This window comes from Ancylobacter sp. SL191, assembly GCF_026625645.1.
Lineage (GTDB): Bacteria > Pseudomonadota > Alphaproteobacteria > Rhizobiales > Xanthobacteraceae > Ancylobacter.
Genome location: NZ_CP113056.1, coordinates 4,388,778 through 4,441,830 on the forward strand (window position 1 = coordinate 4,388,778; position 53,053 = coordinate 4,441,830).

Here is a 53,053-nt window from a genome sequence, read left to right on the forward strand (position 1 = left end):
GCCGAAATCGGCGATCTCGTCGGCCGCCGGGTAGAGAACCGACGGGGTGGACGCGGTCAGCGTGCGCCGAACCGTGGAACCGGCCAGCACCTCCACCCGGTAGGCTTCCGCCTCCTCGGCCAGCGGCACCTCGGCGAGATCCCAGGAATCGCCGTCGCGCCGCGTGCGCCGGGTCCAACTCATAGCGATACCGGCCCCTGTCCGCCGCGCCCGCGCATGAACCGGGGCGAGCGGGCGCAGCGCGGTGCTCCCCACGGTCCCGGGGATCTCCGCCACCCCGGCATCGCCATGGTCGCGGTCGGCCCGGCCGACGCGGTAGGTGACCGCGCGGCCGACAAGATCGAGGCCGCTGGCGGCCGGGAACAGGTTGCGGTCGAGCCGCACCAGCCGCGTGCCGGCGGGCCAGATCGTTCCCGAGCGCGCCTCCGTGCCGAGCTGGCCGCGCAGGAGGCCCGAGAGGCGCCAGCGCCGCGTCCCGATCAACGCGGCCTCGGTGAATTGCAGCACCTCCACCGCGCCTTCGCCGATCAGCGCCAGCGCGTTTGCCCCGCCCAGCACCGCGTCCTCGCTGGCGCCGGCGAGGAGCCCGCCATCAAGCTCCACCTCCAGCGAGCCCGCTCGGTTGAAACGCAAGAGCGCGCCCGGTGGCAGAGCGGTCAGCGTGGTGCCCGTGACAGAGGGCGCGGCAATCGTGCCGATCCGCTCGAAGCTCGCCCCGTCCACCGCCCGCCACACGGCGAGCGCGCCGGGCCACGGGTCCGCCACCGCCGCCAGCCAGGCCAGCACCGGCGGCTCGCTCGCGGTGAGCAGCGGCAGGTCGAGCAGCATCAGTTCGGGCGGGCCGTAGCTCGGCGGCAGGACGGGCATCGCGGCCTCGCCCGTGCGCACGGCGAGCGCGAAGACCGACGGGTCGATGCTGCGCAGGGAGAGAATGCGCGCCTCGCGGTCTTCCGTCGCGGTGATCTCGAACAGCCGCACCCGGCCGTCGCGGTCGAGCTCGACCACATCGCCCGGCTCCAGGGCGAGCCGCGACAACGGCACCGCAAGGCGCCCGCTCTCGCGCGTCGCCCAGGCATCCTGCAAGGCGCGTTCGGCCAGCGCGGCGGCGAGGGCGGGATCGGCCACCATCGCCACTTCCTCGCCGGTCTGCGCCCGCGCTGCGCCAGCGAGACGGCGCGAGGCGGCGGTGGCGCGGCGGTAGTCGCTGGTGCCATCGGTGAAGCCGAGCGTCAGGCTCAGCGGCAATTCGGCCTCGTCGGCGCGGGTGAAGCTCGGGGCGGGTACGTCCTCGCCCGCCAGCAGATCCTCGTCGGTGAGGCGCGCCACCACCGCCCCGCCGCGCGGGTGCAAAGTGAGGCCAGCGGCGCGCTCGACGAGATCGAAGCCGAAGGCGCGGGCGAGCGGCTCCAGCGCGGCGCGCACGGTCATCGGCCGGTCGACGACATAGCCGTCGATCACGCCGGTGAGCGCCCCCGCCTCCAGCGTCACCCCGGCGTCCGTGGCGAGCCGTTCGCACAGCTCCGCCAGCGGCGCGCCGCCGAGCCGGCCGTTCAGCCAATGGCCGCTCGCCCAATTCGCGCCATCGGCCCACACATCGGTGGCGAGCGGGAACACCGGGAAGGGCCGCGCGTCCCACGTCCAGGCATAGATCGCCGCCGTGTCGATCATCCGCCCGCCGGGCAGCGCGGGCGCGAGCGGGTTGGCGGGCAGGCCGGCAAAGGCGTCCAGCGTCGCCTCAAGGTGGCGGCGCTGCATCAGGTCGTCGCGCTGGCCGTTGGAGAAGGGCGGCAACCCATTCTCCGCCGATTTCGGATCGGGAAAGACGCTCGGCCGGTTCGCCCCCTTGTCCACCGCCGCGCAGCCGATCTCGGTGAGGCGGATCGGCTTCACGCCCGGCACATAGGCGGTCGGGCTCGCCTGCCGCACGCCGTCGATACGCTCGTGATGGGCGCTACCCCACCATTGGGCAATCGCCTTCTGGCGGAACAGCCAGGGCTCACCAAAGGCGCCGTCGGTGATCGGCAGGCGCGCCTGCGCGAGGCGCCCGGCCTCATCGGCATAGTACCAGTCGAAGCCCTCGCCGCCGGTGACATTGCCGGCGAGATAGGCGCGGTCATAGGGGCTGGTGGTCAGCGCCGCGTCGGCATGGGTGTCGCCCTCGCGCCAGTCGGCAAGCGGCGCGTACCAGTCAATGCCGAGAAAATCGATCGCCGGCGCGGCCCAGAGCGGATCGAGTGGAAAGCGCAGCTCCGCCCCGCTCTCCCGCACATGCGCGCCATATTCCGTCCAGTCGGCGGCATAGCCGATCCGCGTGCCCGCGCGCAGCAGCGCCCGCGCCTCGCCCGCCAGCCCGGCGAAAGCCTGCACCGCCGGATAGACGCCGGAAGCAGAGCGCGCGCGGGTGAGCGCGGCCATTTCCGAGCCAATGAGGAAGGCTTCCACCCCGCCCGCCGCCTCGGCCAGCGCCGCGCAATGCAGCACCATGCGGCGCAGCGTCCACTCGTCCGGCCCGGAATAGACGACCTCTGCGCCGCTCACCGCGTAATGAGCGGCGCTCGCCGTGCCGAACAGCGCGGCCACCTGCGTGCCCGCGGCCGCCGTGCCGTCCGGCGAGCCCGGCCGGTCCGGCGCGGGATGGCAGGTGATGCGCCCGCGCCAGGGATAGGCCGCCTGCTCCGCCCCGCCCCACGGGTCTGGCAGGGCGTTGCCGGCGGCGATGTCCATCATCACGAAGGGATAGAGCGTGACCTTGAGACCGCGCGCCTTCAGCGCCGCAATAGTACGGATCACGCTCGCATCCGACGGCGTGCCGCCATAGGCGGGCTTGCCCGCGTGCTGCGTCACCAGCCGGGCGGAGGCGCGGGTGCGCCCCGCCACCCGCCAGGCCAGCGGGGCGCGCATGCCGGCGACCTCGGTGACCTTGTCCCGCCGCTCCACCGCCGGCTCGCTCCGGCAGTTCCCGGCGCGCAGATCGGTGCCGAACCAGCTCACCACCAGCGCGACGCGTTCGAGGTTCGGGCAGACCGCCATCAGGTCGTCGAGCGCCGCGTCGATGTCGCTGTCGGCGGTCGTCACATGGCGGTTTTCCGGCTGGTAGACGCCCGGCCGGTCGACGCGGCGCACCTCCAGGGGGTCATAGCCGAACTCGCTGGCGCCGGGGATCAGCGTCACCGCCTTCAGCCGGCTCTCTAATGCGCCGACGGCGCGGACGATCTCGACCGTCACCTGCGGCAGGCGGTTGCCGTAAGGCGCCAGCGGCAGGCGCTCGAAGACGAGATAGGCGAGGCCTCGATAGGCCGGCACCGCGCCCTCGCGCGCCTCGATCAGCGGATCGGGCAGCTGCCCCTCGCCGCCCAGATGCCGGCGGATGGCAAGGCCGGGCTCGTCGAGCACTTCGCCATCGACCCAGATGCGGCCGATCCGGCTCACCGGCCCCTCGCAGAGCCCGACGGCGAAGCTGCCGAAATAGCTGTAGGTCGTCGTGGTGGTGGAGCCCCCGCCGAGCGCGCTGCCAATGCCGCCCTTGCCGCCGGAGGACTGCGTCTGGGTGGAGATCACCTCCTCCACCGGCGCCGCCCAGATCACCTGACCGGCGAGCCGCGCGCGGCCATAGAGGCGGGGCAGCGGCGCGCCCTCGGTCGAGGTCATGGTGCCGAGATCGGTGAGGCGCGGGCCTTCCACCCGCTTGCCGCCCACCAGCATATTGTCGAGCGCCGAGCCACCGAGCGCGCCCAGCGCCCGCCCGGCCAGCGCGCCCACCGGCCCGAGCAGCCCCCCGCCCAACGCCCCGCCCGCCGCACCGAGAATGAGAGTGGCCATGGAAGCTCCGTGTCGGTTGATGGGGCTGGGGCGTCTTCCGCTCTGATGACCGTCATGGCCGGGCGTGACCCGGCCATCCACGTCTTGCGCGGGACGAGCGGAAAGGAAGTCGTGGATCCCCGGGTCAAGCCCGGGGATGACGGCGTGAAGGCGGGAGCCCCGTTCCCCGGACGAGCTGCGCAAGGCGCAGCGATGATCCGGGGCCCAGGGGAGAGTCTTTGGCCGCCACTCGTGAGTCGCCCAGAAGAGACATCGCCAAAGTGTTTTGCGCTGGGTCCCGGCTCGCCTTCCGCTCGCGCTACAGGCGTCCGGGAAACGTCACGCCCCCGGAAAGGCGAAGGCGTAAGCCAGATGCCGGCGCCACCAGGGGGCGAGGAACACTTCGGCCACCGCCGCGCCGTCATGGGCGTGGACCATGCGCGCGGCTTCCCCTCCCGCCACCAGGATCGCCGCGTGCTTGGCCGGCAGGTGCGCGCGCCAGCGGAACAGCAGCACATCGCCCGGCGCGATGGCCTCGAGGGGGACGGCGCGCATATGCCGGCCCGCCGCCCCGGCCAGCGTCTCGGCCTTGAGCGCCTCCGCCCAATCCGGCGTATAGGCCGGCAGGCCCTCCGGCTCGGCGCCGATCACCCCCCGCCACACCCCGCGGATGAGGCCGAGGCAGTCCGCCCCCTCCCCCTTGCAGGAGGCGCGGTGCAGATAGGGCGTGCCGATCCAGTCCCGCGCCTCGGTGACGAGGCGGGCGCGCACATCCTCGCTCGCCATCTCACCCTCCCGGCGTGGCGACGCGCAGCACGGCGTCATTGCCGGGCATGTGCGGGAAGCCGCGAAAATTCAGCGCGTTGGCGAAGCGGTCGCGGCAGGTGGCGAGCCGCTTGTCGCAGCCGGCGGTGACGGTGAAGGCATCGCCCGGCGCGAGCGGCGCGGGCGGGCGCTGCCACAGTTCCAGCCGCACCACGCCGCCCGCCGCCGCATGGGTCTTCACCTCGCTGGCAAAGCCCGCATTGGCGCCGCTGCCCATCACCAGCCGCCCTTGCGTGAACCAGCCGGCCGCATAAGCGCCGAGACCACCGGCGACGAACAGGCTCGTGCCTTCCACCGCCGCCACCGTGCCCTCCGCGCGAAAGGCGCCGGTGAGCGCGACGCCGCAGCGGGCATCGCCGAGATCGGCGTCGCAGGCGCGGGTGAACAGCCGCCCGCGCACCACATTCAGCGCGCTGGCGAGCCCTCGCAGCTCGGCGGTGAAGGCGCCACCCTCGCGGCGCACCTCGCCGATCGTGCCGCGCCGCAGCCGCAGGAAGTTCGTCGGCGCCGCCCAGTCGATCAGCAGAAGCTCGACGCTCGCCCCGTCATAAAGCCCGGCGAGGAGGTCGGCCTCGTCGATGAGATCGGAGGACAGCGCCGCCGCCATCTCGCCCCCGCCCACCGCGAAGCCGAGCGCGGACGCCTCCTCCGAGCCGGTGACGCCGCCGGCGGCGCGGAACGTCGTGCCGTCCGCGAACAGGTCGTCATCATGCTCCGTGAAGCCGATCACCGCGCCGTCGCGCCGTGTGATCCGCCAGCCGCGCGCCAGCGTCGTCGCACTGCCCGCCAGCGCGGCGGCGAGCCCGGCCGGAATGTCCCTCATGACATGCTCCTCATGGCCGGATCTCCACCACCGGAATGCGCGGAATAGCCCCCGCCTCGAAGGCGGAGAGGTTCACTTCGAGGAAATCCGTGTCGAAGCGCACCGGCACGTCGAACAGGAAGCCGGCGCTGACGCTCGCCCCGGCAGGGGGCACATGGCCGGCGAGGAAGCCGACGAGGCCCGTGGACGTATCGACCGCGAAATGCGTGCCGGCGGTCTTCTCCACCCCGTTCACCGCCACCCGCACCGAGCCGGCGACCGGCTTCACGATGGGCCGGGCATAGGGCGCGTGCGCCCCGCCATAGGTCTTGATCAGCGGGAAGCTCGTCCGCACCCCGTCGCCGGTGCCGAGCGCCTGGTCGAACGGCGTCACGCTGGCGCCCGGCGCGGCGGAGGCGTGGTCCAGCCGGTCGCGCCAGCGGAAGCCATAGAGCCGGCCGCGCCGCTCCTCGAAGAAGGCGACGACGGCCTGCAACTGCGCCAGCGAGGTCACGCCATAGCCCGCGTCCCAGCGCCGGCGGGAATGCTTCAGCCGCGTGTTGCGCTCCTCGCGGCCGGTGAGCGTGGTGACAATCTCCGTCGCCCGCTCCGGCCCGCCCGCCGCGCCGAGCGCGATGTCGAGCGGGAACAGCGTCTCGTGAAAGGCAGGCATCTAGAGGCTCCTTTCCCCGCGCGCCACGGCGCGGGCGACGAGGCCGGAGAGATAGGCGTCGGAGCGGCGGAAGGAGGAGGCGTCAGGCGTCGCGACATTCACCGTCACGCTCACCGCCCGCCCGCCGGCCCCGGAGGCTACGCCCAGCGTGCCGTCCGGCCCGCGGCGCAGCGGCAGGATGGCTTCGGCGCCGGCTTCGCCCATCAGCCCGGTGCGGCCATTGGCGAGCGGGAAATAGGTCGGCGCCGCCACCACCCCGCCGCTGGCGAAGGGCACGACGCGCCCGCTCTGGAACGCCCCGCCCTGCGCGAAGCCGAGCGCGCCGCCCAGATTCTGGAACAGCCCGGAAACGCCCTGCTCGAGCGGGCGGAAGGCGGCGTTGATGGCGAGGCTGGAGAGGCGCGTGACCAGCGAGCGGAACACATCGTCCGTCTCGCGCCCCTTCACCGCCGCGCCGGTGAGCGCATCGCCCACCACCCGCCCGAACCCCCGCGCCAGCCGCTCGGCCTCCGACAGCTCGCGGCGAAAGGCACTGGTATCGGCGGCAATGGCGACGGTGACGGTCTCGGCCTCAAAGCTGTCCTCGGCCATGGGGGTCTCCGGGGTTAGGTGAGGATGGGGTGCCGGACGGCAGGAACCACCCGTACCCCGGACAAGCCGCGCGCCGCGCGGCGCAGAGCCGGGGCCCAGGGGAGAGTCTTCAGCTGAATTCGTGGCCCGCCTGCGCCGCCAGTGGGCCGTCATGGCCGGGCTTGACCCGGCCATCCACGTCTTCGGAGCGCCGGCGCGCGGCAGGCAAGTCGTGGATCCCCGGGTCAAGCCCCGGGGATGACGGTGCTTCATGCGTGAGCCCCGTTCCCCGGACGAGTTGCGTGGAGCGCGGCGATGATCCGGGGCCCAGGGAAAACTCTTTGGCCAAAGACTCCCCGCTGGATCCCGGCTCGCCTTTCGCTCACGCTTCAGGCGTCCGGGACACGGGGCTCAATCGGGGAACCGCGCCATCAGCGCCGTGAGGCGCGCGCGGTCGAGCGGGGTGCGGGTGGGGCCGAGCACGGCCTCCATGGCGCGGGCGAGTTCGCGGGGCGTCATGCGCCAGAAAGCCTCGGACGAAAGAGCAAGGCGCCCGAGCCCGAACCCCATCGCCGCGCCCCAGGGAAACGGCTTGGAGGACTGGAACGGCGTAGGGCGCAGGCTCAGAAAGGGCGGGCGGGGTCTCCCGGCGCGGGCGCCGGCGGGGCCGTGTCCCCGCCAAAGGTCGCGGCGATGAGGTCGCCGACGAGGCGCGCGAAGCCGGCGGCACCGCCCGGCGTGGTCATGCGCGCCACCTCCTCCTCGGTCACCGCCTCCCCCGCCCCGCGCAGGCCCGCCGCAATGAAGCGGATGGCGTCGCGCGCGGCGAGCCGGCCCTGGCCGAAGCGTTCGGTCAGCGCCACGAGGTCGTCCACCCCGAACGCCTCCTCCAGTTCCGCCAGCGCGCCCAGCGTCAGCACGAGGGTGCGGGTGCGCCCGTCGAGGTCGGCGGCGATCTCGCCGCGATGTCGGTTGGCCATGGCGTACCTCACAGCGCCGCGAAGACGATTTCGCCGGCGCTTTCCAGCGTGATGTCGAAGGTCACCTCGCGGTCATGCTCGGCGGCGATTTCCAGGCTGGTGATCTGGAACGAGCCGGTCAGCGTGCCGAAATCCGGCACCACCACCTGGCCCTGCCGGATCTCGCCGTCGAAGAAGCTCTGGCGGATCAGCGCGTCGGATGCCGCGTCCTTGAACAGGCCGGAGCCGGCGATCGAGGCGCGCTTCACGCCCGCCCCCGCGAGCAGCTCGCGCCAGCGCCCGGCGCTCTCGGCATGGGTGATGTCGACCGGCTCGGTGTTGAAAGCGATCTGCCGCGAGCGCAACCCTGCGACGGTGACGAGGGCGCTGCCGTCCGAGAGCTTGAGCAACAGATCCTTGCCCTTCTGCGCCGCCATGGCGGGTCTCCTTGTCTGGCGTATGATGGTAATGGCGTGTATTCAGGGAGCGTTAACCCTGATGTGGCAGTTTAAGAGCGTGACGGCACTGAGACGCCGCCGCACAGCTTCGCGGCTTGATTCAACAAATCGCCGCAAGTGAGCTCATCTTCTGATTCAGCTTCACGCGGATTCATGAGTCGGCGGAATCGCTTGGCGCGGTTTCCTGACAGCTCCGGAAAACCTCAACCGGTTTCCGTCACCGCCCGCAGCCGCAGCAGCGCGCGATAGGTGCGCCCGCCCGCCTCGCGGCGAATCTCGGCGCTGGTCGCACGCAGATTGACCAGCCGGTGCCCGTCGAGCGTGAGCGGCGCATCATGCAGCACCGCCTGCACGAGATGGGCGAGATGATGCGCCTCCCCATGCCCGCCCTGGCGCGACCACACGTTGAGCGTCAGCCGATGCTCATGGCCGGTCTCGGTCGCGGTCGACCAGTCGATCACCTGCGCCTCGCCGAGCGTGACATAGGGAAATTCCGGCGTGGGCGGAGGCACGTCATGGATGCGCGCCCCGCCGAGCGCGGCGGTGAGCGCCGGGTCGGCGGCGAGCGCGGCATGGACAGCGGCGCGCAGCGCATTGGCGGGGCTCACCGGGGAACTCGCGCTCATCGGCGCCCCCGCTGCGCGAGTTGCGCCAGCCGGCGGGCCAGCGCCGCGAGGCCCTTCATTCGCACCTCGAACTTCATGGCGTTCTCCTCACGGGGTCTCTTCTCGACACTCGCAGACGAGGCGGCGCCCGCGCCCCTCGGGATCGCTCACCGCCTCGACGGTGAAGCGCCGCACGCCGAGCCGCAGCCGGTCGCCGGGCTGCACCGTGGCGGGGGCGCGGATCGTCACGCGATGGGCGAGCACGGCGCCCGGCCGGTCGGCGATCTCGGCGGGGTTCGCCACGGTCTCGACCGCGCCCCACAGCGCATCGACCGCGAGAAACGTGCGGGTCACGCCGCCCTGCCCGTCCGGCGTCTCGAGCGGCGTCTCATGCACCAGCCGGTGGCGCAGCGCCGAAACAGGGAGCGCGCTCATAGCCGCGTCACCCGGAAGGGGGCGACGAGCGCATCGAGCCGGGCGGGAAAGGCCGCGCCGGCGCCCGGCACGTCGCGATGCTCGTAGAAATGCGCCAGCACCACCCGCACCGCCTCAATGAGCGGCGAGGGCACATGGTCGGCGCTCGGGCCATGCCCGGCGGTGATGTCCAACACGATGCCGGCGAGCGCCCGCCCCGGCGGCGGCACGGCGGCGCGGTCCACCCGGATCAGGCCGGGCAGGCGCGCGGTGTCGAGCGTGAAGGCACCCAGCGGCAGCGCCGTCTCTCCGCCGGCCGCGTCGATCAGCTTCACCGCGAGCAAGGCCCGCAGCGGGTTCACCGGCACCGGTATCAGGCCGGAGACCGGCCAGGCATCGCGGGTGAGGCGCCATGTCTGGTCGATCAGCACGCGCCGCGTCAGCGCCTCCACGGTGGCGCGGGCGCTGGTGAGGAGGGAGGCGATCAGCCCATCCTCCGCCTCATGGTCGACGCGCAGATAGGCCTTGGCCTCGGCAAGCGTCAGCGGCTCCGCCGGCGGCCCGGCGAGAAGAACAGCGGGCATGGGTGCCTCGTGGTTGGGGGTGTGCGGGGGTGCGCCGCGAATGAGCTTCCCGCAGCGCAAAGAGGATCCGCCTCGCGACGTCATGGCCGTCCCCGGACTTGATCCGGGGATCAGGCCCGGCCATCCACGACTTGGCCGGGCGCGCCAGAAGGAAGTCGTGGATCCCCGGGCCAAGCCCGGGGATGACGGTGTGCCGGGGGATGACACCGTGACTGCGGGCGCAACGCGGGCGGAGCGGCCCGGCCGATTGACGGCGCCGGCCAGCGCGGCGACAAGGGCGCTGCTTGCGTGCCCCCTGCCCCGCTCCCCCGCCTCTCGCCGGAACAAGCCGATGCGCCGCCTCGTCCTCTCCCTCGCCGCCCTCGCCTGCCTCAGCCTGCCCGCGCGCGCCATTGTCGGCGGCGTGCCGGCGGATGCCGATCTGAAGGCGGAAACGGCGATGATCGTCTCGACGCGCGGCGCCGCCTGCACCGGCGTGGTGCTGGCGCCGACGGTGCTGCTGACGGCGGCGCATTGCGTGCAGCCGGCGGCGGATTACGCGGTGGCGGTGTTCGAGGCGAGCGGCCCGCGCCTCATCCCGGCGAGCCGCATCGCCGTGCATCCGAGCTTCGACCCGAACTCCTTCGCGACCCGCAGGCCGACACCGGACCTCGCTCTGGTGCGGCTGTCTGAGCCTCTGCCGGCGAGCTTCCGCCCGGCGACGCTGACGGCGGAGGTCGCGCTGCCGGCCCAGCGCACCGGCTTCGTCATCGCCGGCTTCGGGGTAACGAAGGACGGCGACGGCAAATCCGCCGGCACGCTGCGCATGGCGAGCCTGCCGAGCATCGGCACCACGGGCGGCATCATGGTCCGCCTGTCGGAGGGCGCCGCCAAGGGCGGCTGCACCGGCGACAGCGGCGGGCCGGTTCTGCTCGACGGCACGGTCGCCGGCATCATCGGCTGGTCGACCGCCGCCGGCGGCGCGCGCGGCTGCGGCGGCGTCACCGGCGCGACGCTGATCGGCCCGCAACGCGCCTGGATCGACGCGACGGCGCGGGCGATGGGGCGGTAGGCGGCGACCTGAGTTAGCAGGCCGTCATGGCCGTCCCCGGACTTGATCCGGGGATCAGCCCGGCCATCCACGACTTGGCGGGGCGCGCGAGGAAGACGTGGATCCCCGGGTCAAGCCCGGGGATGACGGTGTGACGGGATGACGGGGGATTGGGGGCCCGTTCCCCGGACACGTTGCGCGCAGCGCAACGATGATCCGGGGCCCAGGAGAGACTCTTCGGCTGTCTCTCCACCGCTGCGTAGGCGCCCCTCACCCCTCGCCCCGACGGGGAGAGGGGGCGAGCACCGCTCACGCCGCGAACTTCAGCAGCTTGATGGCGTCGAAATCCTGCACGCCGCCGCCGACGCGCTTGGTGGTGTAGAACAGCACATAGGGCTTGGCCGAATAGGGGTCGCGCAGCACCCGCACGCCGGCGCGGTCGACCACCAGATAGCCCCGGCGGAAATCGCCGAAGGCGATGGCGAGCGCGTTGGCCGCCGGGTTCGGCATGTCCTCCGCCTCGAACACCGGGAAGCCGAGCAGGCTCGGCTGGTCGACCGCCGCCGGCGGCGCCCGCGGCTGCGGCGGCGTCACCGGCGCGACGCTGATCGGCCCGCAACGCGCCTGGATCGACGCGACGGCGCGGGCGATGGGGCGGTAGGCGGCGACCTGAGTTAGCAGGCCGTCATGGCCGTCCCCGGACTTGATCCGGGGATCAGCCCGGCCATCCACGACTTGGCGGGGCGCGCGAGGAAGACGTGGATCCCCGGGTCAAGCCCGGGGATGACGGTGTGACGGGATGACGGGGGATTGGGGGCCCGTTCCCCGGACACGTTGCGCGCAGCGCAACGATGATCCGGGGCCCAGGAGAGACTCTTCGGCTGTCTCTCCACCGCTGCGTAGGCGCCCCTCACCCCTCGCCCCGACGGGGAGAGGGGGCGAGCACCGCTCACGCCGCGAACTTCAGCAGCTTGATGGCGTCGAAATCCTGCACGCCGCCGCCGACGCGCTTGGTGGTGTAGAACAGCACATAGGGCTTGGCCGAATAGGGGTCGCGCAGCACCCGCACGCCGGCGCGGTCGACCACCAGATAGCCCCGGCGGAAATCGCCGAAGGCGATGGCGAGCGCGTTGGCCGCCGGGTTCGGCATGTCCTCCGCCTCGAACACCGGGAAGCCGAGCAGGCTCGGCTGGGCGCCCGGCGCGGTCGGCGCGGCCCACAGATACTGGCCGTTCTCGTCCTTCAGCTTGCGCACCGCGCCCTGCGTGCGCCGGCTCATCAGGAAGCTGCCATTCTGGCGGTAGCCGGCCTTCAGCGCATAGACCAGATCGACCAGCGGATCGGAAGGGTTGGCGGCGGGGAAGTCGCCGGCCGCGCCGGTGGCAGTGAAGCCGAGCTTGCCCCACACCCACGCGCTCTCCGCCACCGTGTCATAGGCGAGGAACCCCTTGGGCTTGCCGACGCCGTCGCCGGTGACGAAGGCCGTGCCCTCCTGGCTGGCGAAGGCGGCCTCCACCTCGATGGCCAGCCACTCGTCGATGTTCACGGCGGAATCGTCCAGTAGCGTCTGCGTCGCCGCCGGCATGGCGTAGAGCTCCATCGCCGGGAAGGCGAGCTCGTCCAGCACCGGGCTGGTGGTCTGGGCGCGCGCGGCGGTCTCCGCCACCCAGCCGACCGCCGGGCCGGAGGTCATGAAGGGCTTCTTGTAGGTGCCCTGCGAGATGGTGCGCACATCGGCCAGCGCGCGGATCGGCGAGAGCGCGGCGAGGCGCTTGCCGATCTCGCGCTCGGTCTCCACCGGCACGGTATAGCCGCCATCGGCGCCGATGCCGGCGGAGAGCGCCTTGGCCTCCAGCCGCTTCAGCCCGGCCGCCTCGCCGGTGCGCACATAGGTGTCGAACGCCGCCTTGTGCTCGCGGGCGGCGAGGTCGGTGAAAGCGTCGCCCCCACCCAGCGCCGGGCGGCGGGCTTTGAGCACCAGCTCGTCGATCAGCGCCTTCTGCGTGTCGAGCACGGCGTTGATGCGCTCCACCTTGTCGGCGGTGATCGGGTCGCCGCCGCGCCGCTCCAGCTCGCCGAGGCGCTGGTCATTGGCATCCTTGAACGCCTCGAAGGCGCTCATGAACTCCTCGAAGGCGGCGGAGACCTCCGGGCCGGCGGACTTGGTTTCGGGCGCAGTCTGGGACGTGGCGGGCAGGGACATGGCGGTCATGGGTGTGTCCTGTTGAGGGGATGGGGTGTGGAGACCTCCCCGCCGTCATCCCGGCCCCTCGGGTCTTGCCTTCGGCAAGCCCAAGGGCAGGCTCCGCGAAGCGGAGAGCCGGGATCGTCCGCCGCGCTCGTCCGGCACGTGAGGAGGGAGGAGCGGCACGCGATCCCGGATCGGCCTGCGGCCGTCCGGGATGACGGTGTGAGGGGATGACGGCGTGACGGGGTTGGCGGTGTGACTGCGGAAACCCGCTCCCCGGACAAGCCACGCGCAGCGTGGCGCAGAGCCGGGGCCGAGGAGAAACTCTTCGGCAAAAGACTCGTCCGCTGGATCCCGGCTCGCCTTCCGCCCGCGCTTCAGGCGTCCGGGACACGGGGCACCTACCCCGCCGGCGATAGCGCCGGCAGCGCGCGCAGGCGGCGGGCGCCGCGGCGGATGGTGGCGGCGAGGCGGCCGGCGCTCCAGCCGCCCTTCACTGCGGCGATGCGGGCTTCGGGCTGCATGGGGAAGGTGACGATGGAAATCTCCCACAGATCGATGCGGGAGAGCCGGCGGATGCGCGTGCGCGGCTCGCTGCGGCCTTCGACAGTGCGAAAGCCGATGGACAGGCCGTCAATCGCCCCGGCGCGCATCAGCGCCAGCACCTCGCGGGCGCGGGCGACTTCCAGCGTCAGCCGGCCGCGCACCTTGAGCCCCAGCGCATCCTCGCGCAGCTCCTCCCAGATGCCGATCGGCTCGGCCGGGTCGTGCTGGAACAGCAGGCGCACGCCGCCGGTGCCGCGCTCATTCAGCGAGGCGGCGAAGGCGCCGGGCAGGATGAGATCGCGACCGAGATCGACCCGGCCGAACAGCGCGGCATAGCCCTCGAAGGTGCCGTCCTCAGCGATGGTGGCCAGCCGGCCGGCCGCCTTGATCTCCAGGGGCGTGCCTGCGGATGCCGGCGCGCTCATGCGCCGTCTCCGCGCGGGCGGCGGGTGGCGGCGGCGCGCTCCAGCCGGCCGAGCGTCTGGCCGAATTCGCGAAACACCTGCGGCGCCTGCCCGGCGCGGCTGGAGGTCGGCAGGGAGACAGGCAAGCGCACGCGGCCGGGCAGGAAGGCCCGGATTCGCGGGGTGGAGGTCATGGTTCGTCTCCGAACTGGGCGTTGAAGCGCGCGATCTCGCGCACGAAGTCGTCAAAGCGGCGCACCGCGCGGGCAAGCTCGCGCACCGCCCCCGCCGCCAGCGCCGAGGCGCCCAGCGCCCACATCAAGAGCGCGAGATGGGCGAGGTCCGCCCTGGCCGCGAAGGCGGTGATGAGCGTCTCCATGGGGGTCTCCTCGGGGGCGTTTCCGGGGGCGTCTTCTTGGGGCTTGAGCTTGGGGGGCGTTTCCTCGGGGCCGCACCTTTCCGGTCGTCATGGCCGGGCTTGACCCGAGCATGAGGGAGCGTCTTGGCACACCGCCATGCTTAGGTGCCGGCGTCCGCGCTAGCCTCGAAGCACTCTGTCGCCGCGTCAGCAGCTTAGATGGGCGATCTCAGCATTGTCGGCGAAGTCGGCAATAAGCTTGCCCACACCCTCTCGCCACCTTAAGTTGCACCTATAAGTCAGGAGGGATGCCATGATGCCGAAGCTCAACGATGAGGCGATCAGGGACTACTGTGACCGAATCGTTGAACGCCTCAACAAATCGGATTTAAATGGTTGGGAAATTGGATTTCTTGAAGATGTTAAATTGAAAATTGAGTCAAAACAGCAGCTTACAGATAAGCAAGAACAGCATTTACTGAAACTATTGCCCAGCAAGGATAACCGCTAAGGTCGCACCCCGTAGCCCACCGCCTGGCGTTTTTCGTCCTCGGTGAGGAAGCTCGCCTCGTCACCTGCCGCCACAGCGCCTCGCGCTCGCCGTGGAGCGCGGAGACGGCGTCGAGGTCGGGCTCCAGCGTCAGGCCGCTGCCGCCGAAGGCGGGGGCGAGCCAGCCGCAGAGATCATGGCCGATGCGGCGGGCGAGCGGCAGGATGGCCTGGCGCCACAGCACGCGGCTGGCCTCGGCGTAATTGGCATAGGTCGCGTCGCCGGGAATGCCGAGCAGCATGGGCACCGTGCTTTGTCGTCATCGTCCAAGGAAAAAGCCAGCCGGACGACGCGATACGCTCATCAGCTCACAGAATTGCATGTTCCAGGTGAATGCGCTGGCAAGCAATTTCGAAATATTCTCTGCTGGACTCAATGCCGATGTATGTCAAACTGGCCCGTAAACAGGCGACACCGATGGTTCCCGAGCCCATGAAAGGATCGAGGATTGGCCCTTCCATGACTTGGAGTAGGTCAGACATGAGTTCCACCGGCTTACCTGCCATATGAAGTCTGGGACTAGGTGGCCGGCATCTAATGACACCAGGTGCACTAGATCCTGCTAATGCTCGTGGGCCATTGGTCGCCCACACCGCATATTCGGCTTGGTTGCGATATCTTCCGCGCTGTGGTCGGGCACATTCAGTCTTGTCCCAAGGAACGATACCGCGCCAAACCCATCCTGCAGATTGTATAGCATCGGTTGTCGTGGGTAATTGGCGCCAATCTGAAAAAACGCAACATAGCGCCGATGGGGGTACTTTTCGTCGCGCTTGTCGTAGCCACTGGCTTGACCAAGCAAAATAAGAGCGTTGATCTCGGCTGTCGCCATCGAATTCCGGATACTTAACCTTCTGAAATGAATATTTCCGACTTGTTGAAATATCGCGATTGGATCGCTGAGAATTTCCACTGGAGTAAGGGGGATCGGTTAGGATTGCCCCACCAGACAGATCGGGGACATTGGCCAGCAAGTCGAGGGCATCCCCATAATAGAGGGTAGCGTTCCCGATAACTTCGATGTGCATAGCTCTACCCCCGCACCCCGTAGCCCACCGCCTGGCGTTTTTCGTCCTCGGTGAGGAAGCTCGCCTCGTTCACCTGCCGCCACAGCGCCTCGCGCTCGCCGTGGAGCGCGGAGACGGCGTCGAGGTCGGGCTCCAGCGTCAGGCCGCTGCCGCCGAAGGCGGGGGCGAGCCAGCCGCAGAGATCATGGCCGATGCGGCGGGCGAGCGGCAGGATGGCCTGGCGCCACAGCACCCGGCTGGCTTCCGCGTAATTGGCATAGGTCGCGTCGCCGGGAATACCGAGCAGCATGGGCGGCACGCCGAAGGCGAGCGCGATCTCGCGCGCCGCGGCGTTCTTCGCTTCCAGAAAATCCATGTCCTTCGGCGAGAGCGACAAGGGCCGCCAGTCGAGCCCGCCCTCCAAGAGCAGCGGGCGCCCGGCATTGGCGGTGCCGGAGAAATTCGCCTCCAGCTCCTCCTTCAGCCGGTCGAACTGCTCGTCCGACAGATTGCCCGCCCCGGCATAGACCAGCGCGCCGGAGGGCCGGGCGGCATTGTCGAGCAGCGCCTTGTTCCAGGCGCCGGCGGCGTTGTGCAGATCGAGCGCGGTGAGCGCGGCTTCCAGCGGCGGGGCGCCGTAATGATCGTCCAGCGGGTTGAACAGCGCGATATGGCGGATCGGCGGCACCTCGCCGCTCTGCGCGAAGCGCACGCTGCGCCCGCCGGCGCTGTATTCATAAGCCTCCGGCCAGCCATCCGCGCCGGGCACGACGCGCATCCGGTCCGGGCGCAGCACATGGAGTTCGCGCGGCGTGCCGGAAAGGCTGACCGCCTCGACATAGGCATTGCCGGCGATCAGCAGATGCGCCGCCACCGCCTCCAGCAGTTCCGGCCCGGAGAGTTTTCCGCCCGGCCGGGCCATGAGGGCGATCAGCGGGTGATCGTCGATCTCGCGCCCGCTTTCGCTGAGGATGAAGCGCGTCTCGGCCACCCCTTGCGCGATCAGCCGCACGCAGCGATGCGCGACGGCGTTACGCTGATAGCCCTCGCGGGCCAGCGCGCCATAATCGCGCGGCGTCCATTGCGGCCGGCTCCCGGCGAGGAACGCCACCAGCGGGTGGGTCCGCGAGGCCTTGGCCTCCGGCGCGCCGGGCGCCGCCGGGCGATGGCGGGTGAAGGGAAAGAGCTTCATCGGGGGCTCCGGTTGCAAAGGGGGGCGGCAGTAAATGGGGGGCTAACGGCCGCTGGAGCGCCCCGCCATCAGGCGGTCATGGCCGGGCTTGGGCCGGCCATCCACGACTTGGGCCGAGCGTGCCAGAAAGAAGTCGTGGATCCCCGGGCTGATCCTCGGATCAAGTCCGGGCACGGGGATGACGGCGCGTGGGGCGGGACACGCGCCCCCTCACCCCCTCACACCCGCCGCACGCGGGGCGCGGACTGGGGGCCGAGGGCGAGCGCCGTCACCGCCCAGACCAGCGCGTCGAGCCGGTCCGGGGAACGGCCATTGGAGAGGCCTTCGGGGGCGAAGTCGCACATCTCGTCCTCCAGCGCCGGGAACACCCCGGCATGACGCACGCGGCACTGCTCGTAGAGCGCGGCGACGGGCTCGGCGCGCAGCCATTTTCCGCGCGTCGCCCGCACCTCGCGCACCGGCACGGCGGGGTCGATGCCGGCGAGGATGGTGCGCACCATCTCCCCGCCCTGGTTGATCTCCACCACGACCCGATCGGCCTTGAGGCGATGAAACAGCCCGATCGCCCGCGCGCCCCAGGCGGTCGGCGTCAGGCCCTGCGCGCTCTCATCGGCCAGCACATGGACGATGCCGTCGCGGTCGATCCCCGCCGCGACCAGCCCGCAGGCATCGGCCGTGCGGCGCGAGGACGCCGGCGGATCGACCGCCACGACGATGCGCACCAGCTTTTCGCGGGTCATCTCGGGCGCCGCGTCTTCCCGCGCGGCTTCCAGCGCCGCCCGGTTCCACAGCGCGTCCGGCCGGTCCTCGATCAGCTCGCCGGCGAGTTCCTGCCGGCCGAGCCGCGTGCCGGCATAGCGCCCGACCACCGTGTCGAGGAAGCTCGGGGCGAGATGGGCGGCGTTCTCCGCCGTGCCCATGCGGGTGATGGCGGTGCGCGGATCGGCCAGCAGCGCGCGGATCAGCGCGGTCGGGCGTGGGGTCGTGGTCACCATCTGGCGCGGCCGGGCGCCGAGGCGCAGGCCGAATTGCAGCATGTCGAAGGCGGCTTGCGCGTGCCGCCATTTGGCGAGTTCATCGCACCAGGCGGCGTCGAATTGCGGGCCGCGCAGCGCCTCCGGGTCTTCGGCGGAAAAGCCCTGCGCCACCGCGCCATTCGGCCATTCGAGGCGCCGGCGCGTCGGCTCCCAGCGCGGGCGCTCACCGCGCGGGTGAATGGCGAGAAGGCCGGAGACGCCCTCCACCATCACCTCGCGCACATCGTTGAAGGTCTCGGCAACAAGGGCGATGCGCCCGGCCTTCGGCCCGGCCCGGCCGTGAATGAGGGCGCGCACCCATTCGGCGCCCGCCCGCGTCTTGCCGGCGCCGCGCCCGCCCAGCACCAGCCAGGTCAGCCAGTCGCCCCCGCCCTGCGCGCAGGCAGGCGGGTGCTGCGCCGGCCGGCCGATCAGCGGCCAGTGGTGCAGCAGCCAGCGGCAGGCGGCGGGATCGAGCGCGGCCAGCGCCTCAGGGAGCCTTCCCGCCTGCCAGCACGCGCTCAAGCGTCGCGCCAAGCTCGCGTCGGAAGGCGTCGGCATCGCGTCCGGCATCCTCGTCCTCCTCTTCCGGCTCCTGGCGGGCGAGCGCGGCGAGTTCGCGCAGCGAGCGCACGAGAATGGCCAGCGTGCGCGCGGCCCGCTCGGCCTGGGTGACGCCGTTTGCGGCGAGCCCGGCCCGCGCGACGATGCGCTCGACCGCGCCGATCTCAGCCTCGATGCGGGCGACCAGCCGGGTGATGAGATCCCCGCGCAGCGCCCCGCCCGCCGTGGGAAGGGCGGGCACCAGGGGCGGTGCCGCCGCGGTGGGCGCCGGGGCGAGCGCGGGAGCGGGGTCGGCGTCGGGCGGGGGAATGCGCCCGGCCCGCCGGGTCCAGCCCCAGCGGGGAATGCGTGTGTTTAAGGTCGATTTCGAGATGCCGAGCATGTCGGCGATCTGCTGCACCGGCACATTGCTGCGCTCATAAAGCCGGCGCGCCTCATCGAGCGCCTCCGGCGTGATGACATGAGCAGGAACCGACATGGCGCCTCCTGAGGGTGGGGTGAGGACGGGGCCACCACAGGGGCGGCGGGAACGGTCGGGCATGAAAAAGCCGGCCCGAGGGCCGGCGGGAGGATGGCGACCGTCGCGTTCGCCGCATCAACCGGGCGGAAGCACCCGGCCCTTCGACGCAACTGTGGAGCATGCTCGAAATCTACCCGACCAGCGTCACGCTGTCAAGGACTATTTTCCTATTATTATTTATGCGGTGCGTACTTGGCGATTGAGGAATGATCTCAATAGGCTAGCGTCATTGCGAGCATGGCTGAACCACAACCCATAAAAAAAACCGCTGGCCCCCACCGCTCACCGACCTTGCCAACCCTGATTTCACGTGTTGTGAATATCTCCAACATACCAAGCAAACTCTTCAATGAGTCTGCCTGATCCGACCTCGAACTTATGACGCCGCAATCTGTGAACAAAGGTTCACAGAACGTGGACTTGGGCATCGGCTCTGTGCTCCTAGGAGCACGAGCGTTGTACAATTTGATATATTCAGAATCTTCCCGAAAGGGGAGAAGGGGGGAGCCCAGATGCGGACCCGGAACTCCCCCAAACCGCCCCGTTAAGGAGCGTCGCTAGAAGAAGTCACGTGGGGCTTAGCGCTTCGGCCAATGCCGACAGTGCGGCCTCACGTACTCTTTCTTGCCGAACCGAATGCGGACATAGTCCGTAACCGGCACCGGCATGCAGACAGGACAAGAAGCAGGGCGCATGGCGTCCTCCTTTGCTGTGGCCGGCGAGCTGGGCTCGCCCCCCTGAAGCGCCGAATACGCCCCTGCCTAAAGGCGCATCGAATCAGGACCACATTGTCTGCGAATCACAAGGTACCAGCGCGAGCAGTAGAGGTGGAGTCAGTTCGGGGTTTGTTCCCCGCCATCCCCGCCACCCCCGTCATCCCCCGCCCTTCTACAGCTACTCTACGCAAATTTCCTTTGGGAGCGGTCTTTAAGCCGGCTACGGCGGGCATCCCTTTGCTAGCACGGAACCCGCCCTCCCTCCCCCTCACCCGGCGCTCCGCGCCGACCTCTCCCCCACGGGGAGAGGTGAAGGGCGGCCGTTCACATGGAGGAGCTGACGAAGACGGAGCACGATCCCGGCTCATCGCCTACGGCGATGTCCGGGATGACGCTCTGATGCTCGGGATGACGCTCGGATGCTCGGGATGGCGCACTTCGGGATGACGCTCTGACGCCGGGACCACGCCCCTTCATCGAGTGCGCCGCCTCCACGGGGCGCGCCCGGCTCCCTCTCCCCGTCGGGGAGAGGGCTGGGGTGAGGGGCCGGGACGCTTCAGGAAAGAAACCGCGCGCGCCCTCACCCGGCTGATCGCGCCGACCTCTCCCCCACGGGGAGAGGTGAAGAACCGCCGGCTTTCAGGCGGGGCAGCCGGACCCGTCTGGAGACCGGCGGCCTGCCTCTCAGAGCCCGTGCGACTTGGCGTGGGCGAGGAGCTTGATCTCCTTCAGCAGCGCCTCGACGCCGCCGAGCACGAAGCTCTTGGTCTTGTCATCAGTGAACACCCCGTCCTTCACCTTCTCGGCGACCGAGGGGATGGCGAGGTGCGGGTAGTCGATGACGCGCGAGCCGGCGGCGCTCAGCGTCTCGCGGACCTGCGCCTGGGCGCGGATGCCGCCGGTGGAGCCGGGCGAGGAGGTGAGCACGAGCGCCGGCTTGCCGCGCAGCGCGCCCTTGCCATAGGGGCGCGAGCCCCAGTCGATGGCGTTCTTCAGCGCGCCGGAGGTGCCGTAATTATATTCCGGCGAGGCGAGGATGACGCCGTCCGCCGCCGCGATCGCCGCGCGCAGCGCCGCCGCATGGGCCGGCGGGGTCTCGGTGTCCTCGTCCTGGTTGTACATCTCGACGCCGTTCAGGCGGAACACGGTGAGGTCCGCCGTGTCGGCCAGCGCGACCTTCAGCGCCTCGAGGACGGCGGTGGAGAAGGAGCCGGCGCGCAGGCTGCCGGAAATGCCGAGGATCTTCGGGCGGTCGGTCATGAAAGCTCTACTCCTTGGGCGGCGCGCCGCCGGTATGGGAACGCGGATCGCGTGCAAGATCACGGCCGCGCCAGCGGAACTCAAGGGGGCAGATTTGCAGATCCGCACACAAAAGCTTGCGCGGAACGCATGACCTTGCGGCAATGACCTAGCGGCAACGACCGTCAGGCGCCCGCCAGGGGCGCGGCGCGCGGCGGGAACCTGCGGCGGGGGCGCGCGTTTGCCCGCTCCGCGAAGCGTGCTACCGATTCGCGGGAGTTGCGCAGCAGGAAGGCCCGCTTGTGATTCTGACCGACCGCGACATTCTCGACGCCCTCGCCGCCGGCACGCTCAGCATCGAGCCGCCGCCCCCGGCGGAGTTCTACGCGCCGAACGGCGTGGACCTCCGGCTCGACAGCCGGCTCACCCTCTACCGCGCGCCGGGGCCGGAGGAAGATCCGGTGATCGACCCGGCGGGGCCGGGCTACAGTTTTCGCGAGGCGATCACCCGGATGGCCGATGACATCGAGATCGGCGAGGAGGGCTTCGTGCTCGACCCCGGCCGGCTGGTGCTGGGCTGGACGCTGGAGCGGGTCGATTTCGGCGCCGGGGCGCGGCTCGCCGCGCGCGTCGAGGGCAAGAGTTCACTCGCACGGATCGGCCTGATCGTCCACCTGACTGCACCGACCATCCACGCCGGATCGACCGGCCGCATCCAGCTCGAGATCATCAATCTCGGCCCGCGCCCGATCCGCCTGCGCAGCGGTATGAAGGTGTGCCAGCTGATCCTGGAGCAGACGCTGGGCGTGCCCCAGCGCAGCTATGGCGGGCAGTTCGCCGGCCAGCGGGCGGCCGGCTGATCCGGCCCGAAAGCTGACCGGATTATATTACCGCTTGCCGGTGCGCGCCTTGCGGGCGGCATAACGCTCGTCGCGCTTGGCCTTGGCAGCGGCGACGGCAGCCTTGGCCTCGTCCAGCGCCGCGGTGCGCGCGGCGATTTCAGCGGCGACAGCGGCTTCGCGCGCGGCGGCTTCCTCGGCGAGGCGGGCTTCCTTGGCGATGCGCTTGGCCTCGGCGGCCGCGGCGCGGGCCTCGGCCTGCGCCTTGCGCTCGGCGGCGCGGGCAAGCACGGCCGGGTCATCGGCGGCGGGGCGCTTGGCGAGTTGTTCCAGCAGGCGGGCCTTGGCGGCAGCGGCGTTCTTCTGGCGGTCGTGGAAAGAGTCGATCGTTTTCATGCGCGTTCTTTAACCCCAGAACGGCCGGATTAACAGCCGGGGCAGGCGATTTTGCTGGTGTTGCCCGCCGATTTGAGGCAGCGCCACAGGGCGACGCGAAATTTGATCGCCGCGCCCGGTTTCAAAACCCGCCATCTTCTGGAAGGGAGAGCGCCTTGCCGCCGCTCGGGCGATTCCGCCGGGTGGGCCGGGCGCGCGTGGCCGTACCATGACACCGAGAGACGTCTCCGCCTATCTGTTCCTGGCCATCGCCTGGGGCCTGTCCTTCATGTGCGTGGTGCAGGCGGTGCACGGCTTCGGCTGGGCGGGCGCGGTGGCGTTCCGCGCCTTCATCGCCGCCGGCACGCTGCTGCTGATTGCACGGCTGCGCCGCAAGCGGCTGGATTTCTCCTGCGGGATCAAGCCGCTGATGATCGTGGGGGCGACCACCGTGGCGGGTCAGCTGGTGTTCCTGTCCTATGGCATGCCGCTCATCGGCACGGCCATGTCGGCGATCCTCGTCGCCACCATCCCGGTCTTCTCCATGCTGATCGCCAGGGTCTGGGGCGTCGAGCGGCTGAATGGCGGGGCGGTGGCGGGCATTGCGCTGGGCGCGCTCGGTATCCTGCTGCTGGTGGGTTTCCCCGCCGTGCCGGTCACGGCCGATTTTCTCATCGGCTGCGCGGCGACGCTGGTGGCGACCTTCTCCGCCGCCTTCGGCAGCGTCTATGCCGGGCGCCGGCTGAAGGGCGTCGGCACCAGCGAAGCCACCATCGGCGCGTTCATTTCCGGCGGCCTGATCGCCCTGCCCCTGCTCATCCTCGCCCCCGTGCCGGGCGTGCCGGGCCTTGCCGACATCGCCGCGCTGGTGACGCTCGGCGTGGTGATGAGCGCGGCGACCTATGTGCTGTATTTCGGGCTCATCAACAGCATCGGCCCGACGCGGGCGATCAGCGTCGAATTCGCCGTCACCGGCGTTGCCGTGCTTGTCGGTACTATATTACTTGGAGAACCGCTCTCGGTGCCGCAGATCGCCGGAGCGGTGGTGATCGGGCTCGGCTGCGCGCTGGTGCTCGGCCTCATCCGCCTGCCGCGCGGCAAGAGGCCGGCGGAGGTTACCCCGCCAGCAGCGTCGAACGGTTGAGGCGGCGCAGCGCCAGCCCGGCCCGCGCCTCGTCGCGCCGGAACGCCTCGACCGCCGCGCCGGTATAGTTCAGGTGATCGACAATCGCCCGCTCCGCCGCGTCCGGCTGGCCGGCAATGATGGCGCCGGCGAAAGCCTTGTGCTGGGCGAGCAGCGCCACGCGGAAGTCCGGCTGGGCGAAGAGCTTCTCGCGATTGAAGAAAATGTCCCGCCGCAGCATGTCGGAGAAGGCCCGCATGACGTGCAGGATGACGAGGTTATGCGAGGCCTCGTAGACGAGGCGGTGCAGTTCGATGTCGGCCTCCGCCTCCAGCGTCGCGTCCTCGGCGACATGGGCCGCCTCCATCGCCTCGATGCAGGCGGCAAGGGCGGCACGCTCGGGATCGGTGGCGCGCACCGCCGCGAGCGCCGCCGCCTTGGCCTCCACCGCCGCGCGGTACTCGAAGTAGTCGCCGGTTACCTGCTCGCTGGATTGCAGCAGCGCGACCAGCGGCTCGGTCAGTGGCGCCAGGAACTGGGCGACGCGCGTGCCGTCGCGGCTGGTGGCGAGCAGGCCGCGCGCCTCCAGCAATTGCAGCGCGTCGCGCAGCGAGGGGCGTGAGACCTCCAGCCGCTCGGCGAGGTCGCGCTCGCTCGCCAGCTTCTCGCCCGGCCGCAACACGCCTTCGAGGATCATGCGCTCGATATGCTCGGCGATGGTCTCAGCGAGCTTTCGCGTGCGCAGCGGCTCGATCATGGCGGCTCCGGAAGGGCTCGGGTCGGTGGTTCCCGATGTATGCGACAGCGGGCCGGTGCGTTCAACCAAGGATTGGGATCTTGGCCGATTGACAGGAATGGTCAAATAATTTTACCAGAACAGCATCCACTCCCCGGCGGGGCAGAGCCATGCGGGGAGGATGGGTGCCCCGTCCAAGGTGGTGGCGTCCCTCGCGGCGGGATGTCAGAACAGCGGGGAACACGACGTTCCGCAGGATCAGGGGGAGGCCGGGCGCCTTCCTTCACCCTTGAGCGGCGCCCGGTCACGCAGCAGGCGCAGAGAAAGGCCCGATATGAGCACCGTCACCAACATTCAGGATCTGCGCGCCATCGCCAAGCGCCGGGTGCCGCGGGCCATTTTCCACTACGCCGACCGCGGCTCCTATGACGAGGTGACGCTCAAGGCCAACAAGGCGGACCTCGCCGCCATCCCGCTGCGCCAGCGGGTGATGATCGACGTGTCCGAGCGCTCCACCGCGACAACGATGATCGGCGAGAAGGTCGCGCTGCCGCTCGCCATCGCCCCCACCGGCCTCACCGGCCTGTTCCACGGCGACGGCGAGATCCATGGCTGCCGCGCCGCCCATGCGGCGGGCATTCCCTTCACCCTCTCCACCATGTCCATCTGCTCCATCGAGGACGTGGCGGCTGCCGTCGACAAGCCGTTCTGGTTCCAGCTCTATGTGATGCGCGACCGTAAATTCTCGGAATCGCTGATCGAGCGCGCCAAGGCGGCGAAGTGCTCGGCGCTGGTGCTGACGCTCGACCTGCAGATCCAGGGCCAGCGCCACATGGACATCAAGAACGGTCTTGCCGTACCGCCCAAGCTGACGCTGGCCAATGCGCTCGACATCGCCACCAAGCCGCGCTGGGCGATGAGCGTGCTGATGGGCAAGCGCCATTCCTTCGGCAATCTCGCCGTGCGCCAGGAGGCCGACAGCCTCACCACCCTCTCGCAGTGGATCGCCGGTCAGTTCGATCCGTCCCTGTCGTGGAAAGATGTCGAGTGGGTGCGCTCGATCTGGCCGGGCAAGCTGATCCTCAAGGGCGTGCTGGATGTCGAGGATGCGAAAATCGCCGCCGCCACCGGCGCCGACGCCATCGTCGTGTCCAACCATGGCGGACGCCAGCTCGACGGCGCCGTCTCCTCCATCTCGGCGCTGCCCAAGGTGGTGGAAGCCGTGGGTGACAGGACGGAGATCTGGTTCGACGGCGGCGTCACCTCCGGTCAGGACATACTGAAGGCGCGGGCGCTCGGCGCGCGCGGCTGCATGATGGGAAAGGCCTTCCTCTGGTCGCTGGCGGCGGGTGGACAGGCGGGCGTCGCCCAAGCCATCGACATCATGCGCAAAGAGCTCGACGTCTCGATGGCGCTGACCGGCGTCAAGGACATCGAGACCGTCGACCGCAGCGTGCTGGCGCTCTGAGCCGGTACTCGGCGGGGCAACGTCAGCGGCGTGGCGCAGGCCGCAGCCTTGTATCGGCGCCGCGCGGCAGGCGCAGCGGCCAGCGCACCATATGCTCGATGAAATCTTCCAGCGGCAGGTCGTCCTCCAGCGCCGCCACCTTGCCGCGCACCGAAACGCCGGCCTGATGGACGGTGTCGCGGTTGCCGGAGACGAGGTGGTGCCACCAGTAGAGATCGCGCCCCTCCTCGACCAGCCGGTAGGCGCAGGAGGGCGGCAGCCAGCCGAGCGCGCGCACCGTCTCCGGCGTCAGCCGCACACAGTCCGGCACCTGCGCCTGCCGGTTGGGATAGTCGCGGCAGCGACAGCCATCGTCGTCCAGCAGCTTGCAGCCGATATCGGTATAGGCGATCGCCTCGCTGTCCTCGTCCTGCAGCTTGACCAGGCAGCAGCGTCCGCAGCCATCGCACAGGCTCTCCCACTCGGCCGCGTCCATCTCTTCGAGCGACTTGGCGCGCCAGAAAGGTTCGTCGGCCGGGGTCATTGCGGGTCCATCAGGCTGGGAGTGAGCGGCGGAGGGCCTGCGCCCGCCCGCTTGAACCTGCGTGGCTAGCCGATCTTGCGGCCCATGTCTTTCAGGATTTCGCGAGCGGCATTGTGGCCGGGAATGCCGGAGACGCCGCCACCCGGATGCATGGAGGCGCCGCAGATGTATAGCGCGCCGATCGGCGTGCGGTAATCGGCATAGCCGGACACCGGCCGCTGGAAGAAAAGCTGGTCCGCCGACAGCTCGCCCTGGAAGATATGGCCCTGCGGCAGATTGACGATCCGCTCGATGTCCGGCGGCAGCAGAAGCTGGGCGTCGATCACGTCATTGCGGAAGCCGGGGGCGAAGCGCTCGATCACATCGAACACGTTCTTCTCGAAATTCGCCCGCTCATCGGCCCAGTCGCCGCCCTTCAGCGTGTGGGGCGCATGGCCGCCGAACAGGTTCACCACATGCTTGCCGGGCGGGGCGAGCGTGTCGTCCACCATGGTCGGCACCACCGGGGTGATGAAGGGCGCGGCCGAGTACCCGCCATGCTTGGCGTCGTCATAGGCGCGCTCGAGATAGTCGATGTCCGGCGCGATATGCATATAGGTCGGGTAGCTGAAGGAGCCGATGGCGCCCTCCCGTCGCACGCGGTCGAGGATGCGGTATTGCGGCGGGCGCTCGCAGGCGATGTTCATCTTGAAGGCGGTGCTGAAGGTGCGGTAGCCGCGGATTTCGCGCACCACCTCGGCCGGCAGATGCTGCTCGCCGACCAGATCGCGGTAGAGATGCGGCGCCGAGGCATTGGAGATGATCGCCCGCGCCCGGTAGATGTCGCCCGCGGCGGTGACGACCTCGGTGGCGCGGTTATTGGCGATGCGGATCTCGGCGACCGGCGCGCCGGTGACGATCTGCACGCCCGACTGCCGGGCGGCGCTGGCCAGCGCCTGGGTGATCGCCCCCATGCCGCCCTTGATGAAGCCCCAGCCGCCGGCGCCCTCATGCTCGCCCATGACATGGTGCATGATGACATAGGCCGAGCCGGGCGATTTCGGGCCCGCAAAGGTGCCGATCGAGGCGTAATAGGCGAGGACCGCCATCACGCGGTCGTCCTCGAACCATTCGCGCAGGAAGTCGTAGGCCGACATGGAGAGCATGTCGACGATGCGGTACATCTTGCGGCCGACCTTGCGGTACTTCCACAGCAGCGCCGCGCCTTCGCGGAAGGTCTTCCAGTCGCGCCGCGCCGGGTCGATCGGCGTCTCCCACAGCAGCCGGCGCACGATCTGCGTGGCTTCCACCAGATAGTCGTTGAAAGCGGGATAGATCGCCGCGTCATGGGCGGAGAAGCGGGCGAAGGAGGCCTGCGTCTTGGCCACATCGTCGGAGAAGGCGATGTAGTCGTCATCGCCAATGGGCGAGACCATGTCGGAGCAGGGCAGCACCTCGAGGCCATGCGCGTGCAGGCGCAGGTCGCGGATGATGCGCGGGTGCAGCAGGCTCATCAGATAGGAGAAGATCGAGGCGCGGAAGCCGGGCGAGAACTCCTCCGTCACCGCCGCCCCGCCCACCACGTCGCGGCGCTCCAGCACCGCCACGCGCAGCCCGGCGCGGGCGAGATAATTGGCGCAGACGAGCCCGTTATGGCCGGCGCCGATGATGACGGCATCGAAGTCACGGCCGGCAAGCGCTGCGCTGGCGGCGGAGGCGGGCGAGGCACTGGCGGGGCGGGCAGACATGGCGAAGCCTCTGGCTGGCGGGTGGAAGGGATCAGAAGGAGGCGGGCGTGACGGCCCAGATCACCACGGTCTCGTGCGTGCCGGGGTTGCGGTAGCGGTGCGGCCGGTGCGAGGCGAAGCCGAAGCTGTCGCCGGCCTGCAATGTCCAGCTCTGGGTTTCGACGGTGAGTTCGAGCGTGCCGGCCACGACATAGCCGCCCTCCTCGCCCTCATGGGCATAGCCCTCCTCGATCCCCGTGCCGGGAGCGATGCGGCAGAGCAGGAATTCGAGCTGGCCGCCCATCTGCGGGGTCAGCAACTCGTCGCTGATGCCGCCGGCATAGGTGATCTGGCGGCGGGCACCCCGGCGCACCACCACCTCATCGGGCGCGGGCGTCGCCGGCGCGGCGTCCTCGCGGAAGAACCAGCCCACCGTGACGCCGAGCGACCCGGCGATCAGGTGCAGCGCCTTCACCGAGGGTTCGGAGAGGCCGCGCTCGATCTGGCTGAGCAGGCCGAGGGAAAGTCCCGTCGCTTCCGACAGCGCGGCCAGCGTCAGCTTCCTGTCCCGCCGCAGCGCGCGGATCATCTGCCCGAGCCGGGTGCCGAGGTCGGCCGCGCCGGCGGCGTCCTCGCGGGGCTCTCTCCTCTCCTCCATGACGGTCCCTCGCGCTTGCCCGTGTTGAATTTCATAAATGTGGAATCATGGAGAGCTTCGCAAGCCATATTTTCACGTACGTGAAATATCGAGAACTCCCCGGCATGACGGGCGATCCGCGACAGCCCTCGCCTGCCCTGCCGGGCTTCGCTATAAGGGCGCGGGGGCGGGTGGCATGGAGACGACGGCGTGAGCGAGCGTCGACCGGACGAGGACGCGACCGGGGAGAGCCCGGCCGGGCAGGACGCACCGCGCCCGCGCGGGGGACGGCGCCTGCGCAATTTCCTGCTCGCCATCGATTCCTGGATCGACAGCACGATCTATTCCGGCGGCGTCAATCTGCGCGCGGGCTGGGACGGGTTCGTCGCCTTCACCGAGCGCTTCAACGTGCAGGGGCCAGGCCGCTGGGCCATCGCGCTGGCCTCGGAGGGCATGACCTGGGGCGCGGTGGGCGCCGTGCTCATGCTGGCGCTGGCCATCCCCGCCTTCAAGGAAACCTCCGACGACTGGCTGAAGCGGGCCGAGCTTTCCGTCACCTTCCTCGATCGGTACGGAAACACCATCGGCGAGCGCGGCATCCGCCATAATGACACGGTGCCGCTGGAAGAATTCCCGGATCACCTCATCAAGGCGGTGCTGGCGACCGAAGACCGGCGCTTCTACGAGCATTTCGGCATCGACATTCCCGGCACGTTCCGCGCCGTTCTGTCCAATGCGCGGGCCGGCGGCGTGGTGCAGGGCGGCTCCTCGCTCACCCAGCAGCTCGCCAAGAACCTGTTCCTGTCGAATGAGCGCACACTGGAACGCAAGATCAAGGAAGCCTTCCTCGCGCTCTGGCTCGAATTCCACCTCACCAAGAACCAGATCCTCAAGCTCTATCTGGACCGCGCCTATATGGGCGGCGGCGCCTTTGGCGTGGACGCGGCGGCGCAGTATTACTTCGGCAAATCCGCCCGCGACGTGAACCTCGCGGAGGCCGCCATGCTGGCGGGCCTGTTCAAGGCGCCGTCGAAATTCGCCCCGCATGTGAACCTGCCGGCGGCGCGAGGACGCGCCTCGGTGGTGCTCGACAATCTCGTCGATGCCGGCTTCATGACCGAGGGCCAGGTGTTCGGCGCCCGCCGCAACCCAGCGACCCCCGTCGACCGCAAGCAGGACGACGTGCCGGAATATTATCTCGACTACGCCTTCAACGAGGTGAAGGGCATCGTCGACACGCTGCCCAAGAGCTACGCCGAGCGCTCCTTCATCGTCCGCACGGCGCTGGACCCGAACATCCAGAAGGCCGCCGACACCGCCATTCGCGACAGCTTGCGCCAGTTCGGCAAGGACTATGGCGCCAGCCAGTCGGCCATGGTGGTGATGGAGCCGAGCGGGGCGGTGCGCGCCATGGTCGGCGGGCGCGACTATGGCGAGAGCCAGTTCAACCGCGCCACCGACGCGTTGCGCCAGCCCGGCTCGTCCTTCAAGCCGTATGTGTATACCGCCGCGCTGATGACCGGGAAATACACCCCGCAGACCATCGTGGTGGACGGGCCGATCTGCATCGGCAACTGGTGCCCGCAGAATTATGGCCGCTCCTATGCCGGCTCGATCCCTCTCATCACCGCGCTGACCCGCTCGCTGAACACGGTGGCGGTGAAGCTGGCGGAGAATATCGGCCGTGGCCGCATCGTCGATCTCGCCCATGCAATGGGCGTGAAAAGCGAGCTCAAGATCACCCGCGCTTTGCCGCTCGGCGCCGCCGAAGTGACGGTGCTCGACCAAGCGACCGGCTACGCCGTCTTCGCCAATGGCGGCATGTCGGTCTCGCCCCATGCGGTGATCGAGATGCGCACCCCCGCCGGCGAGCCGGTGTGGAACTTCGCGCAGGACGGGCCGAAGTCGAAGCAGGTCATCCCGCCCAACATCATCGCCATGATCAACCCCATGCTGAACAGCGTGGTGGAGAACGGCACCGGCCGGCGCGCGATGATTCCGGGCACCAAGGTCTCCGGCAAGACCGGCACGACCAATGCCTATCGCGACGCGTGGTTCGTCGGCTTCACCGGCAATTACGTCGGCGCCATCTGGTTCGGCAATGACGACTACACCTCGACCCGCAAGATGACCGGCGGCTCGCTGCCGGCGATGACCTGGCAGAAGGTGATGGCCTTCGCCCATCAGGGCATCGAGATCAAGCCGACGCCCGGCCTCGGCAACCAGCCCCCGCCCGTGCTCGACGGCGCCGTCGCGGAAGCCTCCGCCCTAAAGATCGAGGGCGTGCGCCGGCCGGTTACCCTCTCTCCCGCCGCCGCCGAGCGGCTGATGGGCCTCTCCGCCCGGATGCGCGACGCCGCCAGCCAGCCGCTGCGGCGCCCGACCGCCGCCGCCGATATCGCGGCCCCGGTGGCGACGGGCAGCAATTGAGGGCGGTGATGTTCGCGGTGATGTTCGTATCGGCCGGATTGACCTTCCCCACCCGCGCGCCCATGCATGGGCGCCCCGTCACCGCCTCGGATTGATCCGCCCTTGCGCGCCCTGCTCTTCTTCCTGACGCTGGCCATCGGCGCCGTCATCGGCCTCGGCCTCACCTGGGTGACCACGGTGCGCGGCTATGGCCCGACGGCGATCCGCGCCGGCGCGTGGGAAGCCTGGCCGAAGGCGGGAACCGAGGATGCCGATCCCTATGCGCGCGCTGCGCTCGCCCGCGCCGGCGAATTGCCGCTGGAACTGGCCGATGGCATCGCCTTCGTCGCCACCACCGACGATGCCGGCAAGCCGCTCGACGGGCGCTGCGACCTGCGCCTCTCCGGCACCGTGCCGCAGGCGCGCTTCTGGACGCTGACCGTCACCGACGAACGCGGCCGGCTGATCGAGAACGCCGCCCAGCGCAGCGGCTTCACCAGCCCGGAGGTGGTCTGGAACCGCGACGGCACGCTCGACGTCGCGCTCGGCCCCCGCGCCCGGCCAGGCAACTGGCTGCCGACCGGCGCGCGTGGACATATCGTCCTGACACTCCGCCTCTACGACACCCCCGTCGGCCTCGCCAGCCGCACCAGCGATGCGCCGGCCATGCCGAAGCTCATGACGGAGCGGTGTCCATGAAGCGGCTGATCCTGCCCATTCTCGCCGGCGTGGTGCTCGGCGGCATCGTCCATCTCGTGGGCGTACTGCTCATGCCCTATGTCGCCGACCAGGACGCCTATGCCCGCCTCGCGGCGGTCGGCGAGCTCAACACCGTCACCGGGATCGACGATCCCGGCGTCGACGGGGCGGTTCTGCCGGCCAGCGACCCGGCCTTCGTGACCGCCGTCTGCCTCTACGATCTCGCGGACGGGCCGGTAAAAATCCAGGTGCCGCCGACCGACGACTATACCTCGATCTCGTTCTACACCCGCTATGGCCTGCCCTTTTACGCGATCAACGACCGCTCGGCCAGCCGCAGCCTGATCGTGCTCGACCTGATGACCGCCAAGCAGCGCGCCGCCCTGCCCGAGGATGCGGATGTGACGGCGGCGGACCGGCTCGTGGTGGAATCACCGAGCCTCGAAGGCGTCGTGCTCATCCGCGCGCTGGTGCGCGAGCGCGGCGCCCGCGAGCAGGTGCGCACGCGGCTCGACATGGCCCGCTGCAGCAGCGCCTCATAGCGTCTCGCGTGGGGTGGCCGACGCGACAAGAGGTGCGGTCAGCGCGGGGGATGTCCGCACCATCTGCACCACCGGCAGAATAATGACCTCCGCCGCATCACCGAGGATCACCCGGCGCGGACGGCCGTCCGCCGGGTTGCGACGTGTGGGGAACGGCACGATCGAGCCCATCTCGCCCTCCGTAGCTGTCGCCCCGTGACCGGTCTGTCCCGGCCGGGACGCTGCGTTACGTCAACCGCACGCCACCATAACAAAGTGTCATGGTTAACGGCTTGCTAACGATCCAGCCCTAGCTTGGTTTCGCGAGGCTGTTGTGGCCCGCCGCACCCGATTCTCCAGCCAGCCTGCCCATGCCCTCCACACCCGGCTCCGGCCTCAAAGACCTGATCGACGATGCGCGTCGCCGGCACGAGGACACGCGGCCGGAGATGCTGCGCGCGCTGGTGAAACTCTACATCCAGGCGCCCGATCACGGCCCGGCCGAGCAGGCGCGCTTTGCCACGCTGGCGCGGCGGCTGTTCGATTCCGTCGACATCCCGGTCGCGGCCAAGCATGTGCGCGAGATCGCCGCGCGCACCGATCTGCCCCGCCAGCTCATGCTGCATCTGGCGCGTGGACCGCTGGCGGTGGCCGGGCCGGTGCTGCGCCTCTCCCCGGTGCTGACGGATGACGATCTGGTCGAGCTCGCCCGCACCGCCGCACCGGATCACCGCGCCGCTATCGGTGCCCGGCGGGATGTCTCGCCGGACCTCGCCAAGCGGCTCGCCGCGCTGCTTGATGAGCCACAGGCCGCTGCCGGGCCCGTGCCGAGTGACACCGTCTCGGGCGAGACCGGCGCCGTTGAAGACCGGCCCACCGAACCCGCTCCGGCCGACACATGGCTGGCGGTGCCCGCTGACACGGCACCGGAGGCAGGCTCCGCGCCCGTACCCACCACGGCTGATCCGGCAGCAAGCCCGGCCGAGGTCGACACGGTCGAGGTGACGGCTGCCGCCGCACCGAATTCCCCCGCGGTCCCGCCCCCCCGACCCCGGAGGAGGTGATGTCGGCGCGCGCGGAGCTTCCCGCACCACGCACGCCGGCAGCCTCGCCCGACCTCACCTTCTTCAACGCCAGCCCGGAAGAACGCACGGCGCTGCTCGCACGGCTGGTGACCCTCCCCCCGCTGCCGCTGGCCGAGCGCATAGGCGGGGGCGGCGATGCGCTGACCGAGGCGTTGCTGGACGCCGCCAAGGCGGACGACAAGGCGCGGCTCGCCGGCTTGCTGGCCGAGGCGCTCGATCTCGCGCCGGCGACCGGCCGGCGCATCGTCGCGGATGAGAGCGGGCAGGCGCTGGCCGTCGCCGCCCGCGTGCTCGGCCTGTCACTCGCCATCCTCTCGCGCATGCTGTTCCGTCTGCACCCGGCGACCGGGCGCTCGGCCGGCGAGATGACCCGGCTGGCGGAAATGTTCGATTCCCTGCCGGTTGGCAGCGCCCAGAACCTCGTCGCGCAGTGGCGCGGCGCACGCCGGGCGAGAAACGAGCGCGTGGAGGATGCTCCGCCGATCCGCAGCTATGCGGTGGCGCGCCCCGCGCCCCTCGCCACAGGCGAGACCGAGGGCCAGCGCGAGCGCGGCTGAGGTTTACTGGCTGACGGTGTCGAGGAAATGCCGGCCCTCGCGGTCCTCGATCTCGACGAACCACAAATCGGGGTCGAAGCGGATCTCCCGGCGCATCCGCTCCTCGCAATCGAGTTCGGTCGAGCCTTCGGGAACGATGGCGGCGAAGAGCCGCTCGCCGGGCTCATAGTCTCCCTCGAGCGAGGGCATGGCCGGCCCGTACAGCGTCGCCGTGCCGTCGAGCCGCGTCGCCTTGACGAAGACGGCGCCCGCCTCCTCCGCCCCGCGTCGGCGCACAGCGGCGAAGGCCCCCGCGCCATTGGCCCGGCGGATCAGCGCCGAGACCCAGATGGCACTTTTGAGCCGCATCGATCTGCTCGTTTTCCTACTGGATGGTGAAGCCGGCGACGGCGTTCAATTCGCGCACCAGCCGGTCGGAAATATCGCCGGTGACGGGCAGGCGCCGGTCACGCTCGAAGCGCTGAATGGCGTCGCGGGTCGCGTCACCGGTGCGCCCGTCGATGCGGATCGGGCCATAGCCGAGCCGCGCCAGCGCCTTCTGCACCTCCATCACCCGAGCAGACACCGCTACATCGGCCGGCGGCACGATGCCGGTGGCGGGCGCGGGAGCGATGGCGGCGGCAGGGGCAGCCGAAGCCGCGGGAGCCGCCGGGCGGGGCGGGGCCGCGGGCTTTACCGGCGGCAGCGGGGTCGCAGGAGCGGCAATGGGAGCGGCGGCCGGCGGCGCGGCAGGCTCCGCATTCATCGGCACCGGCGCGGCCTCGGGCGCCGTCGCCGGCTGGGCCGCCGGTGGGATCGGCACATGGCGCAGCTCATTGGGGGCGCTGACGGGTTTGGGCACATCCCGGCGCGCGCCCTGCAGCCACAGCGCGTTGAACAGGAAGCCGGCGCTGGCCACCGCCCCGAGGAACAGCATGAAAAGATCGGACCGGCGACGGCCCGAGCGATAGGGCTGCCCGGCGAAGCGCTCTCCGGGCAGGTCAATGTCGTCGACGAGCAGGTCGCTGGCGTAGGAACGCGGCATGTCCACCCAACCGGCGCGCCCCCCTGGCGCGTTGATCCCGCACTGTGTCATGCGGGGCTTAAGCGAACCCTAAAACATCCGCCGTGCTTAACAAGCCCTTGCGAAAATCCAGCGATTTCGCGCCTTTGCAACATCGGTTGGGCAAGGTCTTGCCGCTAGGATACGCCACTGAGGTAGTGGGTGACGGCCGCAGGATGCGTCATGTTCTTTCTGTTGCGCATGTGTTTCTGGTTGGGGCTCGTGCTCCTGCTGCTGCCGGGCATTACCGGCGGCTCCTCCAGCCATACGCCGACCGGCGAACCGAAGGTCAGCCCGATGGAGGCACTCTCCGCCGCTTCCTCCGCCGTGGCGGATGCCGGCGGCTTCTGCTCCCGCCAGCCGCAGGCCTGCGCCATCGGCGCCGGTCTGATCGAGATGATCGGAGAGCGGGCACAGGCGGGCGCGCAGTTCGCCCTGGCCTATATCAGCGAGCAGCTCATCGAGGAAAAACGCAAGGCCGCCTCCCGCGCGGCTGGTGCCCCGGCGGGCGACACGCTGACCACTCATGATCTCAGCCCGGCCTGGCAGGGCCCGAGACTGCCCGCCTCCCCCAGCGCCACGGGCGCGAACACACCGCCCCCGTCTCCGGTCGAGGCGACGCCCGGCGCCCCCGGCTCATCCGTGCCGCTGCCGCCGAAAAGGCCCGCCTGAGACGCCGACGGCCATTGCGCCGGGCCATGCCGCGCCCCTATATGCGCCCCTTGAGAGGCGCTGATGAGCACACGCACGATCGACAGCATCATCGAGGATTTTGAACTCCTCGATAATTGGGACGACCGCTACCGCTACCTGATCGAGCTCGGGCGCGCGCTGCCGCCCTTCCCGGAGGAAGCGCGCAGCGAGGCCACCAAGGTGCAGGGCTGCGCCAGCCAGGTATGGCTGGTCAGCGAGACGGCCACCGCTCCCGAAGGACCGGCGCTCGCCTTCCTCGGCGATTCCGACGCGCATATCGTGCGCGGGCTGATCGCCATCCTGCTGGCGCTCTATTCCGGCCGACCGGCGCCGGACATCCTCGCCGCCGACCCGGCCGCCGTGTTCCAGCGGATCGGCCTCAAGGATCATCTCACCCCGCAGCGCTCGAACGGGCTGCGCTCCATGGTCGAGCGCATCCGCGCCGATGCCCGGCAGGCGGTGGCGACCTCCGCCGCCTGAAACTTCTCGCTATCAAGCCGGCCCGGTCTCCTCCGGGGCGGTCCAACCGCGCACGAGGGTGCGGGATGGCCCCTGCGCCGCGTCGCTGAGACCGTAATGGCGGGCGAGACGGTCGAGCCCGAGCGCCAGCACGACCTTGGCCGTGCGCGCAGGCCAGGCGCGCTCACGCTCGACCTCTTCGAGACCTTTGAGGAAGCAGCACACATCAAGCAGCAGGCCGGAAAACTCCGGCCCGACCGCCTCAACGGCGCGGCCGAGCCGCTCGCGCGCCGCGAGCGCCGCCTCGGAGAAGGTGAGCCCCGGCGAACTGCCGCGCCCGCGCCGGGCGGGGGCGTTCCAGTCGGCGGTGAGGCGTGGCGTCATCTGCGCGCGCGTGAAATCGACCCGCAGCCGCTCGCCCGCGAGAAGCTGGGCGGGCGCGATGAAAGCCTTGCCGTCGCGCCCCCGACGACGAGCGAGCCAGCCGAGCGGCGACTCGTCGAGATCGATCTCGACCCGCGCGCACACCCCATCCACGACGACCTCGATCGTCTCCAGCGCCCGCTCACGCCCCATGGCCGCCCTCCCCCGTCAAACGGGCACGCACCTCATCCTCCAGCCGGCTGACCCAGCAATCCCAGCCGGCAACCTCGCGCCGCTCCTCAATCTGCCCGCACGCATGGTCGACGCTGGTGCGGTGGCGCCCGAAGGCGGCGGCGACCTCGGCCTGCGGAATGCCGAGCCCGACATGGGCGAGATAGAGCGCCAGCGCCCGTGCGCTGGACACACGACGCGGCCCGCGCCCGGCCGCCAGCAGCTCATCGAGCGCAACGCCGCTAGCACGGGCGGCAGCCTCGGCACAGATGGTGAGCGGCATGGGAAGGGCGAAGACGGGGGGCGGAAGCTCGGAGGAACGGCCGGGCCCCTGTGACGTGTGATACATGACAGCCTCCACAATCTAGGAATTTAAGCCTACTTCAGTGGAGAAGGCGAGACAAGAACAAATCACGAACATACAGGAGTGTGTCCAGCCTATTCAATGGACGATGCCGCATCGAAGACGCCTCATAAATCTAGGATTTTTATCCTCATCGCCATCGCACGCCGTATCCTCGGGCCTTCACGAGCAAGGAAGGGCGACGCATGGGAAACAGGTCACGGCTCATCCGGGCCATGCGTGTGGAGGAGCCGGCGGCGCAGATCGCTGCGCGGGCGGCGGCGCTGCGCCCGTTCATCGGGCGTACGGAAGTGGAGAAGGTCGCCGTCCTGTCGCGGCTGCTGCGCCAGGAGCGCCGGGCGGCCGCGCAAGGCGCCGGCTACGATGCCTGCCGCCACGCGGCACTGGGCCGCCTGCTGGCCGAGTGCCGGGCGAGGAGCCCCGCGCCACACGAAAACAGCCGCCGCGGATGAGCGCGACGGCCGTTTGTTCAGGCGACAGATGCGGCGGGGCTGGCCGCGGATAGGGTCAGCGCGCGGTGCGCCGGCGCTGCTGGCCGAGGCCCATTTCCTTCGCCAGCGCGGAACGGGCGGCGGCGTAGTTGGGGGCGACCATGGGATAGTCGGCCGGCAGGCCCCACTTCTCGCGGTACTGCTCGGGCGTAAGATTGTACTGCGTGCGCAGGTGACGCTTCAGCGACTTGAACTTCTTGCCGTCCTCAAGGCACACCAGATATTCCGGCGCGATGGACTTCTTGATCGGCACGGCCGGGCGCAGCGGCTCCGCCGGCGGCTCGGCGTCGACCTTGGTCACACGCTGCAGCGCGCTGTGCACCTCGCTCAGCAGATTGGCCAGATCATTCGCCGGAACGGGATTTTTGCTCACGTAAGCGGAGACGATATCGGCGGCTAGCTCTATATAATTGGCAACGTCCGGAGTGTCGCTCATGGCTCATTCTTTAGATGACATACGGAATTTGGTCCACCCGGCGCACAGCAGCTGCAGGCTCGCGCCGAGATCCGTAACAATACGTGACATTTAATCCTAAACCACTTGTTCAGGATACATGGATGGATAGATAAAATTCAAAAACACGCCACGCAAGATATTTCGACCTAAATTCGCATCTTTTCGTCGCGTGTTTTATGTCGCCCCATGCAAAGCTCGCCCGCCTACGACGAATTATCAAGGCCAGCGCGGCGTAGATCGGCCCCGGAGCGATGGCGCAATGGCGCACCCACTTGCGACACAGGGCCTGCCCAATTATCTCATGGAAGATCATCAGGAAGAAATCCCATGAACGAGGCTATTCGTCGACCCAAGGTGATAAAAAGCGATGCCGAGTGGCGCGCCCAGCTCACTTCGGAACAATATCGCGTGACCCGCGAGCACGGCACGGAATGCGCCTTTGGCGGTCCGCATCTGAGCCAGAAGGAGCCGGGTCTCTATCGCTGCGTGTGCTGCGACGCGCCGCTCTTCCGCTCCGACGCCAAGTTCGAATCCGGCACCGGCTGGCCGAGCTTCATGCAGCCGGTCGACGGCCAGGCTGTTACGGAAAAGCACGATTTCTCCTACGGCATGCACCGGGTCGAGGTGCTCTGCGCCACCTGCGACGCTCATCTCGGCCATGTATTTCCGGACGGGCCGCGCCCCACGGGCCTGCGCTACTGCATGAACGGCGTGGCGATGACCTTCACGCCCGACCGGGCCGGAGACGCCACGCCGTGAGCGAGCCGACCCCTGCCCTCGCCCACCCCCCGCTGGTGCGCACCGTCCATGGCGTCACCCTGAGCGATCCCCATGCCTGGCTGCGCGCCGAAAACTGGCGCGAGGTCATGCGCGATCCCTCGCTTCTGGCGCCAGACATCCGCCAGTGGCTGGAGGCGGAGAACGCGGCGACGGAGGCGTGGTTCGGCCCGCTCGCCGATCTGCGCCGCGACCTCGTGAAGGAAATGCGGGGGCGCATCAAGGAGGACGATTCCTCGGTGCCGGCCACCGATGGGCCCTACGCCTATTTCACCCGCTTCCGCGAAGGCGGTCAGCATCCGCTGATCTGCCGCCGGCCGGCTGGCGCGGTTGCCGGTGAGACCATCCTGCTGGATGGCGACGCGCTCGCGGAGGGCAAGGCCTATTTCCAGTTCGGCGACGCCCACCAGTCACCCGACCATGCGCTCTATGCCTGGACGGCGGACGAGGCGGGCTCGGAGTACTACACGCTGCGGGTCCGCGACATCGCCAGCGGCGCCGACCTCCCGGACGTGATCGACGAGACCACCGGCGACGTGCTGTGGAGTGCCGACGGCGCGTATCTGTTCTATATCCGCCGCGATCCCGAACATCGCCCGAGCTTTGTCTACCGACACCTTCTGGGCAGCGACCCAGCCGATGACATGCTGATCTATGAAGAGCCGGACAAGGGCTTCTTCGTCTCGCTCGGCCAGACCCAGTCCGGCCGCTTCGGCCTCATCTCCTGCGGCGACCATGACACCAGCGAGACCTGGCTGATCGACCGACATGACCCGCTGGCGCCGCTGGCGCTGGTCGAGCCGCGCGCGCCGGGCCTGCGCTACGGTGTCGAGCACCATCCCGATCTCAATGGCACGGAAAGCCTGATCATCGAGACCAATGCGGATGGCGCCGAAGACTTCAAGATCGTCGCCACCCCGCTCGCCACGCCCGGCCGGGGCAACTGGCGGGAGATCGTGCCGCATAAGCCGGGCCGGCTCATTCTCTCGGTTGCCGTGCTGCGCGGTCATCTGCTGCGGCTGGAGCGCGAGGACGGCCTGCCGCGCCTCGTCGTGCGCGCCCTCGCCGATGGCAGCGAACACGCGGTCGCCTTCGCCGAGGAAGCCTATTCGCTCGGCTTCGATGCCGGCTATGGCTTCGACAAGACCGAGATCCGCTTCACCTACGCCTCGATGACCACGCCGACCGAAGTGTGGGACTATGACGTGGCGAGCCTCGCCCGCGTGCTGCGCAAGCGCCAGGAGGTGCCCTCCGGTCACGATCCGGCGCGCTACGTCACCCGCCGCCTGCTGGCGCCGGCGGCCGATGGCGAGCTGGTGCCGGTATCGCTGCTCTATGCCAAGGACACGCCGCTCGACGGCACGGCGCCCTGCCTGCTCTATGGCTATGGCGCCTATGGCATCTCGATCCCCGCGAGCTTCTCGACCTCGCGCCTGTCGCTGGTCGATCGCGGCTTCGTCTATGCCATCGCCCATATTCGCGGCGGCACGGAGAAGGGCTGGCGCTGGTATCGCGAGGGCAAGCTGGCGGCGAAGACCAACACGTTCCACGACTTCATCGCCGCCGGCGAGCATCTGATGCGGGAGAAGATCGTCGCGCCCGACCGCATCGTCGCCCATGGCGGCTCGGCGGGCGGCATGCTGATGGGGGCGGTGGCCAATCTGCGCCCCGACCTCTTCGCCGGCATCGTCGCGGAAGTGCCGTTTGTCGACGTGCTCAACACCATGCTCGACGACACGCTGCCACTGACCCCGCCGGAATGGCCCGAATGGGGCAATCCGATCAGCGACGCGGAGGCCTTCGCGCATATCCGGTCCTATTCGCCCTATGACAATGTGAGCGCGCAGGATTATCCGGCGATCTTCGCTCTGGCGGGGCTGACCGATCCGCGCGTGACCTATTGGGAGCCGGCAAAATGGGTGGCACGGCTGCGGGCGACGAAGACCGACAACCGGCCGCTGCTCCTGCGCACCAATATGGAAGCCGGGCATGGCGGCGCCGCCGGGCGGTTCGACCGGCTGGAGGAGACCGCGCAGGTCTATGCCTTCGCCCTGACGATCGCCGGCGAGGCGTAGACGCGCGGCAGCTTCTCAAAAGCAAAGGGGCGCCAAATGGCGCCCCTTTTTCGTGGGTGATGACCGGCGGTCTCAGCCTTCGCGCGGGGCGACGCCGGAGACATGGTCGCGCAGATCCTGCAGCGAGGCGAAGCGCAGCGTGCCATCTGGCAGGTCCGCCTCGATCGAGCCGTCGGAATAGAGCTTGTAGGCCATGCCGCCGATGACGCCGGACTTGAGCACGGTGATCTCCGGCTCGGGCGCCGGCTCGTCGTCGCCCAGAAGGTCCGCCTCGCGCAGGAAAGCGGGCGGGGCGCCCGGATCCGGTCCGAGATCGGCGCGGGGGAACGGCTCGCGCACCAGCGGTTCGTGCAGCACGGGCTCGCGCAACGCCGGCTCGGCGAGACGCGGCTCGGGGGCACGCGGCTCGGGGGCGGCGCGCCGGACCTCCGCACGCGGCTCCAGCTTGTCCGGCGTCAGGCCGGGGAAGAACGGGCGCTCGGCCGGCGCGGCGGGCCGTTCCGGCGCCGGGGCGCGCTCGGGCAGGCTGCTGCGCAAGAAGGGCGGCGGGTCGCGCCGCACGGGAACCTCACGCTCGGTCTCCCGCACAATCTCGGAGGCGGAACGCGGGGGCGGCAGCGGCTCGAAAGGCAGCGCCGTCTCGGGCGCCTCCGGCTCGATCTGCGGCTCCGGCTCGACCACCGGCTCGGCCTCGCGCTTGCGGCGGAACCAGGACGGAAGGCCACCGGCGGCGGGAGCCGGACGCTCCTCGGCCTCGACCGCCTCAACCGGGCCCTCGGCCTCGGCCGCCAGGTCCGGCGCACGCTCAAGGCGCGGCTCCGGCTTCAGCTCGGGCTGCGGTTCCGGCTTTGCCTCGACCTTGGGCTCGGGCTTGGGAGCCGGCCGGGCCTCGGGCTTCGGCTCCGGGCGGGGCGCCGGCTTGGGCACGGGGATGGGTTCCAGCTCGGCGGCGGGCGCCGGCCGGGCCGGCTTCGCGGGGCGGGACGGGGCCGGCACGGCGGGCTCCGGCTCGGCGGCGAAGGGATCGAAACCGTCGGCGTCGAGGCCCAACGGATGCGCGTGGGCGTGCTCCTGCAACTCGTGATGCAGGTGGGTCGCCTCTTCCTCCTCGAACTGGATGATGCCGTCGAGCCGGTTGGAAACCTCCACCAGCGCCCGATGCACCAGGCCCAGCGCCACCAGCAGCAACCCGCCGACGAAAACGATGCTGCCGGATGTGAGCACCGCCGCGCCGGAAGTCGTTTCCGAGCTGTTCAGGCCTAACACGCCGCAGACGACGCCGATAACGGCTACCGCCATGCCGACGCCGATGACAATTGCACCCATCAACTCACTCCGCCCGACCGATTCGCGCTCGGCCTTGTTCACGTCGACTTTACGTCCAGACCTGCTTTTACAAAAGCTGCACAGGAAAATGCACCCCTCCACGGGTAATTCGTGGACAGTCTATCCACCGCCTTCACCCCTACGACCTTCGGCGGAGAAGATTTTCGGCGCACGCGATGCTTTTGGTTGTCGGGCGCGACGGTCCGCCCTATCTAGTCGGAGCCGCCGGGCGTGGTGCCGACGCACCCGCAACCGATGCCGGAGCGGCGCCGGATTTCATTTCGCGGAGACAGTTTCGATGTCCTTCACGCTTCCCGAGCTTCCCTACTCCTACGACGCCCTCGCCCCCTATATGTCGCGCGAGACGCTTGAGTATCACCACGACAAGCACCATCAGGCCTATGTCACCAACGGCAACAACCTGCTCAAGGGCACCGAGTGGGAAGGCCAGTCGCTGGAAGAGATCGTGAAGGGCTCCCACGGCAAGAATGCCGGCCTCTTCAACAATGCCGGCCAGCACTACAACCACCTGCACTTCTGGAACTGGCTGAAGCCGAATGGCGGCGGCGCCATCCCGGGCGAGCTCGAGAAGAAGATCGTCGAGGATCTCGGCTCGGTGGAGAAGTTCAAGGAAGACTTCATCCAGGCCGGCGTGACGCAGTTCGGCTCCGGCTGGGCCTGGCTCGCGGTCAAGGACGGCAAGCTCGTCATCGCCAAGACCCCGAATGGCGAGAGCCCGCTGGTCTCCGGCGCGACCCCGATCCTCGGCGTCGACGTGTGGGAGCACTCCTACTACATCGACTACCGCAACCGTCGTCCCGACTACCTCAAGGCGTTCGTCGAGAACCTGGTGAACTGGGACTACGTGGCCGAGCTTTATTCCAAGGCCGTCTGATCGCCGCGACGACCCGCATCTTCAAGGCGTCGGCCCCACGGGCCGGCGCCTTTTTGCTGCGCCCTACCCGGCATAGGGCCGGCGCGGGCGCGGCTGGTCACTGATGACGCAGTAATCCGCCCAGAAATTGTACTGGTAGGTCGAGCGCCACTGGTACAGCCAGTTGTCGCATTCCGCCTTGGTGCGGAAGCAGCCTTCCACGGTACGGGTCTGCAGGCGGTTGAGATAGAGCCCCCATTCGCGCTGGCCGGTGAAATGGCCGTACCAGAGCTTGTTGGGCGGAATGCTCTGCGCCATCACCTTGCAGTCGCCGCCGGGAAACGCGCCGGTGAATTCATAGGCCTGCGCCGCGCCGGCGGCGAGCGCCACACACGCCACGATCATCGCCATCATCGCCCGCATGACACGCCCTCCCTGCCGGATGCCCCATCTTAGCGGGGGCACACGGGGCTGGCGACCGGCGACGCGCGGCTAGAGCCAGCGCACCGCCCGCAGCAGCGCCACCAGCCCTGCCCCGAGCAGCCCGGCGATGAGGGTCACCGCCCAGAAGCCGTTCGGATCCTGTGCGCCGGGAATGCCTTCGACATTCATGCCCATCAACCCGGTAATCAGCGTCATCGGCGCGAACACCACCGTCACCGCCGCCAGCACCAGCATGGAATGGTTCATCTGCTCGGCGCGGCGTTCCACCATCTGGTCATAGATCACCGCCGCGCGGTCGCGCACCGAGTCGAGTTCCTCGGCGAAGCGCGTCACCCGGTCCGCCGCCTCGCGCAGCCGGTTGCGGTCGCGCGGGGAAAGCCACTCGGCATCCTCCAGCGAGAAATGGTTCAGCGCTTCGCGCTGCGGGGCGATGTAGCGGCGCAGGATGATGGCGACGCGCCGTACCTCCGAAACCTTCATGCTGAGATTGGACAGCGTCGCCTTGAACACCTGCTCCTCCAGCTCGTCCGCCTGCTCGGCGAGCGCGGTGATGACGGTGTCCATCCGGTCGACGAGGCGCATGGAGATGTCGGCGACGAACTCGCCGGGCGTGCGCGGGGCGCGGCCGCGCTGGATCGCGTCCTCGAAATCGCCCATGGCCGAGAGCGGGCGCTTGCGCACGGAGACGATGCGGTTCGGCTCCACCCAGAAGCGCACCGAATGCATCTCGTCCGGCAGCGAATAGGGCATGAGGTTGATGCCGCGCAGATTGAGGAAGGCGCCGTGCTCGTAGAGCGCGCAGCGCGGGCGCGTTTCCGCCGCCACCAGCGATTCAACGATGCCGGGATCGATGCCGGCGGCATTGTTCAGCCAGCTCTGGCCGTGGCGGTGATCGAGCTGCTGCAGGCTGATCCAGATGAAGGCCGGCGCGCGGGGCGGACCCTGGTGAATCTCCTCCCAGCCGGCGCGCCGCGCGCCGCCGGCGCCGTCGAAGATCCAGGCGCTGACCAGGCCTTCCGTATCGAAATCGGGCACGCGCGCACTCCTTCGGGTCGGCATGAACAGCCGATGAACGGCTGCATTGGAATGCGTTCAGTTTGATGAACCTATTGCAACAGCCGGTTCAGCTTGTGTTCTGGGGCACCGTTCTAGCTTTGACTTCATCAACGGCCAATACCGGCCGCGAGCGACCCGCAGAGTTCCGACGAGGACCGCCATGATCCGCCTCGCAAAGCCCACCAAGCTCGCCGCGCTTGCCCTTATCGGGGCGACGCTGGCCTCGGTTCCCACCGCGTCCTATGCGCGCAACAACACCGGCGCCGCCGTGGCGGCCGGGATCGCCGGCGGGCTGCTGCTCGGGGGCATCGCCGCCGCTGCCGCCAGCGACTATGACCGCGGCAACAACTACTATGCCCCGCCCCCGCCTCCCCCGCCGCGTTATGGCTACGGCTATGGTGGCGGTTACGGCGGCGGCTATGGCCCGCGCTACGTGCCGGCCTATGGGCCGGGCTACCGCCCCTACCGCCCGCGCTGCTGGGTGGAGACGCAGACCTTCTATAACCGCTGGGGCTATCCCCGCTCGCGCGACGTGGAAGTCTGCCGCTGAGCGGCACGGCACCGTATGAACGGGGCGGCGGAGCGATCCGCCGCCTTCGCCGTCAGTAGATGACCGGCTGCGGCTCGACCTTGACGATGCCGGAGCGGTCCAACGTCTCCAGCGCCGCACGCACCGCCACGCCGCCGACGACGAGATCGGGCGCCAGTTCCGCCAGCGGGATCAGCGCGAAGGCGCGCTCCATCATGCGCGGATGCGGAATTTCGAGGTCCGGCTCATCCACCCGGTCCTCGCCATAGAGCAGGATGTCGATATCGATGGTGCGCGGTCCGAAACGCACCTCCCGCGTGCGGTCCCGCCCGAAGGCGTGCTCGACGCCGAGCAGCATGTGCAGCAGCTCGCGCGCCGACAGCTCGGTCTCCACCGCCACCACCATATTGAGATAGGGCCCCTGCGGCACCGGCCCCCAAGGCGGGGTCTCGTAGAGCGACGAGCGGGCGATGATGGTGAGCCCGGTGCGGGCGATCACGCCTACCGCCTTCGCCATGGTGCCCGCCCGATCGCCCAGATTGGAGCCGAGGCAGAGATAGGCGGTGCGCTTCTCGACCTTGCGCGGCCGACGGATGAAGAAGTCAGGCGGCGCCACGGATCGCCTCCGTCACCCGCGCGGCCTGCACATGGGCGGCAACGTCATGCACGCGGATCATCGCGCAGCCGGCCATGATGCCGATGACGTTGGAGGCGATGGTGCCCGGCAGGCGCTCAGCCGGCGTGGTCTCGATCACCTTGCCGATCAGCGATTTGCGCGAGGTGCCCAGCAGCAGCGGAAAGCCGAGCTTGCCGATCTCGGCCAGCGAGCCGATGGCCTTCAGGTTCTGCTCGAAGCTCTTGCCGAAGCCGATGCCGGGATCGAGCGCGATGCGGTCGGGCCGGATGCCCGCGCGCGCCGCCCGCTCCAGCGCCTGCTCGAAGAAGGCGATGATGTCGGCGACGATATCGACGGTCGGATCGACGCTCGCCCGGTTGTGCATGGCGACCACGCCCGCATCATGGGCAGCCGCGACGCGCGCCATGTCCGGGTCGCCCATCAGCCCCCAGATGTCGTTGACGATGACCGCGCCCGCCTTCAGCGCCGCCTCGGCGACAGCGGCCTTCTGCGTGTCGATGGAGATCGGCACGGGCAGCCCCGCCAGCGCCTCGATGGCCGGGAGCACGCGGCGCAGTTCCTCCTCCACCGGCACCGGCGTGTGGCCCGGCCGGGTGGATTCGCCACCAATATCGAGAATATCGGCGCCCTCCGCGACCAGGCGGTGCGCGTTCGCCACCGCATCGTCCAACGCCGTGCTGCGCCCGCCATCGGAGAAGGAATCGGGCGTCACATTGAGGATGCCCATGATGAGCGTGCGGCCCGCATAATCGAGCCGGCGGCCACGCGCGTCGAAAAGGCGATCAGTGGGCGGAGGAAGTACAGCCATGGCGGTTCCGGCGTCGCGTGTCGTTCCCACCAAATCGCCCGCCACGCGGCGGAAGGCAAGGGCTGGCGGTCAGCCGGGCGGCGCCTTCGCCATTCCCCGGCTTGCCTCGCCGCACGCGGCGCGCTCTAAAGTGGCGTCAGACACGCCCGCAGAGGACCACCATGTCCGGTGACATCGACGGCAAGATCTTTCTCGGCCGCAGCGACACGCCCGAATATCTCTCGCTCAAGCTCGCCAACCGGCACGGCCTCGCCACCGGCGCCACCGGCACCGGCAAGACGGTGACGTTGCAGACGCTGGCGGAAGGCTTCTCACGGGCCGGTGTCCCGGTCTTCGCCGCCGACATCAAGGGCGACCTCTCCGGCATCGCCATGCAAGGCGAGGGACCGGACTGGATCCTCAAGCGCTGCGCGGAAATCGGCATCGACTATGTGCCGGACGAATTCCCGGTGATCTTCTGGGATCTGTTCGGCGAGCAGGGTCACCCGGTGCGCGCCACGGTCTCGGAGATGGGGCCGCTGCTGCTGGCCAGGCTGATGAACCTCAATGAGGTTCAGGAAGGCGTGCTCAACGTCGTCTTCCGCGTCGCTGACGAGCAGGGCCTCCTGCTGCTCGACCTCAAGGATCTGCGCGCTATGCTCGCCTTCGTGGCGGAGAATGCGGGCAAGCTCACCACGACCTATGGCAATGTCTCGGCCGCGACCGTTGGTGCCATCCAGCGCCAGCTTCTGGTTCTCGAAAATCAAGGCGCCGACAAGTTCTTCGGCGAGCCGGCGCTGAAGATCAGCGATCTCATGCGGGTCGAGCCGCGCTCGGGCTATGGCACGATCAGCATCCTCGCCGCCGACAAGCTGATGGGCGCGCCGCAACTCTACGCCACCTTCCTGCTCTGGCTGCTGTCGGAACTGTTCGAGGAGCTTCCCGAGGTCGGCGACCCCGACAAGCCCAAGGTCGTGTTCTTCTTCGACGAGGCGCACCTCCTGTTCGACGGCGCACCAAGGGCCCTGTTGCAGAAGATCGAGCAGGTGGTGCGGCTCATCCGCTCCAAGGGCGTCGGCGTCTATTTCGTCACCCAGAACCCGCTGGATGTGCCGGAAAGCGTGCTGGCCCAGCTCGGCAACCGGGTGCAGCACGCGCTGCGCGCCTTCACCCCGCGCGACCAGAAGGCGGTGAAATCCGCCGCCGACACCTTCCGCCCCAACCCGGCGCTCGACACCGCCCGCGTCATCACCGAGCTCGGCAAGGGCGAGGCGCTGGTCTCGACGCTGGAGGGCAATGGCACGCCTTCCATCGTCCAGCGCACGCTCATCGCCCCACCGGCCAGCCGTGTCGGCCCGATCACGCCGGAGGAGAGGAAGGTGGCGCTCCAGAGGAGCCCGGTGCGCGGCATCTATGACGAAACGCTGGACGCCGACTCCGCCTATGAGATGCTCGCCCGCCGCGCCGCCGAGAGCCCGGCCCCGGAGACGCCCGCCCCCACGCAGGCCGATGCCGCCGGCGGCGGCTGGATCAGCGATGTGCTGGGCGGGCTTTTCGGCAGCGGACGCACGCGCGGGCGCATGACGATCGGCGAACAGGTCACGCGGCAGGTGACGCGCGAGGTGACCAATCAGGTCACAAAGGCCATCCTGCGCAACATTCTCGGCGGGGCGCGACGGCGCTAGCCACCCCTACCCCCGCCCCGGCGGGGCCAATCGCACAAGGAACTTTCTGATGAGCGATCTCGATCGCGTCCTCGCCGCCGTCGATGCCGATCTCGACGGCGCCCTGGAACGGCTCTTCGCCTTCCTGCGCATTCCCTCGATCTCGACCGACAGCGCCTATGCGAGCGAATGCCGCCGCGCCGGCCAGTGGCTGGTGGACGATCTCGCCGGCCTCGGCCTCGCCGCCAAGCTCAACGACACGCCCGGCCACCCGGTCGTCACCGGCATCTCGCAGCTCGGCACCGGCAAGCGCGTGCTGTTCTACGGCCATTACGACGTGCAGCCGGTCGATCCGCTGGAACTGTGGGAGAACCCACCCTTCGAGCCGAAGATCGTCGAGGGGCCGAACGGGGTGAAGCGTATCGTCGCGCGCGGCTCCTCCGACGACAAGGGCCAGGTGATGACCTTCGTCGAGGCCTGCCGCGCCTATCTCAAGGTCACCGGCACGCTGCCCGTCGACGTCACCATCATGGTCGAGGGCGAGGAGGAGAACGGTTCGGGCAACCTGCCGCCCTTCCTTGAGGCCAACCGCGACGCGCTTGCCGCCAACCTCGCGCTGGTCTGCGACACCTCGATGTGGAACGCGACGACGCCGGCCATCACCGTCTCGCTGCGCGGGCTGATGCATGACGAGATCGTCGTCACCTGCTCCAATCGCGACCTGCATTCGGGCTATTATGGCGGGGCCGCCGCCAACCCGCTGCATGTGCTCTCCACGATCATCGGTGCCGTGCATGGGCCGGAGGGGCGCATCACCATTCCAGGCTTCTATGACGGCGTGGTCGAGCCGCCGGACGAGGTGAAGGCGCAGTGGAACACGCTGGGGCTGACGCCCGAGGTGTTCCTCGGCCCGATCGGCCTGTCACAGCCCATCGGCGAGCAGGGCCGCTCGCTGGTGGAGATGACCACCTCGCGCCCGACCTTCGAGGTCAACGGCATGTGGGGCGGTTATATTGGCGAGGGCGCGAAAACCGTCATCCCCTCCATCGCCACGGCCAAGATCTCCTGCCGCCTCGTCGCCGGACAGAACCCGGTGCATGTGCGCGACGCGGTGCGCGCTTTCGTGCGCAGCTTCATTCCCGCCGACTGCTCGGTCGCGTTCCGCGGCGGCGAGGGCTCGCCGGCGGTCGCCGTCTCCCATGACAACCCGAACCTCGCCAAGGCCAGCGCCGCGCTGGGCGACGAATGGGGCAAGCCTGCGGTGACAGTCGGCGCGGGCGGCTCGATCCCGATCGTCGGCCATTTCAAGAAGACGCTGGATCAGGACACGCTGCTGATCGGCTTCGCGCTGGACGATGACCGCATCCACTCGCCGAACGAGAAATACGACCTCGCCTCCTTCCACAAGGGCATTCGCAGCTGGGTGCGCGTGCTGGCGGCGCTGGCCGACTGAGCCGCGCCCTGAAAGTCGCATGGCGGGGTCTTGCCCGCCAAGGGTCTAAAGTCGCGTGGCGGGGTCTTCCCCGCCATGCCAGAACCGCTCACCCGAAACTGCCGGCCGCGTGAGGCGGCCGCGACGCGCGGAGCCTTTCCGATGTCCCATAGCTGGACCCGCACCTTCACCTATCTCGACGGCGCCTGGCATGAGGGCAATGTGCCGATCATGGGCGTGCGCACCCACGCCGCCTGGCTCGGCACTTCGGTGTTCGATGGCGCCCGCGCCTTTGAGGGCGTGACGCCGGACCTCGAACTGCACTGCCTGCGCGTCAACCGCTCGGCGGTCGCGATGGGGCTGAAGGCGGTGGTGCCGGTGGAGAAGTGGATCGAGCTGACCCACCAGGGCCTCAAGCACTTCGCGCCGGATGCCGCGCTCTATATCCGGCCGATGTACTGGGCCGAATATCCCGGCGCGCGCACGGTGGATGCGGATGCCGAGTCGACCCGCTGGTGCCTCAGCCTCTATGAGGCCGGCATGCCCGACCCGGCGCATGGCACGGCCATCACCCTCTCGCCCTTCCGCCGCCCGACGGTGGAATGCGCGGTGACCGACGCCAAGGCCGGCGCGCTCTACCCGAACAATGCCCGCGCGCTAGTCGAGGCGCATAAGCGCGGCTTCGATAATGCGGCGCTGTGCGACATGCTCGGCAATGTCGCCGAGCTCGCCACCGCCAATGTCTTCATGGTGAAGGACGGCGTCGCCTTCACCCCCGCCGCCAACGGCACGTTCCTCGCCGGCATCACCCGCACCCGCACCATCGGCCTCTTGCGCGAGGCGGGCGTCGAGGTGGTCGAGACCTCGCTGCGCTGGGAGGATTTCCGCGGCGCGGACGAGCTGTTCACCACCGGCAACTACTCGAAGGTCTCCCCGATCACCCGCATCGAGGAGCGCGAGTTGCAGCCCGGCCCGGTCTATCGCCGCGCCCGCAAGCTCTATTGGGACTTCGCCCATAGCTGATCGAAAGCCTGGCCCCGCCATGAACGAAGCGCACGCCCTCCCCTCGCTCGACGCGCTGGTCGAGGGGGTGCGCGCCGGCAACCGGGCGATGCTGGCGCGGGCGATCACGCTGGTGGAATCGCGCAAGGCCGAGCACCGCGCACGGGCGGAAGATCTGCTGCAGCGCCTCCTGCCCTTCACCGGCACGGCGATGCGCGTCGGCATTACCGGCGTGCCGGGGGTGGGCAAATCCACCACCATCGACACGCTCGGCACCCACCTCACCGCGCAGGGGCACCGCGTCGCCGTGCTGGCGGTCGATCCCTCCTCCTCGCGCTCCGGCGGCTCGATCCTCGGCGACAAGACGCGGATGGCGCGGCTCTCCATGGATGCGCGTGCCTTCATCCGCCCCTCGCCCGCCGCCGGCACGCTGGGCGGGGTCGCCGCCCGCACCCGCGAGACGCTGCTGATCTGCGAGGCCGCCGGTTTCGATATCGTGCTGGTCGAGACAGTCGGCGTCGGCCAGTCCGAGACGGCGGTGGCGGACATGACCGACACCTTTCTCGTGCTGATGCTGCCCGGCGCCGGCGACGAGCTTCAGGGTATCAAGAAGGGCATCATCGAACTCGCCGATATCGTCGCGGTGAACAAGGCCGATGGCGAGAATGCCGTCCGCGCCCGCGCGGCAGCGGCCGAGTACCGCGCCGCGCTGCATGTGCTGGGTGGGCGCGAGGCGCATTGGAGCGTGCCGGTGCTCACCTATTCCGGCCTCACCGGCGCGGGCATCGACGATCTCTGGCAGCAGGTGGCGCTGCATCGCAGCCGCGCGCAGGCCGCCGGCAGCTTTGAGGCCAAGCGCAGCGCGCAGCAGGTGAAGTGGATGTGGACCCTGTTCGACGAGCGCCTGCGCGCCCGGCTGCGCGCGGATGCCGCCCTCCGCGCGGAACTCGCGCGGATCGAGGCGGAGGTCGGCACGGGGCGGCTCTCCCCCGCCCTCGGCGCCGGCCGCATCGCCCTGCAGCTGGGTTTGTGAGAGATCACACCCTCAAAATGCCGGATTGAACGTGTTAGGGTTCGGGTTCCACCATTCTGGTGAACGGATACTGCCCGGAGCGGGAGGTTCAGCCCGCTCGGTTCAACGTACCGAAGCACGCCGGAGGCTGTCATGAGCAAAGTGGACCTCAGCGGACGACGCATCTTTCTCGTCGAGGACGAAGCCCTCGTCGCGATGATGATCGAGTCCATGATCGAGGAACTTGGCGGCACCGTCGTCGGCACCACATCGGCGGTGAGCGACGCGCTGAATTTCGTCGCGGAGCGCCATGCCGACATCGACGTGGCCCTGCTCGACCTCAATCTGAACGGCAAGCGGTCTTATGACGTCGCCGCGGCGGCCAGTGGCCATGGCATCCCCGTGGTGTTCGCGACCGGCTATGCCGATGACGACCTCATCGCGGACTGGCGCACCCGTCCGGTGCTGACCAAGCCGTTCCAGCTCGCCGAGCTCGAAGGCGCCCTTCTGCGCGCGCTCGACGCCCAGACCGCCTGACCCTTCCCGCCATGCCGCCGGTGCCGCCTCCCCTGCGCGTGTTGATCACCGGCTTCGGCCCCTTCCCCGGCGCACCGTCCAACCCTTCCGCCATGCTGGCGCGGGCGTTCGCCCGCAGCCGCCGGCTGCCCGGTGTCCGGCTCAGCGCCGTGACGCTGCCGACCGAGTGGCAGGCCACCGAGGGTTTTCCCGCCTTTTTGGCGCAGGAAGCGCCGGATATCGTGCTGATGATCGGCCTCGCCGCCCGGCGGCGGGCGCTGTGCATTGAGATTTCCGGGCGCAATGGCGGCGGCAGCTTTCCCGATGTCGCACGGCGACGCCCCGTCTCGCGCGTCATCGCTCCCGGCGGCCCGGCCCGCATCGCCTGCCCCGCCCGGCCCGCCGCGCTGCGTCACGCCCTCTCCGGCGCCGGCGTGCCCGCCCGGCTGTCGCGCGATGCCGGGCGCTACATCTGCAACGCGCTGGCCTACCGCGCCTATGGCTGGGCGCAGGCCGAGGGACGGCGCGCCGTCTTCGTTCACGTCCCGCTGCCCCGCCCCGGCCTGACGCTGGCGCAGATGCACCGCGCGCTAGAGGCGCTGCTGCGGGCGCTCATCGCCCAGCGGCGCGCGGCGCCTATTGAGCGGGCTCGACGGTGATGCGGATCGAGGCGTACCAGGCGGCGAGGTTGGCGATGTCGGCATCGGTGAGATCCTTGCTCACCACCGTCATCATCTCGTTGCTGCGCCGGCCGGCGCGAAAATCCTCCAGCGACTTCATCAGATACATCTCGACCTGACCGGCGAGGTTCGGCGCCTCGGGATGCTGCGACAGGCCGTTGGCGCCATGGCAGACCGCGCATTGGGCGGAGGCCTTGGCGCGCCCGGCCTTGGCGTCCTGTGCTGTGGCCAGGGCGGTGGAGGCGAGAAGAAGCGCCGCCGCAGCGAGCGGCGCGAGAGGTGAAGATGGCATCGGCTTTCCCGGCATGGATGCGTGAGGAACGCCCGCGACCGGGGTGGGCCGCGGGCGTCGATCTGACGGAGAGTCCTACTTGCCGTAGGAGATGCGGTAGATCGCCCCCGACGTGTCGTCCGAGACCAGCAGCGAGCCGTCATTGAGCTGCGCC

61 protein-coding genes and 2 pseudogenes (2 of these 63 only partly in view) are annotated in these 53,053 nt (G+C 69.5%); 23 read left to right on the top strand and 40 right to left on the bottom strand.

Annotation, left to right across the window (positions count from 1 at the left end):
• From OU996_RS20060 to OU996_RS20110, 11 genes are all read right to left on the bottom strand, one after another.
• On the bottom strand, positions 1–3,819 hold the 5' portion of the coding sequence (locus OU996_RS20060) for a baseplate multidomain protein megatron (protein ID WP_267583348.1). 90 nt of this gene lie to the left of the window's left edge; the window shows 3,819 of its 3,909 coding nt (coding positions 1–3,819); its start codon is at positions 3,817–3,819; its stop codon lies beyond the left edge, outside the window.
• 318 nt (positions 3,820–4,137) lie between these two features.
• Positions 4,138–4,584, bottom strand: a complete 447-nt coding sequence (locus OU996_RS20065) for an NlpC/P60 family protein (protein ID WP_267583349.1) — start codon at positions 4,582–4,584, stop codon at positions 4,138–4,140.
• 1 nt (position 4,585) lies between these two features.
• On the bottom strand, positions 4,586–5,446 hold the full coding sequence (locus OU996_RS20070; RefSeq protein ID WP_267583350.1) for a DUF2163 domain-containing protein: 861 nt from the start codon (positions 5,444–5,446) through the stop codon (positions 4,586–4,588).
• Between the two features lie 10 nt (positions 5,447–5,456).
• Entirely contained in the window at positions 5,457–6,098 is a 642-nt protein-coding gene (locus OU996_RS20075) for a DUF2460 domain-containing protein (RefSeq protein WP_267583351.1), read from the bottom strand.
• Positions 6,099–6,689, bottom strand: a complete 591-nt coding sequence (locus OU996_RS20080) for a phage tail tape measure protein (RefSeq protein WP_267583352.1) — start codon at positions 6,687–6,689, stop codon at positions 6,099–6,101.
• A 390-nt stretch (positions 6,690–7,079) separates the two neighbouring features.
• Complete coding sequence (locus OU996_RS20085) at positions 7,080–7,295, bottom strand: rcc01693 family protein (RefSeq protein ID WP_324290759.1); 216 nt, start codon at positions 7,293–7,295, stop codon at positions 7,080–7,082.
• Positions 7,292–7,648, bottom strand: coding sequence for a gene transfer agent family protein (locus OU996_RS20090; RefSeq protein WP_267583353.1), 357 nt, complete (start codon positions 7,646–7,648; stop codon positions 7,292–7,294). The genes OU996_RS20085 and OU996_RS20090 overlap by 4 nt, the downstream gene beginning before the upstream one ends.
• Before the next feature lie 8 nt (positions 7,649–7,656).
• The gene (locus OU996_RS20095; RefSeq protein WP_267583354.1) at positions 7,657–8,064 is read right to left on the bottom strand and encodes a phage major tail protein, TP901-1 family; all 408 of its coding nucleotides are present in this window, start codon (positions 8,062–8,064) and stop codon (positions 7,657–7,659) included.
• Positions 8,065–8,288: 224 nt separating this feature from the next.
• Positions 8,289–8,711 carry a DUF3168 domain-containing protein gene (locus tag OU996_RS20100; protein WP_267583355.1) on the bottom strand — a complete coding sequence of 141 codons (423 nt, stop codon included), beginning with the start codon at positions 8,709–8,711 and terminating at the stop codon, positions 8,289–8,291.
• Between the two features lie 87 nt (positions 8,712–8,798).
• Positions 8,799–9,125 (bottom strand): head-tail adaptor protein, encoded by a 327-nt coding sequence (locus tag OU996_RS20105; RefSeq protein ID WP_267583356.1) that lies wholly within the window; start codon positions 9,123–9,125, stop codon positions 8,799–8,801.
• Entirely contained in the window at positions 9,122–9,688 is a 567-nt protein-coding gene (locus tag OU996_RS20110; protein WP_267583357.1) for a head-tail connector protein, read from the bottom strand. The genes OU996_RS20105 and OU996_RS20110 overlap by 4 nt, the downstream gene beginning before the upstream one ends.
• A 331-nt stretch (positions 9,689–10,019) precedes the next feature.
• Here OU996_RS20110 and OU996_RS20115 point away from each other — a divergent pair, with 331 nt between their 5' ends.
• A complete protein-coding gene (locus OU996_RS20115; protein ID WP_267583358.1) occupies positions 10,020–10,739 on the top strand; it encodes a S1 family peptidase in 720 nt (239 codons plus the stop codon).
• A 288-nt stretch (positions 10,740–11,027) separates the two neighbouring features.
• Here OU996_RS20115 and OU996_RS20120 read toward each other — a convergent pair.
• From OU996_RS20120 to OU996_RS20140, 5 genes and pseudogenes are all read right to left on the bottom strand, one after another.
• Positions 11,028–11,288: pseudogene (locus tag OU996_RS20120) on the bottom strand (phage major capsid protein); the annotation flags it as partial.
• A 379-nt stretch (positions 11,289–11,667) separates the two neighbouring features.
• Positions 11,668–12,921, bottom strand: a complete 1,254-nt coding sequence (locus OU996_RS20125; protein ID WP_267585775.1) for a phage major capsid protein — start codon at positions 12,919–12,921, stop codon at positions 11,668–11,670.
• A 386-nt stretch (positions 12,922–13,307) separates the two neighbouring features.
• Positions 13,308–13,877: an HK97 family phage prohead protease gene (locus tag OU996_RS20130; RefSeq protein ID WP_267583359.1), complete on the bottom strand. Its 570-nt coding sequence runs from the start codon at positions 13,875–13,877 to the stop codon at positions 13,308–13,310.
• Positions 13,874–14,050 (bottom strand): hypothetical protein, encoded by a 177-nt coding sequence (locus tag OU996_RS20135; RefSeq protein WP_267583360.1) that lies wholly within the window; start codon positions 14,048–14,050, stop codon positions 13,874–13,876. The genes OU996_RS20130 and OU996_RS20135 overlap by 4 nt, the downstream gene beginning before the upstream one ends.
• Positions 14,047–14,235 (bottom strand): hypothetical protein, encoded by a 189-nt coding sequence (locus tag OU996_RS20140; RefSeq protein ID WP_267583361.1) that lies wholly within the window; start codon positions 14,233–14,235, stop codon positions 14,047–14,049. Before OU996_RS20140 ends, OU996_RS20135 begins: the two co-directional genes overlap by 4 nt.
• 292 nt (positions 14,236–14,527) lie before the next feature.
• Here OU996_RS20140 and OU996_RS20145 point away from each other — a divergent pair, with 292 nt between their 5' ends.
• Positions 14,528–14,725 (top strand): hypothetical protein, encoded by a 198-nt coding sequence (locus OU996_RS20145; RefSeq protein ID WP_267583362.1) that lies wholly within the window; start codon positions 14,528–14,530, stop codon positions 14,723–14,725.
• On the opposite strand, the pseudogene OU996_RS20150 reads toward OU996_RS20145, so the two are convergent.
• The 6 genes and pseudogenes from OU996_RS20150 to OU996_RS20175 all read right to left on the bottom strand — a co-directional run.
• Positions 14,722–15,008, bottom strand: a pseudogene (locus OU996_RS20150) (phage portal protein); the annotation flags it as partial. The gene OU996_RS20145 and the pseudogene OU996_RS20150 overlap by 4 nt on opposite strands.
• A 64-nt stretch (positions 15,009–15,072) precedes the next feature.
• The gene (locus OU996_RS20155) at positions 15,073–15,792 is read right to left on the bottom strand and encodes a DNA-methyltransferase (RefSeq protein WP_267583363.1); all 720 of its coding nucleotides are present in this window, start codon (positions 15,790–15,792) and stop codon (positions 15,073–15,075) included.
• Positions 15,793–15,796: 4 nt separating this feature from the next.
• Entirely contained in the window at positions 15,797–16,963 is a 1,167-nt protein-coding gene (locus OU996_RS20160; protein ID WP_267583364.1) for a phage portal protein, read from the bottom strand.
• A gap of 218 nt (positions 16,964–17,181) precedes the next feature.
• Entirely contained in the window at positions 17,182–18,504 is a 1,323-nt protein-coding gene (locus OU996_RS20165) for a DNA-packaging protein (protein ID WP_267583365.1), read from the bottom strand.
• Entirely contained in the window at positions 18,470–19,021 is a 552-nt protein-coding gene (locus OU996_RS20170; RefSeq protein WP_267583366.1) for a hypothetical protein, read from the bottom strand. Before OU996_RS20170 ends, OU996_RS20165 begins: the two co-directional genes overlap by 35 nt.
• Before the next feature lie 1,442 nt (positions 19,022–20,463).
• A complete protein-coding gene (locus OU996_RS20175; RefSeq protein WP_267583367.1) occupies positions 20,464–21,039 on the bottom strand; it encodes an NADPH-dependent FMN reductase in 576 nt (191 codons plus the stop codon).
• A gap of 281 nt (positions 21,040–21,320) precedes the next feature.
• Between OU996_RS20175 and dcd the strand changes: the two genes are divergently transcribed.
• Positions 21,321–21,878, top strand: coding sequence for a dCTP deaminase (gene dcd, locus OU996_RS20180; protein WP_267583368.1), 558 nt, complete (start codon positions 21,321–21,323; stop codon positions 21,876–21,878).
• A gap of 27 nt (positions 21,879–21,905) precedes the next feature.
• On the opposite strand, the gene OU996_RS20185 is transcribed toward dcd, so the two are convergent.
• The gene (locus tag OU996_RS20185) at positions 21,906–22,253 is read right to left on the bottom strand and encodes a DUF6481 family protein (RefSeq protein WP_267583369.1); all 348 of its coding nucleotides are present in this window, start codon (positions 22,251–22,253) and stop codon (positions 21,906–21,908) included.
• Between the two features lie 208 nt (positions 22,254–22,461).
• Here OU996_RS20185 and OU996_RS20190 point away from each other — a divergent pair, with 208 nt between their 5' ends.
• Positions 22,462–23,376: a DMT family transporter gene (locus OU996_RS20190; protein ID WP_267583370.1), complete on the top strand. Its 915-nt coding sequence runs from the start codon at positions 22,462–22,464 to the stop codon at positions 23,374–23,376.
• On the opposite strand, the gene OU996_RS20195 is transcribed toward OU996_RS20190, so the two are convergent.
• Positions 23,348–24,112, bottom strand: a complete 765-nt coding sequence (locus OU996_RS20195) for an FCD domain-containing protein (RefSeq protein WP_267583371.1) — start codon at positions 24,110–24,112, stop codon at positions 23,348–23,350. The genes OU996_RS20190 and OU996_RS20195 overlap by 29 nt on opposite strands.
• A gap of 313 nt (positions 24,113–24,425) precedes the next feature.
• Between OU996_RS20195 and OU996_RS20200 the strand changes: the two genes are divergently transcribed.
• A complete protein-coding gene (locus tag OU996_RS20200) occupies positions 24,426–25,559 on the top strand; it encodes an alpha-hydroxy acid oxidase (protein ID WP_267583372.1) in 1,134 nt (377 codons plus the stop codon).
• 22 nt (positions 25,560–25,581) lie between these two features.
• Here the strand turns inward: OU996_RS20200 and OU996_RS20205 are convergent, their stop codons facing one another.
• From OU996_RS20205 to OU996_RS20215, 3 genes are all read right to left on the bottom strand, one after another.
• On the bottom strand, positions 25,582–26,082 hold the full coding sequence (locus OU996_RS20205; protein ID WP_267583373.1) for a YcgN family cysteine cluster protein: 501 nt from the start codon (positions 26,080–26,082) through the stop codon (positions 25,582–25,584).
• A gap of 65 nt (positions 26,083–26,147) precedes the next feature.
• The gene (locus OU996_RS20210) at positions 26,148–27,809 is read right to left on the bottom strand and encodes a phytoene desaturase family protein (protein WP_267583374.1); all 1,662 of its coding nucleotides are present in this window, start codon (positions 27,807–27,809) and stop codon (positions 26,148–26,150) included.
• A 31-nt stretch (positions 27,810–27,840) separates the two neighbouring features.
• A complete protein-coding gene (locus tag OU996_RS20215) occupies positions 27,841–28,446 on the bottom strand; it encodes a cupin domain-containing protein (RefSeq protein ID WP_267583375.1) in 606 nt (201 codons plus the stop codon).
• A gap of 189 nt (positions 28,447–28,635) precedes the next feature.
• On the opposite strand from OU996_RS20215, the gene OU996_RS20220 reads away from it, so the two are divergent.
• From OU996_RS20220 to OU996_RS20230, 3 genes are all read left to right on the top strand, one after another.
• Complete coding sequence (locus OU996_RS20220) at positions 28,636–30,855, top strand: transglycosylase domain-containing protein (RefSeq protein WP_420712656.1); 2,220 nt, start codon at positions 28,636–28,638, stop codon at positions 30,853–30,855.
• A gap of 102 nt (positions 30,856–30,957) precedes the next feature.
• Positions 30,958–31,533, top strand: coding sequence for a DUF1214 domain-containing protein (locus OU996_RS20225; protein ID WP_267583376.1), 576 nt, complete (start codon positions 30,958–30,960; stop codon positions 31,531–31,533).
• Positions 31,530–32,075 (top strand): DUF1254 domain-containing protein, encoded by a 546-nt coding sequence (locus tag OU996_RS20230; protein WP_267583377.1) that lies wholly within the window; start codon positions 31,530–31,532, stop codon positions 32,073–32,075. The genes OU996_RS20225 and OU996_RS20230 overlap by 4 nt, the downstream gene beginning before the upstream one ends.
• Here the strand turns inward: OU996_RS20230 and OU996_RS20235 are convergent.
• Positions 32,070–32,246, bottom strand: a complete 177-nt coding sequence (locus OU996_RS20235) for a hypothetical protein (protein WP_267583378.1) — start codon at positions 32,244–32,246, stop codon at positions 32,070–32,072. The two genes, OU996_RS20230 and OU996_RS20235, sit on opposite strands and share 6 nt — an antisense overlap.
• A 179-nt stretch (positions 32,247–32,425) precedes the next feature.
• On the opposite strand from OU996_RS20235, the gene OU996_RS20240 reads away from it, so the two are divergent.
• Positions 32,426–33,118 carry a DUF2336 domain-containing protein gene (locus tag OU996_RS20240; protein ID WP_267583379.1) on the top strand — a complete coding sequence of 231 codons (693 nt, stop codon included), beginning with the start codon at positions 32,426–32,428 and terminating at the stop codon, positions 33,116–33,118.
• Complete coding sequence (locus OU996_RS20245) at positions 33,118–33,696, top strand: DUF2336 domain-containing protein (protein ID WP_267583380.1); 579 nt, start codon at positions 33,118–33,120, stop codon at positions 33,694–33,696. Before OU996_RS20240 ends, OU996_RS20245 begins: the two co-directional genes overlap by 1 nt.
• Before the next feature lie 3 nt (positions 33,697–33,699).
• Here OU996_RS20245 and OU996_RS20250 read toward each other — a convergent pair whose 3' ends face one another.
• Both OU996_RS20250 and OU996_RS20255 read right to left on the bottom strand, forming a co-directional pair.
• Positions 33,700–34,044, bottom strand: a complete 345-nt coding sequence (locus OU996_RS20250) for a DUF1491 family protein (protein ID WP_267583381.1) — start codon at positions 34,042–34,044, stop codon at positions 33,700–33,702.
• Positions 34,045–34,060: 16 nt separating this feature from the next.
• Positions 34,061–34,720 carry a peptidoglycan-binding domain-containing protein gene (locus tag OU996_RS20255; RefSeq protein WP_267583382.1) on the bottom strand — a complete coding sequence of 220 codons (660 nt, stop codon included), beginning with the start codon at positions 34,718–34,720 and terminating at the stop codon, positions 34,061–34,063.
• Between the two features lie 201 nt (positions 34,721–34,921).
• Between OU996_RS20255 and OU996_RS20260 the strand changes: the two genes are divergently transcribed.
• Positions 34,922–35,410: a DUF5330 domain-containing protein gene (locus OU996_RS20260; protein ID WP_267583383.1), complete on the top strand. Its 489-nt coding sequence runs from the start codon at positions 34,922–34,924 to the stop codon at positions 35,408–35,410.
• Between the two features lie 63 nt (positions 35,411–35,473).
• Entirely contained in the window at positions 35,474–35,911 is a 438-nt protein-coding gene (locus OU996_RS20265; RefSeq protein ID WP_267583384.1) for a SufE family protein, read from the top strand.
• 12 nt (positions 35,912–35,923) lie between these two features.
• Here the strand turns inward: OU996_RS20265 and OU996_RS20270 are convergent, their stop codons facing one another.
• Positions 35,924–36,466 carry a DUF6456 domain-containing protein gene (locus OU996_RS20270; protein ID WP_267583385.1) on the bottom strand — a complete coding sequence of 181 codons (543 nt, stop codon included), beginning with the start codon at positions 36,464–36,466 and terminating at the stop codon, positions 35,924–35,926.
• The gene (locus tag OU996_RS20275; RefSeq protein WP_267583386.1) at positions 36,456–36,833 is read right to left on the bottom strand and encodes a chromosomal replication initiator DnaA; all 378 of its coding nucleotides are present in this window, start codon (positions 36,831–36,833) and stop codon (positions 36,456–36,458) included. The genes OU996_RS20270 and OU996_RS20275 overlap by 11 nt, the downstream gene beginning before the upstream one ends.
• Positions 36,834–37,033: 200 nt before the next feature.
• Between OU996_RS20275 and OU996_RS20280 the strand changes: the two genes are divergently transcribed.
• Positions 37,034–37,300, top strand: a complete 267-nt coding sequence (locus OU996_RS20280) for a hypothetical protein (protein ID WP_267583387.1) — start codon at positions 37,034–37,036, stop codon at positions 37,298–37,300.
• Between the two features lie 55 nt (positions 37,301–37,355).
• Here the strand turns inward: OU996_RS20280 and OU996_RS20285 are convergent, their stop codons facing one another.
• Positions 37,356–37,775, bottom strand: a complete 420-nt coding sequence (locus OU996_RS20285; RefSeq protein ID WP_267583388.1) for a MucR family transcriptional regulator — start codon at positions 37,773–37,775, stop codon at positions 37,356–37,358.
• Between the two features lie 348 nt (positions 37,776–38,123).
• On the opposite strand from OU996_RS20285, the gene msrB reads away from it, so the two are divergent.
• Together msrB and OU996_RS20295 are read left to right on the top strand one after the other, a co-directional pair.
• The gene (msrB, locus tag OU996_RS20290; RefSeq protein WP_267583389.1) at positions 38,124–38,555 is read left to right on the top strand and encodes a peptide-methionine (R)-S-oxide reductase MsrB; all 432 of its coding nucleotides are present in this window, start codon (positions 38,124–38,126) and stop codon (positions 38,553–38,555) included.
• Positions 38,552–40,648 (top strand): S9 family peptidase, encoded by a 2,097-nt coding sequence (locus tag OU996_RS20295; RefSeq protein WP_267583390.1) that lies wholly within the window; start codon positions 38,552–38,554, stop codon positions 40,646–40,648. The genes msrB and OU996_RS20295 overlap by 4 nt, the downstream gene beginning before the upstream one ends.
• 72 nt (positions 40,649–40,720) lie before the next feature.
• On the opposite strand, the gene OU996_RS20300 is transcribed toward OU996_RS20295, so the two are convergent.
• A complete protein-coding gene (locus OU996_RS20300) occupies positions 40,721–41,974 on the bottom strand; it encodes a hypothetical protein (protein WP_267583391.1) in 1,254 nt (417 codons plus the stop codon).
• A gap of 298 nt (positions 41,975–42,272) precedes the next feature.
• Here OU996_RS20300 and OU996_RS20305 point away from each other — a divergent pair, with 298 nt between their 5' ends.
• Positions 42,273–42,869: a superoxide dismutase gene (locus OU996_RS20305; protein WP_267583393.1), complete on the top strand. Its 597-nt coding sequence runs from the start codon at positions 42,273–42,275 to the stop codon at positions 42,867–42,869.
• Between the two features lie 63 nt (positions 42,870–42,932).
• On the opposite strand, the gene OU996_RS20310 is transcribed toward OU996_RS20305, so the two are convergent.
• Both OU996_RS20310 and OU996_RS20315 read right to left on the bottom strand, forming a co-directional pair.
• The gene (locus tag OU996_RS20310; protein WP_267583395.1) at positions 42,933–43,271 is read right to left on the bottom strand and encodes a hypothetical protein; all 339 of its coding nucleotides are present in this window, start codon (positions 43,269–43,271) and stop codon (positions 42,933–42,935) included.
• A 69-nt stretch (positions 43,272–43,340) separates the two neighbouring features.
• Positions 43,341–44,327, bottom strand: a complete 987-nt coding sequence (locus tag OU996_RS20315; protein WP_267583396.1) for a zinc transporter ZntB — start codon at positions 44,325–44,327, stop codon at positions 43,341–43,343.
• A gap of 181 nt (positions 44,328–44,508) precedes the next feature.
• On the opposite strand from OU996_RS20315, the gene OU996_RS20320 reads away from it, so the two are divergent.
• The gene (locus OU996_RS20320) at positions 44,509–44,898 is read left to right on the top strand and encodes a hypothetical protein (RefSeq protein WP_267583397.1); all 390 of its coding nucleotides are present in this window, start codon (positions 44,509–44,511) and stop codon (positions 44,896–44,898) included.
• Positions 44,899–44,950: 52 nt separating this feature from the next.
• Here the strand turns inward: OU996_RS20320 and folK are convergent, their stop codons facing one another.
• Positions 44,951–45,493: a 2-amino-4-hydroxy-6-hydroxymethyldihydropteridine diphosphokinase gene (folK, locus tag OU996_RS20325; protein ID WP_267583398.1), complete on the bottom strand. Its 543-nt coding sequence runs from the start codon at positions 45,491–45,493 to the stop codon at positions 44,951–44,953.
• Complete coding sequence (gene folP, locus OU996_RS20330) at positions 45,480–46,322, bottom strand: dihydropteroate synthase (RefSeq protein ID WP_267583399.1); 843 nt, start codon at positions 46,320–46,322, stop codon at positions 45,480–45,482. Before folP ends, folK begins: the two co-directional genes overlap by 14 nt.
• A 161-nt stretch (positions 46,323–46,483) precedes the next feature.
• Here folP and OU996_RS20335 point away from each other — a divergent pair, with 161 nt between their 5' ends.
• The 6 genes from OU996_RS20335 to OU996_RS20360 all read left to right on the top strand — a co-directional run bounded on the left by OU996_RS20335 (position 46,484) and on the right by OU996_RS20360 (position 52,586).
• On the top strand, positions 46,484–47,986 hold the full coding sequence (locus OU996_RS20335; RefSeq protein WP_267583400.1) for a helicase HerA-like domain-containing protein: 1,503 nt from the start codon (positions 46,484–46,486) through the stop codon (positions 47,984–47,986).
• 49 nt (positions 47,987–48,035) lie between these two features.
• Positions 48,036–49,418, top strand: coding sequence for a M20/M25/M40 family metallo-hydrolase (locus tag OU996_RS20340; RefSeq protein ID WP_267583401.1), 1,383 nt, complete (start codon positions 48,036–48,038; stop codon positions 49,416–49,418).
• Between the two features lie 141 nt (positions 49,419–49,559).
• Positions 49,560–50,420, top strand: a complete 861-nt coding sequence (locus tag OU996_RS20345; RefSeq protein ID WP_267583402.1) for a branched-chain amino acid aminotransferase — start codon at positions 49,560–49,562, stop codon at positions 50,418–50,420.
• Positions 50,421–50,439: 19 nt separating this feature from the next.
• Complete coding sequence (gene meaB / locus OU996_RS20350; protein ID WP_267583403.1) at positions 50,440–51,432, top strand: methylmalonyl Co-A mutase-associated GTPase MeaB; 993 nt, start codon at positions 50,440–50,442, stop codon at positions 51,430–51,432.
• A gap of 132 nt (positions 51,433–51,564) precedes the next feature.
• Complete coding sequence (locus OU996_RS20355) at positions 51,565–51,948, top strand: response regulator (RefSeq protein ID WP_267583404.1); 384 nt, start codon at positions 51,565–51,567, stop codon at positions 51,946–51,948.
• 11 nt (positions 51,949–51,959) lie between these two features.
• Positions 51,960–52,586: a peptidase C15 gene (locus OU996_RS20360; RefSeq protein ID WP_267583405.1), complete on the top strand. Its 627-nt coding sequence runs from the start codon at positions 51,960–51,962 to the stop codon at positions 52,584–52,586.
• Here the strand turns inward: OU996_RS20360 and OU996_RS20365 are convergent.
• Positions 52,564–52,899: a c-type cytochrome gene (locus tag OU996_RS20365; RefSeq protein WP_267583406.1), complete on the bottom strand. Its 336-nt coding sequence runs from the start codon at positions 52,897–52,899 to the stop codon at positions 52,564–52,566. The two genes, OU996_RS20360 and OU996_RS20365, sit on opposite strands and share 23 nt — an antisense overlap.
• A gap of 75 nt (positions 52,900–52,974) precedes the next feature.
• Positions 52,975–53,053, bottom strand: partial view of a PQQ-dependent sugar dehydrogenase gene (locus OU996_RS20370; RefSeq protein WP_267585777.1) — the end only. It continues 1,154 nt past the right edge of the window; only the last 79 of its 1,233 coding nucleotides appear in the window; the start codon falls outside the window, past its right edge; the stop codon is at positions 52,975–52,977.

Excerpts from the sequence above, each read along its gene's own strand:
- OU996_RS20065 (WP_267583349.1), bottom strand. The coding sequence starts at position 4,584 with ATGGCGAGCGAGGATGTGCGCGCCCGCCTCGTCACCGAGGCGCGGGAC.
- OU996_RS20070 (WP_267583350.1), bottom strand. The coding sequence starts at position 5,446 with ATGAGGGACATTCCGGCCGGGCTCGCCGCCGCGCTGGCGGGCAGTGCG.
- OU996_RS20075 (WP_267583351.1), bottom strand. The coding sequence starts at position 6,098 with ATGCCTGCCTTTCACGAGACGCTGTTCCCGCTCGACATCGCGCTCGGC.
- OU996_RS20080 (WP_267583352.1), bottom strand. The coding sequence starts at position 6,689 with ATGGCCGAGGACAGCTTTGAGGCCGAGACCGTCACCGTCGCCATTGCC.
- OU996_RS20090 (WP_267583353.1), bottom strand. The coding sequence starts at position 7,648 with ATGGCCAACCGACATCGCGGCGAGATCGCCGCCGACCTCGACGGGCGC.
- OU996_RS20095 (WP_267583354.1), bottom strand. The coding sequence starts at position 8,064 with ATGGCGGCGCAGAAGGGCAAGGATCTGTTGCTCAAGCTCTCGGACGGC.
- OU996_RS20100 (WP_267583355.1), bottom strand. The coding sequence starts at position 8,711 with ATGAGCGCGAGTTCCCCGGTGAGCCCCGCCAATGCGCTGCGCGCCGCT.
- OU996_RS20105 (WP_267583356.1), bottom strand. The coding sequence starts at position 9,125 with ATGAGCGCGCTCCCTGTTTCGGCGCTGCGCCACCGGCTGGTGCATGAG.
- OU996_RS20110 (WP_267583357.1), bottom strand. The coding sequence starts at position 9,688 with ATGCCCGCTGTTCTTCTCGCCGGGCCGCCGGCGGAGCCGCTGACGCTT.
- OU996_RS20115 (WP_267583358.1), top strand. The coding sequence starts at position 10,020 with ATGCGCCGCCTCGTCCTCTCCCTCGCCGCCCTCGCCTGCCTCAGCCTG.
- OU996_RS20125 (WP_267585775.1), bottom strand. The coding sequence starts at position 12,921 with ATGTCCCTGCCCGCCACGTCCCAGACTGCGCCCGAAACCAAGTCCGCC.
- OU996_RS20130 (WP_267583359.1), bottom strand. The coding sequence starts at position 13,877 with ATGAGCGCGCCGGCATCCGCAGGCACGCCCCTGGAGATCAAGGCGGCC.
- OU996_RS20135 (WP_267583360.1), bottom strand. The coding sequence starts at position 14,050 with ATGACCTCCACCCCGCGAATCCGGGCCTTCCTGCCCGGCCGCGTGCGC.
- OU996_RS20140 (WP_267583361.1), bottom strand. The coding sequence starts at position 14,235 with ATGGAGACGCTCATCACCGCCTTCGCGGCCAGGGCGGACCTCGCCCAT.
- OU996_RS20145 (WP_267583362.1), top strand. The coding sequence starts at position 14,528 with ATGATGCCGAAGCTCAACGATGAGGCGATCAGGGACTACTGTGACCGA.
- OU996_RS20155 (WP_267583363.1), bottom strand. The coding sequence starts at position 15,792 with ATGCACATCGAAGTTATCGGGAACGCTACCCTCTATTATGGGGATGCC.
- OU996_RS20160 (WP_267583364.1), bottom strand. The coding sequence starts at position 16,963 with ATGAAGCTCTTTCCCTTCACCCGCCATCGCCCGGCGGCGCCCGGCGCG.
- OU996_RS20170 (WP_267583366.1), bottom strand. The coding sequence starts at position 19,021 with ATGTCGGTTCCTGCTCATGTCATCACGCCGGAGGCGCTCGATGAGGCG.
- OU996_RS20175 (WP_267583367.1), bottom strand. The coding sequence starts at position 21,039 with ATGACCGACCGCCCGAAGATCCTCGGCATTTCCGGCAGCCTGCGCGCC.
- OU996_RS20185 (WP_267583369.1), bottom strand. The coding sequence starts at position 22,253 with ATGAAAACGATCGACTCTTTCCACGACCGCCAGAAGAACGCCGCTGCC.
- OU996_RS20190 (WP_267583370.1), top strand. The coding sequence starts at position 22,462 with ATGACACCGAGAGACGTCTCCGCCTATCTGTTCCTGGCCATCGCCTGG.
- OU996_RS20195 (WP_267583371.1), bottom strand. The coding sequence starts at position 24,112 with ATGATCGAGCCGCTGCGCACGCGAAAGCTCGCTGAGACCATCGCCGAG.
- OU996_RS20200 (WP_267583372.1), top strand. The coding sequence starts at position 24,426 with ATGAGCACCGTCACCAACATTCAGGATCTGCGCGCCATCGCCAAGCGC.
- OU996_RS20205 (WP_267583373.1), bottom strand. The coding sequence starts at position 26,082 with ATGACCCCGGCCGACGAACCTTTCTGGCGCGCCAAGTCGCTCGAAGAG.
- OU996_RS20210 (WP_267583374.1), bottom strand. The coding sequence starts at position 27,809 with ATGTCTGCCCGCCCCGCCAGTGCCTCGCCCGCCTCCGCCGCCAGCGCA.
- OU996_RS20215 (WP_267583375.1), bottom strand. The coding sequence starts at position 28,446 with ATGGAGGAGAGGAGAGAGCCCCGCGAGGACGCCGCCGGCGCGGCCGAC.
- OU996_RS20230 (WP_267583377.1), top strand. The coding sequence starts at position 31,530 with ATGAAGCGGCTGATCCTGCCCATTCTCGCCGGCGTGGTGCTCGGCGGC.
- OU996_RS20235 (WP_267583378.1), bottom strand. The coding sequence starts at position 32,246 with ATGGGCTCGATCGTGCCGTTCCCCACACGTCGCAACCCGGCGGACGGC.
- OU996_RS20240 (WP_267583379.1), top strand. The coding sequence starts at position 32,426 with ATGCCCTCCACACCCGGCTCCGGCCTCAAAGACCTGATCGACGATGCG.
- OU996_RS20245 (WP_267583380.1), top strand. The coding sequence starts at position 33,118 with ATGTCGGCGCGCGCGGAGCTTCCCGCACCACGCACGCCGGCAGCCTCG.
- OU996_RS20250 (WP_267583381.1), bottom strand. The coding sequence starts at position 34,044 with ATGCGGCTCAAAAGTGCCATCTGGGTCTCGGCGCTGATCCGCCGGGCC.
- OU996_RS20255 (WP_267583382.1), bottom strand. The coding sequence starts at position 34,720 with ATGCCGCGTTCCTACGCCAGCGACCTGCTCGTCGACGACATTGACCTG.
- OU996_RS20260 (WP_267583383.1), top strand. The coding sequence starts at position 34,922 with ATGTTCTTTCTGTTGCGCATGTGTTTCTGGTTGGGGCTCGTGCTCCTG.
- OU996_RS20265 (WP_267583384.1), top strand. The coding sequence starts at position 35,474 with ATGAGCACACGCACGATCGACAGCATCATCGAGGATTTTGAACTCCTC.
- OU996_RS20270 (WP_267583385.1), bottom strand. The coding sequence starts at position 36,466 with ATGGGGCGTGAGCGGGCGCTGGAGACGATCGAGGTCGTCGTGGATGGG.
- OU996_RS20275 (WP_267583386.1), bottom strand. The coding sequence starts at position 36,833 with ATGTATCACACGTCACAGGGGCCCGGCCGTTCCTCCGAGCTTCCGCCC.
- OU996_RS20280 (WP_267583387.1), top strand. The coding sequence starts at position 37,034 with ATGGGAAACAGGTCACGGCTCATCCGGGCCATGCGTGTGGAGGAGCCG.
- OU996_RS20285 (WP_267583388.1), bottom strand. The coding sequence starts at position 37,775 with ATGAGCGACACTCCGGACGTTGCCAATTATATAGAGCTAGCCGCCGAT.
- msrB (WP_267583389.1), top strand. The coding sequence starts at position 38,124 with ATGAACGAGGCTATTCGTCGACCCAAGGTGATAAAAAGCGATGCCGAG.
- OU996_RS20300 (WP_267583391.1), bottom strand. The coding sequence starts at position 41,974 with ATGGGTGCAATTGTCATCGGCGTCGGCATGGCGGTAGCCGTTATCGGC.
- OU996_RS20305 (WP_267583393.1), top strand. The coding sequence starts at position 42,273 with ATGTCCTTCACGCTTCCCGAGCTTCCCTACTCCTACGACGCCCTCGCC.
- OU996_RS20310 (WP_267583395.1), bottom strand. The coding sequence starts at position 43,271 with ATGCGGGCGATGATGGCGATGATCGTGGCGTGTGTGGCGCTCGCCGCC.
- OU996_RS20320 (WP_267583397.1), top strand. The coding sequence starts at position 44,509 with ATGATCCGCCTCGCAAAGCCCACCAAGCTCGCCGCGCTTGCCCTTATC.
- folP (WP_267583399.1), bottom strand. The coding sequence starts at position 46,322 with ATGGCTGTACTTCCTCCGCCCACTGATCGCCTTTTCGACGCGCGTGGC.
- OU996_RS20335 (WP_267583400.1), top strand. The coding sequence starts at position 46,484 with ATGTCCGGTGACATCGACGGCAAGATCTTTCTCGGCCGCAGCGACACG.
- OU996_RS20340 (WP_267583401.1), top strand. The coding sequence starts at position 48,036 with ATGAGCGATCTCGATCGCGTCCTCGCCGCCGTCGATGCCGATCTCGAC.
- OU996_RS20345 (WP_267583402.1), top strand. The coding sequence starts at position 49,560 with ATGTCCCATAGCTGGACCCGCACCTTCACCTATCTCGACGGCGCCTGG.
- meaB (WP_267583403.1), top strand. The coding sequence starts at position 50,440 with ATGAACGAAGCGCACGCCCTCCCCTCGCTCGACGCGCTGGTCGAGGGG.
- OU996_RS20355 (WP_267583404.1), top strand. The coding sequence starts at position 51,565 with ATGAGCAAAGTGGACCTCAGCGGACGACGCATCTTTCTCGTCGAGGAC.
- OU996_RS20360 (WP_267583405.1), top strand. The coding sequence starts at position 51,960 with ATGCCGCCGGTGCCGCCTCCCCTGCGCGTGTTGATCACCGGCTTCGGC.
- OU996_RS20365 (WP_267583406.1), bottom strand. The coding sequence starts at position 52,899 with ATGCCATCTTCACCTCTCGCGCCGCTCGCTGCGGCGGCGCTTCTTCTC.